Below are 56,991 nucleotides of genomic sequence, written 5' to 3' on the forward strand. Positions count from 1 at the left end.
GCAAGTGATTCGTGTCGAGGACGGTAATGACCTGGCAGAAATCAATCAGGCTCTTGAGGCGGCGAAACAAGATGAACGTCCGACGCTAATTGAAGTAAAGACGGTGATTGGCTTCGGTTCACCAAATAAATCAGGGAAATCGGCTTCTCACGGGGCACCGCTCGGTAAAGAAGAGGTAGGCTTGACGAAATCAGCCTATAAGTGGGTATTTGAACAGGATTTCCATGTTCCGGATGAAGTACGTGAACATTTTGCTGCTATAAAAGAACAAGGCGGGCAAAAGGAACAAGAGTGGAACGAGCTGTTTGCGAAGTACAAGCAGGCTTATCCTGAGCTCGCTGCCCAATTTGAACTGGCGTTGCAAGGAGAGCTTCCAGAAGGCTGGGATGCGAATGCCCCGGTTTATGAGACTGGCTCCAAAGTAGCGACACGTTCATCTTCCGGCGAAGCGCTGAATGCTTTTGCGGCGACTGTGCCTCAGCTTTTCGGTGGCTCAGCCGACCTTGCTTCTTCCAATAAAACGATGATGAAAGGTCTTGGTGACTTCAGCCGTGATCATTACGAAGGCCGAAACATCTGGTTCGGTGTACGTGAGTTTGCGATGGGGGCAGCGGTAAACGGAATGGCGCTTCATGGCGGCCTGAAAGTATTCGGCGCTACGTTCTTTGTCTTTTCTGATTACTTGCGTCCGGCGATCCGTCTCGCGGCGTTAATGAAGCTTCCGGTCATTTATGTCTTCACGCATGACAGTATTGCGGTCGGAGAGGACGGCCCGACTCACGAGCCGGTTGAACAGCTCGCTTCTCTTCGGGCGATGCCGGGGCTGTCTGTCATCCGCCCTGGTGACAGCAACGAAGCGGTTGCGGCCTGGAAGCTTGCGCTCGAAAGCAAGGATACACCAACGGCTCTCGTCTTGACGCGTCAAAACTTGACGACGATCGAGGGAACTTCCGAGCGTGCGTATGAAGGCGTGAAAAAGGGCGCATATGTCGTCTCGAAGGCAAATGGGCAAGCGGATGTTCTGCTGCTCGCGACTGGTTCCGAAGTGCCGCTTGCTGTTGAAGCACAATCTGCGCTTGAAAAGGAAGGCATTCATGCCAATGTTGTCAGCATGCCGAGCTGGGATCGTTTTGAAGCACAGTCTCAGGAGTATAAGGATGAAGTTCTTCCTCCGAGCATCAGCGTCCGACTTGGACTTGAGATGGGTTCTTCCTTAGGTTGGGCCAAATATGTCGGCTCGGCCGGCGATGTCCTGGCGATTGATCAATTTGGAGCATCGGCGCCGGGAGAGAAGATTATTGCAGAGTATGGATTTACTGTCGATAATGTTGTCGCCAAGGTAAAGGCCTTGCTACAAAAGTAGCAGCAGGAGTATGTTAGCATCACAGCGTCTGTGATGGAAAATATCGCAGCGGCGAGACTGACTTGCCGCTAGGAGGAGTGTCAAAGGGGAAATCCCCCTTTTGGCACTCTTTTTTCGACAAAACTAGTGGGGAAATTCGCTCTTGATTAGACAAGGAATTTTGTCACCTTTCTGTATACTAATAGAAATCAGTTTGAGGAAAGGGTGTCCATGATGAGACATTATGAATTATTCATATTTGAAGAAAGTGTTGCTCGTCAGTATTACGGACAAGAGGCGAAATTATTTCATTTGTTTAAAGAGCATGAGCAGGCTAGGGGAGAAAAGCGTGAGCTGTTGAGTAAACAAATTGAATACATTACGAAACCCATTCCGGCCTTACTGTTGCAGCAAAAATTAAATGAAGCATTTAGTTATGAGCGGGGTTACATTCAGCATAAAAACCGCTACTTTCTCGATTTGTTCAGCCGGGGCGCGAAGGCAGAATTGATGATTGAACGACGGGCGCTCTATTTGACCTCGGATGGCGAGGAAAGCACCGAGGCGGAGACGATGTTTTTTGAAGTGCTGCGGAAATGCGAACCGACTTTCTTTGCCCTTTCGCTTAATGAACAGCGATTTGGCTGGCTGCGGCCAATCAAACAGCAATTTCCATTATCACAGTCTCATGGATAAGCAGACTCGTTAGCGATATTTTCCTTAAGTGCTTTTAAATCGTTTATCATTACGATATAATGGATTAGGTTGATTGGCGGTGTCCAATCGGTTTAATAGCACGAAGGAGGACGTTGGTACTTATGTGGATTCATATTCTTGGTTATACACTGGCTGTCGTGGCTGGAATTGCGCTCGGCTTCTTTATTGCACGTAAGACGATGATGTCTTATTTGAAAAAGAATCCGCCGATTAACGAGCAAATGCTCCGTGTCATGATGATGCAGATGGGTCAGAATCCATCCCAAAAGAAAATCAATCAAATGATGAAAGCGATGCAGAAGCAGCAATCGAAATAAGCTTTATTCGCAACGGCTTCAAACAGGGTCTGTACGAACGGACAAGCTGTTTGCGCCGCTTGCTTACTCTTTCATCAAACCACTTTTTTCTGCTACCTTGAGCAGGGAAAGGTGGTTTTTTTGTTGCTGAAAAGCATGATTTTCCCTTGTCCAGTCGCTCGCCGATCATAGTAGCCTCGCTTCTGATTGCGTTCAATTCCTGTATAAAAAGTCCAAAAAATCTAACACTACAAACAAAATACGGGACAGGAATAGAGTGGATGATGAGAAGGAAAATTACGATTACCCAATTGTTTAGTATTTTTCTCTTAAGTACGGGCTTTAGTAATCATGTTATTTTAACCCCTTTATTAATTGGTTCGGCTGGCCGGGACTCCTGGCTCAGCGTGATTGCGGGTTATTTGTTCATGCTGCTGTTTTCCATTTTACTCGTTTATGTGATCCAGCGTTTTCAGGAAAAATCGTGTTTGGAATGGCTCTCGGCGAACGTGGGCAAAGCGACCAGCCGGCTCATTGCTTTTTTCTTACTCGTTTATTTATTTGTAACAGGCTGGACAAGCATTGAAGAAACGATCAACTGGACATCGGAAACCTATTTATTCAATACGCCCGCGCTCGTTCTTGCGATTGGGTTTCTCTTGCCGTCTTTCTTTATTGCATACAATCACCTGAATGTTCTCGCGATTTGCGCCGGTATGATCCTGCCATTCGTCATTTTATTGGGGGTGTTCGTCTCAATTGGAACGATGACGGATAAGAACTATGATCTGATTACCCCGATCCTTGTTGAGAATAACTGGCAGGATGTGTTTCATGGTGCAGTTTATGTGATCGGCTCTGGCGTGGAAATCTTTTTGTTTATCTTCTTGCAGCACGAAATAAGGCGGAAAATTAAATTTTTGCACCTCGTTTTGATGAATACCTTTCTGGCTGGATTAACTGCCGGTCCACTAATTGGAAGCATCGCGATTTTCGGCGTCCATGAAGCGAAGAATATTCGATATCCTTCATTTTTTCAATGGCGGCTGCTAAGAATCGGCGATTATTTCAACCATGTCGACTTCCTGGCGATTTATCAATGGTCGGCCGGTAATTTACTTCGGGTTGCCCTCGTTCTTTATCTCATAACACAGCTGCTTTCGATTAAAGAGAAAAAAAACCGGATACTCGTCCAGCTCTGCATCTGTCTTATGTTTATTATTCTTATTTTACTGCCTATTTCGAATGAAACGTTTCTCTCATTTCTTCATCTTTATTACTTTATCGGAGCGGCGTTCGGCTGTTTGTTAACAGGAGGTATCGCATTATTCATTAAATTCTCAAGAAAAAGGATGAAGGAGAATGAAACATGACCAGGAAATGAAAGACTTTTTAAAAAACCTTTTTCAGCAGTCAGCGGATATTACGATGGAAGAGCATGTTCTCGTTAAAGGGGAAGAGCGTAACAGCGTGCTTGTCTTGTTTTGCAATGGTCTCATTGATAAGAAAATGATTAATGAAAATTTGCAGGAGTTTCAGCATGCTTATGCAGATAATGGAGTCCGCGGAATTGAATCTGTCCGCTGCTCGATACGACTCAATCTTGACGGGAAAAAGCGAAAAAAAGAAGCAGAGGAAACGTTACTGGATAAAGTGTACAGTGGCTATACCGCTTTTTTTATCGGACACAGGTGCTTTTTAAGCGATACGGTCAACCCTCCAGTCAGAACACCGGAAGAATCAACGACCGAAGTCTCTCTCCGTGGTCCAAGGGATGCTTTTGTCGAGGACATCCGTTCTAATGTAGCCTTGATTCGCAAGCGGCTCAAAACGAGAACCCTTGTCGCAAAGCAATTTGAAATCGGCAAAAGAAGTAAAACGAATGTCCAGCTCCTTTATTTGAGCGATGTGGTCAATCAGGAGCTCATTGAAGAAGTAACGAGACGCCTAGAGCAAATTGACATCGATATTTTGGAAACCGATAATCAATTGCTTGCCCTTCTCTCAGACAATCAGCTTGCGCTATTTCCGTTACTGAAAGCGACGTCTCGTCCTGATGGCGTTGTCGCCAGCCTCGCGGTAGGCAGATGTGCGATCATGCTCGATAATGTGCCGAATGTGCTTATTGCGCCGGCGAATTTGATCTTTAACTTAAAAACGCCTGAAGATCAGCACATCCCGTATTATTACGGGACATTTGAATTGCTTATCCGTTTTTTAGGCTTGTTCACCTCCTTGTTTTTGCCCGCTTTTTGGGTGGCGTTAACCTCTTTTAATGTCGAGCAGTTGCCTTTTTCACTTGTGGCGACAATTGGATCTTCGAGACTCGGTGTACCTTTTAGCACCTCGGTTGAAATGTTATTGGTCATCGGGCTGTTTGAAATATTTCGTGAAGCAGGGGTGCGGCTCCCGAAAGCGGTCGGACAAACAATTGCTGTCGTTGGCGGGCTCATTGTCGGTGATGCTGCGATCCGGGCGGGGCTCACTTCACCGACGATGTTAGTCGTTTCGGCGATGACCGCTGTTTCAACGTTTACTCTTGGAAATCAGGCTTTATACGGCACGGTGTCCATTTTACGGATTTTGGCGATATTGCTCTCTTCCATACTTGGAATGCTCGGTTTTTTTAGCAGTGTCTTTCTCGTTCTCGGCTATTTAGCGAAATTGGAATCTTTCGGCCTGCCTTATTTAAGCCCGATTTCACCTTTCGATAGGAACGATGTGATGAAGGCGCTGTTTAAGCTTCCTGTTGTTTCCGTCAAAGAGCGGGCACAGACGCTTAATGTCAATGATCCTGATAGAAAGGAATAAGAAGATGAACTTTTCGTATAAAGGTGGACTTGTGCTTTTATTCTTCCTTCTCCTCTCGGGATGTTGGAATGCGAAGGAGCTGGGGGAAGAAAGCTATGTGACGGCGATCGGGATTGATTTTCACGATGGTCGCTATACGATTTATACCCAACTGCTCGATTTCTCAAGTATTGTTACTCAGGAAAATAATAAAGCTGCCGAGCCGATTCCATTATATATTGGGGAAGTAAGCGGCCGGACAATTAATGATGCGATTTTTGATTTGTACCGGACTTCGCAAATTCCGATCAACTGGGCTCATATCGGGACGATTGTTTATTCTGAATCTGTCTTGGAGCATGGGCTGGAGGAAGTCCATGAATCCCTGCAAAAAAACGGGGAATTCCGCTATACCCCTTGGGTGTTTGGCACGAAAAACTCCATACGTGAGATTTTGACGATCACCGGGTTTTTTCAGCTTCCTCCTTTGTATACGATTTTGTACAGTCCGGAAAAAATGTTTGATATGAACTCGTATATTGAGCCGAAACGACTCCACACCTTTATCGCCGAATACAAGGAAGCGGGAAAAATCAGCCTGCTGCCGTCCATTTCAATCAATAAAACGCAATGGTCCCAATCGGCGAAAGCTCTTGAGCCGAAAAACACGTTAATCATCGATGGAGCCTTTCCAATTGACAGCCAGAAAGGCCTCGCCAAAGAGTGGCTGTCATTCGCCGAATTAGTGGGGAAAAGATGGCTGCTGGATACAGCCGATAACATCCCGCTCGATTTTTATGAAGGGGGAGAAATTAAAGGATCGGTCAATGTGACAGACACAAAAGGCGAAGTGGAAGTGACAACAAACGGGAATAAAGCTGAGTTTACGGTTACCGTAAAAGCATCCGGCTCGCTGACCGATTTGGAAGAAGACTTATCTCTAGACACGATAGAACAACTTATCACAAGACAGATTGAAGAGGAAATCAGACAGACATACAATAAAGCAATTGAAAAAGAAGCTGATGTCTACTACGTGAAAAACAAACTGTTTCATCAAGGGACAAAGCCGGACAAGTTGAACGAATACATGCTAGATAATGATTCTTTAAAACAGATCACGGTCGACTTTCACTTAAGGAGTAAGGGGCCTTATAATTAGAGGTGTTAGATTTGCACCACAATTTTTTGATGGGAGAAAAGTGAACGAAATCATTGCCAGTCCTTCAAACTATATATTTGTCGTCGTAACAGATGATAAGGAGCAGCTCATCAGAATTGATAGAAGCAGTAATTCAGTAGGGATTTTTCCATTAACATTCAGCACCTATCCCAATTACAAGAGTGGTACAGAAATTATAAAAAGGAAGCGAATGATTGAGGGGGCTTGCAAGAGTAGTCAGGTAAACCCCTTCTGGACTTAAACGGCGGCGTATGGTATATTTTATTCAGTGAAAAACCTGTACGGAGAATGATGAAAGTCTGATGCATCAACGGTTTGACGTAGATGGGGAATCCTTTCCAGCGGTTTGGAAGAGCAATGGAACTAATCGTTGGATGGACAGGGGGCTGGGACAAAAGGTAGTTTTTTTACCTTTTGCCCAGCCCCTCCGTGTTCCCTCTGAAGAGAAAAGGAGAATGTCGTGTGTCTAATGTTCAAATTGAAACGGTTACCCGTAAGCAGCTCTGTTATGAGAGCGATTTATACATTGATGTCCGTTCGCCGGCTGAATTCGCGGAGTATCGTCTGCCAGGTGCGGTGAATCTTCCTTTGTTTACAAATGAGGAGAGAGCGAAGATCGGCACGATTTATAAGCAGCAAAGCCGGGAAGCGGCAATTGAAGCCGGGGTGGCGATTTACGCGCCGAAATGGCCGGATTTCTTTGCGAAGGCGAAAGAGCTACAGCAGCAAGCTCCCGATAAAAGAATGGTCGTCTATTGCTGGCGCGGTGGAATGCGCAGCAAGACGGTTGCTGCTACATTGGCGTTGCTTGGGATCGAATGTTACCAGCTGGAGGGAGGGATCCGTTCCTTCCGTCAGTATGTTCAGCAATCGCTCGCCGAGCAGGCGGAAAAAAAGCGGGACTATCTCGTGATTGCCGGTCATACGGGGACAAGAAAAACAGAAATCCTTTCACGGCTGGCTGAAAAAGGCTATCCGGTTGTTGATTTGGAAGGACTGGCCGGTCATCGCGGCTCTGTCTTCGGCCATATCGGTCTGGCACAAAAAAGCCAAAAGCAGTTTGAATATGAGCTGATGGCGCGTTTGCAGGAGCTTGATGATTCAAGCTATCTCATCATTGAAGCGGAAAGCAAGCGAATCGGCCATATTGTCCTGCCCGAATTCATCATTGAAGGGAAAAAACGGGGGACGAGAGTCGAGCTTGTGTATCCATTTTGGAAACGAGTTGAGCATATTTACAACACCTATCAGCCGGAACAGTATGCAAGCGAGATTTGGGAAGCGGTCGAGAAAATCAAGAAATATCTCACACCTCAGCTGTATAAAGAGCTTGAAGCGTTGCGGGAGCAAGCTGATTATCAAAAGATGTTTGCCACCTTGCTTGAATTCTATTATGATCCACGCTATGCGCATGCTGCGAAGCAGTATCCTTCCAAGGCGGAAGTGCTGGAGTACAGCGAAATCGATACTGCGGTTGACAAGCTTATCTCCTTGATTGAACAATGGAAAGAGCAGGAAGTGGCCCGGTAGGATAACGGATTTATTGATGCAAGCCGTGTCTGGATGAGGGGGATGGCGGACGCATTTCAATAAAGCGAATATAGTGGGATGACGGAAAGCGATTGAATCCTTGTCCGCTTTCATGTATCTTTAAATAGGTGGCAAACGCGTTGTTGCCTTAGAAAGGAGTGGGCAGCTTGCAGGACAGTTATATTTGGATCTCGACCATCGGAGCTGCGATAATGGCCATACTCGCGATTTTTATTCGGCTGAAAGCGACAAAAAAACCGGCCAGTGTCAAAAAAATTATTTTACCGCCGGTCTTTATGTCTACTGGTTTTTTTATGTTTTTATATGAGCCGGCACGGCCTGACTTTTTACAAGTAGTCGAGGCGCTTGCCGTTGGGATGTTTTTTTCGATTTTCCTAATTAAAATGTCGAAGTTTGAAATTAGAGCAGACCGGATTTACTTAAAGCGTTCAAAGGCATTTGCCTTTCTGTTAATCGGCTTATTGCTCGTGCGGATCGTGTTTAAAGTACTGATTGGTGATGCGATTGATGTCGAAGAGTTGGCCGGAATGTTTTTCCTGCTCGCTTACGGTATGATTTTGCCGTGGCGGATTGCGATGTTTTTCCGCTTCAAAAAAGTGGAAAAACAGCTCGAAACAAAGCCGAAATCAAAGTGGGTTGTGCCTGTTCAAACGTAACGTAAAAATGAAAGGGGCTTGAGACAAAACTAGCTTTGGATCTACTGGCAATGGCTTCACACGCCACAAGCCCGTTGTGAGAAACCCACTCACAACGGGCTTTAAAAGATCGTGGCGGTTCCGCTCATTGCTTAAAGGCTGTGACAAAAAGGTTAAAAAACAACCTTTTGTCACAGCCCCTCTTTGGTCAGGATGAGCTTTTTTCAAGCAAATGCTGATAAGGACTCAAATCGACTTGCTTTTCGTTCAGCTTCTTGATTAAAAACTTATGGTCGCGCTTTGGTGTCGCCAAAATATAGCCTCTAATAATATACTCCTGCGATAATTCCTCAATGTTGTCCTCAAGTGCCAGTTCGCCGATTTTGCCGGCGATTTTTCCTTTCGCGACATCGCGGAACAGCTCAGGTACCGGTTCAACAAGCTCATTGAGCAGCTTTTTATCGTCGTCGCTCCACAAATGCAGCGTTTTTTCAATATAATAGTCCTGCCAATCAAGGATGGATTTCCCGTCTTCTTTGGGCAGACGCTTCAGAAATTTGCGGAACATAAAATATCCGCCGATAAACATCACGGTAATTAGAAATATCGTCCAGAAGACAATAAACCACATAAACCAGGTAGGCATCTTTCTTCACCCCATTTTTTTCTCCATTTTATCCTAACACAAAAAAAGATTTGCCGCTATGAATTCAAGATGTATGATGATAGGGGAGGTGAAGCAATATGGGGTATTTAGTGAGCTATGGCATTCATGTGCTTGTGTCTGTCGTGTTTTTTCTGCTGATTCCTTTTTCATACTTAGTGAAAGGCAGTCTGTTTGATGGACAGGCGCGGCTGTTGCAGGTGCTTCGTATTTATAGATGGATCTTTCGCGCCGGTCACGGAGCGATTGTGATTTCTTTCGTAAGCGGCTTGTTTTTGAATGTCGAATGGACGAGCGTCTGGTTTCTTGTCGTGCTGCTTCTTTGGATCGTTATCGCGACGTGCTTAGGACTTGCGAGCAAAATGACGCGACACATTATTGAAAAGAATGGAGAAGCGGATGAGGAGCTTGCCAAGCTGAGAGTGTATGGCTTATTTTTAATGCTGAGTGTGCTGGCGATGTTCGCGGTGAAATTCCTGCGCTATTTTGTCTAAGTAAATAATTTCCATTGTTTTTGTGAAAACTAACAAATGAAGGTCTCCAATTTTTAACATGAGCACAATGTCCGGGCAAGGTAGAAAGGCTTATACTGACAATAGGACATGAAGAGAAAAGGAGGAAATGAAGATGCGAGTAGGAGTGCCGAAAGAAATCAAAAACAATGAGAATCGAGTAGCGATGACGCCGGCCAGTGTGATGAGTCTTGTTCAGGCCGGGCATCAGGTGACCGTCGAAACAAATGCGGGACTTGGTAGCGGCTTTGACGATGAGGCGTACCGTCAGGCCGGAGCCGAAATTGAAGAGGACCGTGCGCTCATTTGGGAAAAGGCCGATATGATCATGAAAGTGAAAGAACCGCTTCCGAGTGAGTATCGCTACTTTCGTGAAGGGCTCGTGCTGTTCACCTATCTTCATTTAGCAGCGGCTCCTGAATTAACGAAGGCGCTTGTCGAAAGCGGCGTGACGGCCATTGCCTATGAGACGGTGCAAGTTGGCCGGACGCTGCCGCTCTTGACGCCGATGAGTGAAGTGGCCGGGCGGATGTCGGCGCAAATCGGTGCACAATTTCTTGAAAAGCAGTACGGCGGCATGGGAATTTTATTATCCGGTGTTCCAGGCGTCTCGCGGGGAAATGTAACCGTGATCGGCGGAGGCGTTGTCGGGACAAATGCTGCTAAAATTGCGATGGGGCTTGGCGCGAATGTGACGATTATTGATTTGAGTCCGGAACGCCTGCGCGAGCTCGATGATTTGTATGGTTCCGATATTCAGACGTTAATGTCGAATCCGCTGACGATCGCTGAAGCGGTGGCGAATTCCGATCTTGTTATTGGAGCGGTGCTGATTCCCGGGGCGAAAGCGCCGAAGCTCGTGACGGAGGAAATGATTAAGCAGATGCGCCCGGGCTCTGTCGTCGTCGATGTGGCGATTGACCAGGGGGGCATTATTGAGACTGTCGACCGGATTACGACTCATGATGAGCCGACGTATACGAAGCATGATGTCGTCCATTATGCGGTTGCCAATATGCCGGGAGCAGTGCCGCGGACGTCGACGATTGCCTTAACAAATGTCACGCTGCCGTACGCCCTGCAAATTGCCAACAAAGGGGCTGAACAGGCTCTGCTTGAAAACAAAGCGCTTCAGCTCGGATTAAATATTGCAAAAGGTCATGTCACCTACGAGGCCGTTGCACGTGACTTAGGCTATTCCTATGTAGCGGCAGAGCAGGCTTTCTCTTAAAAAAACAGTGTAATGATTCTTTCCCACAGCGGGATGTCTTTAGAAGGTCATGGCTCATGACGATTCGAGGCATCCTTTTTTCGTGTGGAGCGAGAAAAAAATCATCATCACTTTTCCTTGGCACCTATGGTAAAATCAAGGGAGAAAGTGGATAAGATTTTTACGGAAAAGGTAGTGAATGCAATGGAAACAAAAGACGCTGAGATGATATTGAACCAGCTTCGTCAAGGAGAGATTGAAGCTTACCGCGTAACGAAAGCGGATTTTCTGTCTTTTCGGGCTGTGTTGACGAATCAGGAAGATTTTTTGCATTTTCGGGGAAATGCCCAGCATGGCGGCGAGACGATCTATACCTATGAGCCTGGCTGGACGAAATAAAAAGCTGGCCGTATTTTAAAAGAGAAAGGTGTTACGACAATGTATGTTAGAGAAGAAGAGCTGAAGACTTAATGTTCATAGAGTTATTATTGCAGATGATTTATATTTTCTTCCCTATATTATTCTATTATTCGTTGTTGCGCCATTATCCGCGACTTAAGCGCTATCATTCTATTTTAATTGGGATTATATGCGGAATTTCGATCTGGCTTTGTATGACATTTCCGATTACATTTCTCACTGGCGGGCTGCTCGATGTTCGCAGTGTGCCGTGGTTTGCCTCATTCCTGTACGGCAATTTCACGGTCGGGACGATCTTAACGGTTCTGATGATCGCCTATCGCCTGACGCTTGGCGGTATGGGATTCTATGTCGTCCTGCTTGCCTATGTGTTATCCTATATTCTTATTTTCGTCTTTTTTAAAAATTATTTGCAATTCAGCTTTCGGAAGAAGATCCAATCGACGTGCTTGTTTATCGTCGTTCATTCGTTTTTAATTGTGCTGTTTATTCAACTCATCTTTCCGGCTTTACTGGATGAAATGATATGGTTTTATCTGTTTAATATCGGCTTGCATCTTGTGATGATGTGGGTTGTCGTATATATGATTGAGACGTTCCGTGAGAATGATTATCTACATATGGAAATGCAAAAATCAGAAAAGCTGTATATTATCGGACAAATGGCGGCAAGCGTCGCCCATGAAATTCGCAATCCGATGACGGTAGTCAGCGGTTTTATGCAGATTCTCTCCAGGTCGGACGAATTGCCGGCCAAGCATAAAGAGCATATTTCGATTATGACGAATGAATTGGAGCGGGCTCAAATGATTATTAATGATTATTTGACATTGGCCAAGCCTCAAGTCGATAAGGCAGAAAAGATTGATTTATGCAAGGAAATGGAGCTGATCAGCCAAACTTTGTCTTCCTATGCTTTAATGAACGGCGTGGAGCTTCGATTTGAAGGACAGGACGGCCAGAGCTTGACGACTTATGGAAGTCGTGAGAAGCTGCAGCAAGTGCTGATTAATATGATTAAAAATGCAATCGAGGCGAGCCCTGCTCACGGGGAAGTCACGATTTCGCTTTCAAAAGCGAGAGAGTGGGTGTACATTCGGATTATTGATAAAGGAGTCGGTCTGTCGGAGGATCAGCTTGCCCAAATTGGAACGCCTTTTTACTCGACGAAGGAAAAAGGGACAGGGCTTGGCTTAACGGTCTCTTTCAGTATTATTCGCAGCATGAACGGAACGATTGAAGTGACAAGTAAAAAAGGAGCAGGAACGACCTTTACGATCAGGCTCCCAGCTCATAGCTAGAGCTGTCTCCGGATGATGGCGGAGCGCTGTAAGCCTAAAGCAAGCAGGCAAAAAGGCTCCTGCTTGCTTTTTCAGCTATGCGCTCCTGCTTACTGCTTGCTAAGTAAAAATGCGGCGGTTTCATCCAGTTGCTGTTCAAGGGCGATCGGATCCTGGAAATAAAAAGAGTCCAAATCATATTCCATGACGCAGCCGGCCTGCACAGCAGGAAGGTTCTTCCATAACGGGCTGTTCTGAATGTCTTTCTTGTTCTCCTCTCCCAACTCCCGTACGCCAAGAAGAAGATAATCGGCTTCTGCAAGATACTCTGGTAAAACTTCAAGCGTCATCCCGGCCCAGCCAGCTTCAAAAGCTATCTCCTCAACCTTGACCGGAGCGCGTAAGCCCAGCTCATTATATATGATTTCGTCACCGCGCCATAGGAGGTGCCGTACAAGAACATTTCTTTTTCGCTGATTTCTAAAATGACGACTTTTTCATTTTTTCTATCACGGATGCAAGCTTTTTTTCTTTTTGTCCACTGTTTCATCGAAAGCAGCGAGCCATTAGTTTGATAATGATAATCGTTATCGCAACATTGAATGAAGTATACCGACGGTAAGCTGATCTGGCCAGAGCTACTTGCTTGACTATATATAAGAAAGTTATTGCGTGAAAGAAACAAGTACGGTACACTTATGATAATGATTTTCATTATCGTATTAGTGTTGCTGCAACTGGAAAAGGATTGAGAACCGAATGAAAAAGAGAAAAGACGGAGCTGCTGGAAATGAACAGCTTACTGATGGAGAAGCAGGCAAGGCAACCGGAAGGCCCGTTGTTTCAGTCGTGGTATTTGTTACCGGGCTGATCCTGCTGCTTGTTTCGTTAGCTGCCTCCATTTCGTTAGGAGCGGCTGAAATTGATTTTATCACTGTTTGGGAAGCGGTCTTTGCTTTTCAGCCTGATGTTACCGCACACCAGATTATTTATGAGCTGCGAATTCCGCGCTCGCTTGCGGCGCTGTTCGTTGGCGCTTTTTTGGCCGTCTCGGGAGCGATCATGCAGGGAATGACGCGAAATCCGCTTGCGTCCCCTTCGATCATGGGGGTGACCGATGGCTCGGCATTTGCGATTGCGCTTGCCTTTGCTTTCTTTCCAGGAACAAGCTATTTGGGGCTCTTGACCTGGTCTTTTGCCGGAGCAGGGCTTGGTGCGCTGATCGTCTTTGTCATTGGCAGCTTTTCGAAAAACGGCTTAACGCCGGTGAAGCTTGCCCTTGCCGGAGCGGCGGTCGGTGCTTTGCTAAGTGCGCTGTCCTCGGCAATTGCCATTCATTTTAACGTTGCGCAGGATATCAGCTTCTGGTATGCCGGGGGTGTGGCCGGTACGAAGTGGATCAGCATCCAGCTTTTAGTCCCGGTCGCGGTTATCGGGTTTGGCCTGGCGCTGCTTATCTCACGCTCCGTGACGGTGCTCAGTTTAGGAGAAGATGTAGCAAAGGGACTTGGGCAGCGGACATTTGTTGTGAAAACAATAGGCGTTCTCGTTGTTGTGCTGCTTACCGGAGCAGCTGTTTCGGTCGGAGGAGCGATTGGTTTTGTCGGACTTATCATCCCTCATTTGACCCGTTTTTTAGTGGGGGTTGATTATCGTTATATTATTCCGTGCTCCGCGGTGCTTGGGGGCTTGCTGCTTGTCCTTGCCGATATCGGTGCAAGAATGCTCAATCCTCCCTATGAAACACCTGTAGGCGTGATTACTGCCCTTATCGGCGTTCCTTTTTTCCTTTACCTTGCTCGTAGTGGAAGGAGGGGATTGTAGTGAAAGGAACGGCGAATAAAAAAGCGTTGATCACAGTCGGGGCGATTGTCATCAGCATCATGCTTGTTTTTATCATTAGTCTAAATCTAGGGGTGATCCGGATTTCGCCTGGCGAAGTGTTTCGGACATTGCTCGGGGCAGGGACGGAGCAGCAGGCTCTTGTTCTGTTTGAATTCCGGCTGCCGCGGATGGTGATTGCTCTTTTAATTGGTGCGGGGCTGGCTGTGTCAGGAGCGATTTTGCAAGGCGTGTCACAGAATGGTCTTGCCGATCCGGGTATTTTAGGAATTAATACCGGTGCCGGCTTTGCTGTCGTGATGTTTATCTTTTTCTTCGAAGGAGATATGGGCGGTCTTGGCACGCTGTCTATTTTTATCATGCCGTTGTTTGCGCTTGCTGGAGCTGCGCTTGCCGCCTTCCTCATTTATGTGATTGCTTGGAAGGATGGCGTAACACCGATCCGTCTGATTCTTGTCGGGATCGGGATTAATGCCGCTTTTTCCGCGCTGCTGATTTATTTTCAGCTGAAGATGAATCCGAACGACTTTATGAGAGCGACGATCTGGCTTGCCGGTCAGATTTGGGGGACGGATTGGCGCTATGTGCTGGCACTGCTGCCGTGGATCGCGATTTTGATTCCACTCACCTTTTACAAAGCGCGCTATTTAAACGTGCTGCAGCTTGGTGATACGCTTGCTACCGGACTTGGCGCAAAGGTGGAAAAGGAAAGAAGGCTCCTGCTGTTTATTGCCGTGGCACTGGCCGGGGCGTGCGTCGCCGTCGGCGGCGGTATTGCTTTTCTCGGCTTAGTCGCTCCTCATTTGGCGAGGAGGCTTGTCGGTCCAAAGCATCAATGGCTCATTCCGACATCTGCCTTACTGGGAGCCTTGCTGCTGCTCGTGGCTGATACGCTCGGGCGCAATTTGCTTGCCCCTTCGGAAGTTCCGGTTGGGATTGTCGTTGCGATTCTTGGGGCGCCGTATTTTATTTACTTATTAATGAAAACGAATGATGCATAAGGAGGATCAGCACAGATGGGAAAGCTAGAAACGAAGGATCTGGGCATTTCATATGGAGAGATTGAGATCGTCAAACAGCTGAATATTACAATACCGGAAGGCCAGGTCACGACGATTATTGGGCCGAATGGCTGCGGGAAGTCGACGATCTTAAAAACGATGTCCCGTTTGCTGAAGGCAAAGGATGGGGCTGTTTATCTTGACGGGAAAGCGATCCACCAGACGCCGACGAAGGAGCTGGCGCAGAAGATGGCGATCCTCCCGCAAACCCCGGAAGCACCGAATGGACTTACGGTTTACGAGCTAGTGTCATACGGCCGCTTTCCTCATCAGAAAGGGTTCGGTAAGCTGAAGGCAGAAGACAGACGCGTGATCGAATGGGCAATTGACGTAACGGGAATGAACGAATTTGCCGACCGGACGATCGATGCCTTGTCAGGGGGGCAGCGTCAGCGCGTATGGATTGCGATGGCGCTCGCTCAGGAGACCGATTTGCTGCTGCTTGATGAGCCGACGACATATCTTGATTTGGCCCACCAGCTGGAGGTTCTTCAATTGCTGGAACGTCTGAACAAAATTGAAGGGCGGACGATCGTGATGGTCATTCATGATTTGAACCATGCGGCCCGCTTCGCTCATTATATGATTGCCTTAAACAAAGGAACGGTCATTAAAGAAGGGACAGCCAATGAAGTGATGACTTCTGATGTGCTGAGAAAGGTATTTCAAATTGATGCGGAAATCGTCACCGATCCCCGGACAAATAAGCCGGTTTGCCTGACCTATGACCTTAGCCACGAGCAGGAAGACGTACGGCTCGCTACGCCTGTTTTGGCGTAATGAAGCATGAAAGGTCTCGGCTTGTGAGGCTGGGGCAACCAATGTGGTTTTGTCCCGGATGCAGCGTTGATATTGGAAAAAGAGGTAGGGATTGGATAGTGAAACGAGGAGGAAACCTCGTTCATGTTTTGGGAGGCTGGGAAAAAGGTTGTTTTTTGACCTTTTTCCCCAGCCTCTCTAAGCAATGAGCGGAACCGCCACGATCTTTTAAAGCCCGTTGTGAGTGGGTTTCTCACAACGGGCTTGTGGCGTGTGAAGCCATTGCCAGTAGGTCCAAATCTAGTTTTGTCTCAAGCTTTTTTCTTTTACCTTTTTATCCTGTTGTGCTTTATAATGTTAACATACGATAGGCAAAGTAGGGTGGTTACATGAAGGCTGTTGGGATTACGGGGGTAGGCGTTTATCTACCGGAAGAAGTGGTAACGAATAAAGATTTGGAAGAAATGGTTGAAACGAGTGATAAATGGATTCAAACGCGGACAGGAATAAGGGAAAGAAGGGTGGCGAACAGGGAAACCGATACATCCGACATGGCGATTTCAGCGGCAAAACAGGCGCTTAATGATGCCGGGCTGGCGGCTAAGGAGATTGATTTCATTATTGTTGCTACAGCGACACCTGATCATGCTGTTCCGTCCGTTGCTTGTCTCGTGCAGCAGGCACTCGGGATTGAGGATGTGCCGGCAATGGATGTCAGCGCAGCATGCTCGGGCTTTATTTATGCCCTTGTGACGGGCAAGCAGTTTATCGAAACGAATACATATGAGCACGTTCTTATTATCGGAAGTGAAAAATTTTCTAAAATTGTCGACTGGACGGACCGCAATACGTGTGTCTTATTTGGAGACGGGGCCGGGGCTGTGATTTTAAGTGAAGTGTCGGCGGGCAAAGGGATTTTATCATTTGAGCTTGGCGCTGACGGCCGAGGGGCGGAGCATTTGCTCGTGTCTTCGGAAAGCGGCTATGTCGAAATGAAAGGCAGGGAAGTGTTCAAGTTCGCAGTAAGGCAAATGCCTGAATCGAGCCTTGAGGTCGTAAGGCGCGCTGGACTGACGAATGAGGATGTTGATTTTCTCGTGCCGCATCAGGCGAATCTCCGCATTATTGAGGCGGCAAGAGAGCGGCTGAGCCTCGCGCCGGACAAGGTGGCAGCGACCGTGAAATGGCACGGCAATACATCGGCAGCTTCGATTCCGCTCGCTTTGTTCGCAGAGCTGCAGGCTGGCAAGATTAAGGATGAAGATATTGTCGTCATGGTAGGGTTTGGCGGAGGACTTACGTGGGGAGCCGTCTGTTTAAAATGGGGGAAATGAACGAAAGGAGCATAACGATGAAAAAACGAGTAGTTGTAACAGGAATAGGCGCCGTCAGTCCACTCGGACATGATGCGGCTACAACATGGGAACAGATCAAAAACGGAAAATCCGGTGTCGCGCCAATAACGCGAATTGATACGGAACATTTCCAGGTGAAAGTGGCAGGAGAAGTGAAGGATTTTCAACCCGAGCAGTTTATCGACAGCAAGGAAGCAAGACGAATGGGACGCTTCACGCAATTCGCGATCGCCGCCAGTAAAATGGCATTGGAGGATGCGCGCGTTCAAATCGGGAATAATGTCTCGCCGGAGCGGATCGGCGTTTGGATCGGTTCAGGGATTGGCGGGCTTGATGCGTTTGAAGAACAGCATAAGCGCTATTTAAGCAAAGGACCGAAACGGGTAAGTCCATTCATCATTCCGATGCTAATTCCTGATATGGCCTCGGGACGCGTTTCGATTGAAGTCGGAGCGAAGGGCATTAATAATTGCTCGGTCACGGCCTGCGCCTCAGGAGCCAACTCGATTGGCGATGCGTACCGGGCGATACAAAATGGCGAAGCGGATATGATGATCACAGGGGGAACTGAGGCGGCGATCACCGAAATGACGATAGCCGGTTTTTCAAACATGACAGCGCTCTCGACGAACCCTGATCCAGAGCAGGCCAGCCGGCCGTTCGATAAAGAGCGGGATGGCTTTGTCATCGCCGAGGGGGCGGGTGTGCTCATCCTTGAGGAACTGGAGCATGCCAAGGCAAGAGGAGCGAGCATTTACGCTGAACTCGGCGGCTATGGGGCGACCGGTGACGCCTATCATATTACGACCCCTGCCCCGGCCGGGGAAGGCGGTCAGCGCGCCATACGAAAAGCGTTCGCCGATGCCGGCCTTCAGCCTGAAGAGGTTCAGTACGTTAATGCGCACGGAACATCCACTTATTATAATGATCTTTATGAAACGATGGCGATCAAGGAAGTGTTTCAAGATCATGCTTACAAGCTTGCCGTCAGCTCGACCAAATCGATGACCGGGCATCTGCTCGGAGCAGCCGGCGCCCTGGAAGCGATTTTTTCCGTATTGACGATCAGGGATGGGATCATTCCACCAACGATTCATTATCAGACACGAGACCCCGAGCTTGATTTGAATTATGTGCCAAACGAAACGATCAATCAGTCAGTCACTGTCGCCATCTCGAATTCATTTGGCTTTGGCGGCCATAATGTGACGTTACTCTTTAAGCAGTTTCAATAAGTGATTAACGGGGCTGGGACAACTTTTTGTCTCGGCCCCTAAGTCATGTAGTCAGCCGGATAAAACGGTTCGCAGGGGTCATTTTAGGATGTGGACGGGATATTCTGAGCGGAGTCAGCATAGCAATAAGAATGAAAAAAGAAGGGAAACACCGGGTGGAGACCGAAGAGTACGGGGAGAGCTTTAAAAGGGACGGAGACGAACGAGAGAAGAATATTCCAAACTTGCCAATCAATTTTTTTGGGATATTCTCTAAAATAATGGTTTAAATGTGGTTTAATAAGGGTATCGATGTAAGCGTAACATGATACAAGGGAGGGTAGATAGATGAGATTGCGAAGCAGATCAGCAGTGGGCTACGGTAAAAAAACAGGCCTTTTTCTCACATTGTTTGCCGCTCTTGGAATTGCGATGAATGGATCGACGATTTACGGCTTTGATGAAAAGAAGGAAAAAGATGAGGATGCTGTGCTGTATTATTCATCTTCTACGATTCATAAAATAACGGAGGCGCAGACAAGTCATCAGGATGATCCCTCGGCCTTTTTCCCTGTTACAGCAGACGGATACCAGGAAGGAATCGAAACATATTTACAGGCGGCGACTGAAAATATGATGCATAGTCAAAAAAACTTTCTGGTTGAAGATTACTTATTTTTATATACAGAAAGCGAAGCGAGCAAGCGGGAGCTTCTCGACCAATACTTAAAAAGCATTCAAAGTGGTTCAGAAGTGTGGTGTATTTTAACAGCTGCCGACACTTATCTAGGCAAGGAAGTAAGGGAGCTTACGGTGGAAGAAACGGCCATGCTCGTCGGCCATGTTATCGCTGATGGAGAACAGCCAATGCCAGCAGCGGAAAACAGCTACGCATCGGAACCAACAAATGCAGGCTTTCGCTTTGGAGGCGTGGAGCCGATTTCAAACGTGCAGCAAATTTCCAGTATGGCTGAAGCCGAAACAATGAAAAAGCTGACAGCGCCCCTCACCTTTCCACAGACTGATGTTCCTTTTCCAGCAAAACGCTCTACTCTCGATACATTATAAAAAGGGTTGTCGACAGGCTGTCGCTCAACCCTTTCTAAATGACTCATCCCCCTCACATTCCACAAAAATCCGTTTAACAGCTGAAACTATATACGCTGCTGGAGCTTGTTCCGCCAATGCTCTGCCAGTTCAGGCACCGTCAGAAGACGTTCGAGCGCGTCACGGGGAACGTTGCGCTGCAAATAGACTTCGTTCGCTTCAAGCACCGAGACACGATGAGCGTTTTCTTCAAGCAGCTTCAAATCTGAGTCGGCGCGGACGGTTCCTTCTTCCAATACACGGCAAAGATAGCCGGTGTAGCCGGTTTGCACGAGCCGTTTGAGCAACCCGCGCACGGCGGTGTGCTTTTCGATTGTATGGCATGGCTCTCTTCCCTGCGTCACTTGAATGACCGCTTCCCCAAGCTGATAAATATCGCCGATATACACATCGCGTTCAAGCCGGTTTTTAACGGTAATATTTTCTCCAAAGGCGGAAGCCGGAAGCGAAGTGGAGAATTCCTCATTCCACTTTGCATAATGTTCCGCCGGGTAAAGACAGACCGCCCGGTCGCGGCCGCCATGATGCTTTTTATCAGCGACATCATCTCCGTTGAAGCCGTCTTTTGTTAAAAAAACCTCTGACACAAATTGTTTTGCGATCCCAGTATACAGTTCTTTGTCTTGCCCGTAAACGAGTTGTTTAGGCGGAGCTACGGCGACGTTTGTGATTTCAAAGCTTTTCGACATATGCTTCCCTCTTTCAAATGTTTCGTGCCTACAGTCAGTTTACCATAGCTGACTGCCTGAATGGTTCCACATTTAGTAGGAAAAAGCGATAGCCGCTGTACGCGTTCCCGTGTTATCGTAAAAGGAATATCATATTTTTTCGGAAAGAGGGATCAGAATGAAGCAAAAGGTTCTTTCCTATATGAGAGTCGATGAGCGTGTGCTGGCTGAGCTGGAAAAGGAATTTGACGTGACATCATTTCAAAACCATGAGTATGTCGGAGATCCGCGCTTTGATCAGGCTTTAAAAGAAGCGGACGGCATTATCGGCCTTGCCCTTAAGGTGACGAAGGAGCTGCTCGAGCTCGCTCCGAATGTGAAAATCGTTTCCAACGTCTCTGTCGGCTATGACAATCTTGATTTAGAAGAGCTGACAAAGCGCCAGATTATGGCGACCAATACGCCGAATATTCTTGATGATACGACAGCCGATGCGATGTTCGGCCTGCTGTTGGCCACTGCCAGACGTATTCCTGAGCTCGATCACTATGTGAAAGCCGGGCAATGGACAGTTTCCTTGCAGCCGGAGCAATACGGGATCGATGTTCATCATAAAACATTAGGGATTATCGGCATGGGCAATATCGGCACGGCGATCGCCAAGCGGGCTCACCTCGGATTTGATATGAAGATTTTATATCATAATCGTTCGCGCCGGACTGAAGCGGAGGAACGGTTCCAGGCGACCTATTGCGAACTTGATGAACTGCTTGAACGTTCTGACTATGTCTGTCTCATGGTTCCCGCTTCCAAGGCTACGAAGCATTTGATTGGAAAAGCGGAATTTCAGCGGATGAAGCGAACAGCGATTTTTATTAATGGCTCACGCGGACAAAATATCGATGAAGAAGCGCTTTATGAGGCACTTGTACAAGGAGAGATTCGCGCGGCCGGAATGGATGTTTTCACCGAAGAGCCGACCCGGCCCGACAATCCGCTCTTGTCGCTTTCAAATGTAGTGACATTGCCGCATATCGGCTCGTCGACGATCGAATGTGAATATCAGATGTCGAAGCTGGCCGCAGACAATTTGCGAAAGGGATTACAAGGACAAAAGCCGCCAACCCTGATTAACGAGGAAGTCTGGAACAGGCGGGAACCATAAATCTCCCTGGCAAGGCTGATAGTGCCGACTAGCTCTGCTGAACAGTCACATTCAGAAACGTATTCATACACTCCACCATCGCAACCTTATGAGGCTTTCTCTGAGGTTGCTTTTTGTTTGTTGAAAAAACGATTGAAAAGTCTGACCATTCATTATATAGTAAAAGTAATAAGTTAATTATTAATTGTTAACATTTTAGCGAGGGAGGAGGCAGTCGTGACGGAGCTTCTTTTTGCTGAGCAGATCAAGCAAGCGACACATGTTAAAGTCGCGAATTACATTCGAAAAGGCATACTCACCGGGAAATGGGCTTTTCGCGAGCACTTGAATGAAAAATTGGTCTCGGAGGAGCTCGGCTTAAGCAGGGGACCTGTCCGCGATGCGATTAAACAGCTACATATCGAAGGGTTGATTGAGATTCCGGGCAATGGCAGACCTTATGTCGTCGGTTTTTCAGACAAAAGCTTCGCGGACTGGTGCAGGATAAGAACGTATTTAGAAACACTGGCGATCCAGGAAAGCGTGGAAGCAGGTGACAGCCGGGCTTATCATGAAATGACCGAGATCGTAAAGGCGATGGAATCCGTCGCCGCCGCTGAGCGTGAGCCGTATATTTGGCTGGATCTTTATTTTCACCGCCGGCTCGTGGAAAGCAGTCAGAACCGGGCATTATGCAAGCTGTGGGAAACGTTGTCGCCCTGCTTGTATACGCTGCTGGAGCTAATTGCGGAGCGCTATGATACGCAAAAACAAATCGGCATGCATCAGGAGATTCTTGCTCATCTGCAGCGCGGAGAGAGCCGGCAGGCGATTGACTGTCTGACGACGCATATTCAAGCTGGCAAGCAGACGGTGGAACAGGTAGTGCTATTTTCGTCCGGACGGGGATAAAGGGGGAGCAAGATGATTGATATTAATAATAAGGAGAGCCTGCATAGCTATTTGCTGGATCGCCATTTGATTCAAACGGGAGAACATGTTCAGTACACTTCGTTAACGGGTGGTGTTTCCTGCAAGGTCGTCAGGGTCGAGCGAAAGAAAAGAAGCTTCGTTGTTAAGCAGGCATTGTCAAAGCTCAACGTGAAGGATGACTGGTTTTCCGATATTCGCCGCATTTTGATTGAAAAAGACTGTCTGATTGCGCTTAACGAGCTGATTCCCGAAGCGGTGCCTGATTTTGTCCATAGTGACGACGAGCAGTATCTTTATGTGATGGAGGCGGCCCCGCTTGAGGCAGAGGTGTGGAAGCAGCAATTATTAGCAGGGCGGCTTGATTTTCAAGTAACAGAGCAAATTGCAATTGCGCTCGCCACTGTCCATCAGCATGCGGCAAAAAGTAAGCGTTTCCATGAGCGGTTTGCCAATCAGCAGATTTTTAAAGAGCTGCGGATTTCTCCCTACCTGGAGACGGTCAAAGAAAAGCATCCGTCCTTACAAGCGATGATTGACGAGACGATTGCTCTCCTGCTTGAGCAGCGGCTGACGCTTGTCCATGGCGACTTCAGCCCGAAGAATATTCTCGTTACGAAAAAACGGTTGTATCTTCTTGATTATGAGGTCGCTCACATCGGTCATCCAGCATTTGACCTCGCCTTTGTGACGACGCATTTTCTGTTGAAGTCGATCAACGAAAAGAAATGGGCGCCGGCCTATTTGCATCTGATGCAATGCTTTATCGCCAGCTATTTCAAGCATATCGACTTTATCGACCGGCAGCAGCTGGAGCGCGAGACGGTCAGATTGCTCGCCTTTTTGTTTCTCGCCAGAGTCGACGGCAAATCACCTGCCGAGTATATCACGGCAGCTGAAGATAAAGCACTAATTCGTGAGCTCAGCTACGAGATCATCAGCTCCGCTGTCACGTTTCGCGATGTTCAGCACGTCATGTTAAAAAAACGAGGAGGCTCTTATGAATCCATTTGCGATTACTGAAATAAAAGCACGCCAGGTTTTTGATTCCCGCTCTGTTCCGACAGTCGAGGTTGATGTCCATTTAGCCGGAGGAGGCTGGGGACGGGGGACGGTTCCGTCAGGCGCGTCAACCGGAAAATTCGAAGCACTGGAGCTGCGCGACGGAGACGCTGGCTCATTTCAGGGGAAGGCGGTCTATCAGGCGATCGGGCATGTCGAGTCGATTATCGCTCCTGCTTTGCTCGGTTTAGATGCGACCGACCAGGTGGCGATTGATCAATTGTTGTGCCAGCTCGATGGAACGGAAAATAAGTCACGGCTCGGAGCGAACAGCATACTTGCCGTTTCGATGGCGGTCGCCTGGGCCGCAGCGCGCGGAAGCAACGTCCCGTTATACCGCTATTTAGGCGGAGCGAATGCGAAGCAGCTGCCGCTGCCGATGATTCAAATTATCGGCGGCGGCGCCCATGCGAGAGCGACAACCGACCTCCAGGATTATCTCGTCATTCCGGTCGGCTCAACGAGCTTTTCACAGGGCTATGAAATGGTCGTCAATGTGTATCAGGCAACGAAAAAAGTCTTCGAAAGACATGGGAAGCCTTTAGCGACGGCCGACGAAGGCGGCTTTTGGCCGACGGGCTTCAGCACGAATGAAGAAGGCTTGCAGCTACTAGTGGAAGGAATTGAAGAAGCGGGCTATCAGCCGGGCAAAGAGGTGGCGATTGCGCTCGATATCGCCTCGAGTGAGTTTTACGAGGAGGATGGCAGCTACCGTCTTGCTTTAGAGAATCGTTCCTTTACGCGTGATGAGTTTATTGATTATCTGTGTGATTTGGCTGATCGCTATCCGATTATCTCGATTGAGGACGGGATGGCGGAAACAGACTGGGAAGGCTCACGCAAGCTGACGGAAAGAATCGGTAAGCGGCTGCAGCTGATCGGTGATGATCTGTTCACGACATCAGTTCCCCGCATTCAAAAAGGAGTCCGGCAAGGTGTCTATAATTCGGTTCTGATTAAAATGAATCAAATCGGCACAATTACGGAAACGTTGGATGCGATTGAGTCGACGAAAAGCGCCGGGTACTTGCCCGTTATTTCTGCCCGTTCAGGGGAGACGGAGGATGCAACAATCGTTCATTTGGCAATTGCGACAAATGCCGGTCAGCTAAAGGTTGGTTCGGTCGCGCGATCTGAAAGAACGGTGAAATGGAATGAAGTGCTGCGGATTGAAGAGGAGCTTGGAGCTGCTGCGCACTATGCCGGGAAGGATATTTTTAAGAGGATTTTAAGCTGACAGTTTGCGAGAATGGCAAAAGAGGCTTTCAGAGAAAGCGAACAGTGCCGAGCGTTTCGCTTTAGAGGACCTTCCTTTTGACAGAACGCTATGTTTTCAGCTCCATTATTGGTATACTTACTGGGAAAACGTCTGGAGAAGGAAGGTCAACGATGTCAGAGGAAACGATTACGAGAATATCTCAAGATGGCAAGGAATTTATTCTAGTTGGAACGGCTCACGTCTCAAAAAAAAGCGCGGAGCAGGTCAAAGAAGTAATTGAAACAGAGCGTCCGGACGCTGTTTGTGTCGAGCTGGATCAGCAGCGGTTTGAAACGATCCAAAACCAGGATCGCTGGAAGGAAATGGACATTTTTAAAATTATGAAGGCGAAGAAAACAACGTTTCTATTAATGAATCTCGTCATCTCTTCCTTTCAAAAGCGGATCGCCAAGCAATTCGGCATTCAGCCGGGGCAGGAAATGATCCAGGGAATCGAGTCGGCCAAAGAAGTAGGCGCCGAACTTGTTCTGGCTGATCGCAACATACAAATCACCTTTGCCCGCATTTGGCGCAACGTCGGCTTTTGGGGCAAGGCGAAGCTGTTGACGCAGATGATTGGCAGCATTTTTACAAATGAAACGATCTCGGAAGAAGAGCTGGAGAAAATGAAATCTCAGGATATGCTTAACGCCACGCTTCAGGATTTTTCTGCTTCCTTTCCGCGTTTAAAGGTTCCGCTCATTGACGAGCGAGATCAATATTTGGCGCAGAAGATCAAAGAAGCACCAGGCAAAAAGGTCGTGGCGGTGCTTGGCGCGGCCCACGTGCCGGGAATTACGGAGGAAATCAAAAAAGAACAGGATTTACAGGCGTTAACGAAACTTCCTCCAAAATCGAAGCTGCCGAAGATCATTGGCTGGGCGATTCCGATTATGATTCTGGCCGTTATCGCCTACACGTTCATCGCCAACCCATCAGCTGGACTCCAGCAGACGATTAGCTGGATACTGTGGAACGGATCATTTGCCGCCCTTGGAGCGGCGATTGCCTTTGGTCATCCGTTAACGATTTTGACCGCCTTTGTCGTCGCGCCGATCAGCTCGCTCAATCCGTTAATTGCCGCGGGCTGGTTTGCCGGATTTGTACAAGCTTATTTCCGCCGGCCGAATGTCGGTGATCTGGAGAGCCTTGCCGATGATGTCGTTTCTGTCAAAGGCTTCTGGCAAAATAAAGTGACGCGCATTTTGCTGATTATTATTTTTACGAACATTGGCAGCACGCTTGGCACGGTCGTCGGCGGTACGGATGTCATTCGTGTCTTTCTTGAAAATTTGTAACGTCTATTGGTTCACGCCGAGGACGGCGACGTATTGATTGCCGAACGCCGGTGTAAACGCTGTGCCGTCCCAACTAAGCGGCGTTTGGACAAGCCCGAGACCATCGGCATTATACTGGCCGATAATGCGCTGCAGCGCATACAGCTCATAGACGCCGTCTCCGTCGAAGTCAATCGGATAGAGCTGGTTCAACCCGGAAACAGACCCCTCCAGAGGGGTCTTTAATGTGCCGTCCGGATGATAAAGATCTGCCAGGTAGTCACGGGCACGGTTGCTAATGTCGATGACGAAGGAAAGATGCAGCGTCTTGTTTGTCACCTCGATTCGGTAGTCGTTTTTGTAGATCACCTCATAGTCATATAACCGGTCAAAAGCGTCATAGTCAAATAAAAGCACAGGCTCATTCTCGTAAAACGAATAGAGATAATAATAGCCGTAGCCGCCGCTTCCGCCTGAATCCATGCTGATCAAAATATCATCGACATTCGCCCGTGAAAACGGGGCAAGGAACAGGCGCGGCTCGTAGCCTTGATCGGTCGAAAGGGCGACGCTGTGAAATTGATTCGTCCTTCCGTCCTGAATCACGAGCGTGACAGACGTGCTGTACGGACTGTCGTCGGACCGCTGCCCGATTAAATAAACATAGTCGACGATAAAGTCTCCATTCACATCCCCTTCCGCATACGAAAAAACAAACGATTCACGCTGTTCGTTAGATTCGGTAGTAAATACCGGGAAATTGCTCTTCATGCTTCCATCTCTCCTTACGCATCTTTCCGCTATTCTATGCGTCTGACGAGGAAGAGGGCCGCTTTTTTGTAAAAAAAGAGAGCCGCCGAAAAATGTCATAACGAAAAAGCTGCTGAAAAAGGATGATTTCCCTTTTCAGCAGCTTCGCCATTTTGATGTGCCGGCAACTCCCATACGTCTAATACTGTCTTTCTTCAATGATTTGATGCTGCTGATCAAGAATCAGAACCCGGCTCGGCTGATTTTCCCGCGCCAGCTCCTCCGCTGCCCGTATCGCTTCATCCTTTGAGGTGAAGCTGTCTTCAGGAGCGACATCCTCCAGCTTGACGAGCCAGCGCGATGCATCGGCATTTGGGGCCACGCTAAATTGCTTCATCTGATCGCCTCCTTTTCTGTTCCGTTTCTGTCACCTTTCCCGGTGGCGCTCCTTCATAAACGTAGTCGCCTTACTCGACGATCAGATAGGCGATCATTGGTCCGTTATTTTCGATATTGCTGTGAGCGGTGCAAATAAGGCGGTAGACGCCAGGCTCTGAAAAATGCAAATTAATCAGCGTTTCTTCTCCTTTTTTGACCGTTCCTTTTATGTCGGTTCCTTCCACATAAAAAGGATGCTCCATCCCATTCACCCCGTAAATGCGCAAGGTGATGTCCTTGTCTTTTGGAATATACAATGTGCCAGGGTCCCAGCGGTACGCCTCGAGCTCATGTCCGTCCTCTGTCGTTGACTTAATTTCACTTGTCACCATATGGAGCTCAAAGATTTCACCAGCCCGTCCTGCGGTTTCAACTGAAGAACGGTCCTGCAGCACGTACCATAACACACTTGAGACGACGACCGCGAGCGCAAGCAGCAGCCAGCTTTTGCGTAAACGAATTACCATCTTTCATTCTCCTTTCTTAAACAAGCCCTGCTCTATACATATGCAAGGAATGAAGGGAAACTTGTCTATTTTTTTTTGCCGGATTTCCAAAGTGGGGGAGGTGGCTCAGTCAAGAACGGACAGCTCTAGCGCCAACCATCTCCGACGACCCTTGCAATCTCGTTTTTTTCTGCTAAGTAAGGTATAATAAAAAAGAATGACGAAACGCTATTTACTTGAAGTGAAAGTGAGTGTTAAGCAATGGGTCGTAAATGGAATAATATCAAGGAAAAGAAGGCATCAAAGGATGCGAATACGAGCCGGATTTATGCGAAGTTCGGCCGTGAAATTTATGTCGCCGCCAAGCAGGGCGAGCCGGATCCGGAGTCGAATCAGGCGTTAAAGGTCGTGCTGGAGCGCGCCAAAACGTATAATGTGCCAAAGGCGATCATTGAACGCGCGTTGGAGAAGGCAAAAGGCGGCTCAGAGGAGAACTACGATGAGCTGCGCTATGAAGGCTTCGGCCCGAACGGCTCAATGGTGATCGTCGATGCGCTGACGAATAATGTCAATCGAACGGCGGCAGAGGTTCGGGCGGCGTTCAGTAAAAACGGCGGCAATATGGGTGTGAGTGGCTCGGTCAGCTATATGTTCGATGCGACTGCCGTGTTTGGCATTGAAGGGAAGACGGAGGAAGAGATGCTGGAATTGCTGATGGAAGCCGATGTCGATGTTCGTGATCTATTTGAAGAAGATGATTCGGTTATTATTTATGCGGATCCCGCTCAGTTCCATGCCGTGCAGGAGGCATGCAGGCAGGCCGGCATTACTGATTTTACGGTCGCGGAATTGACGATGCTTGCGCAAAATGATGTGACCCTTGATGCTGATGCGCAGGCCCAATTTGAAAGAATGATTGATGTTCTTGAAGATTTGGAGGACGTCAAGCAGGTTTACCATAATGTCGATCTCGCTTAACGAGTCAACTTGGCAGTATAGTCTTTAGCAGGCTGTACTGCTTTTTTGCTATGGTTGAAAAACAGGGGGAATTCGCATCACGCCGGACCTGCCTGAGAAAAATAGGTAATGAGCACAGTGAGAAAAAACAGGGTGTTTGATCAGCCTGATAATTTGGTATGGTTATAGAAGAGGATAACGGTCAAAAGGAAGGACGAAGAGATGTTAAGACGAAAAATGCGCCATTTGTCAAGGTATCAGGAGATAGCTACGGCCTTGTTTCATTACGGCTTCGGCCATATTGTCCGTGATTTGGGCCTGATGGACCAGGTGAGGAGGAAGTCTGGCAGGAAACCGGAGAGCGACGCTTCGATGGCGAAACGAATCCGCCTTTTGCTGGAAGAACTGGGGCCGACTTTTGTTAAACTCGGACAGGTGGCGAGTACGCGATCTGACTTATTTCCGCCGATGATTATTAGTGAACTGGAAACGCTGCAGGATCATGTGCCAAGCTTTCCTTTTCAGGAGGTGAAGGGCATTATTGAAGCCGAACTGCAAGCATCATTGCCGGCTTGCTTTGCCTCTTTCGATGAACAGCCACTTGCCGCGGCGTCGATTGGACAGGTGCATCGGGCGACGCTGATAAGTGGGGAGGAGGTCGTCGTCAAAGTGCGCCGGCCAATGATTGAGCGCCTGATCGAAACGGATCTTGAAATTATCGCTGATTTGCTCGTGATGGCCGAGGACCGCCTCAGCTGGGTCGCGCAGTTTCAGCTTGTCGAGCTGTTTGACGAATTTGCGAAAGTGCTGCGCCAGGAGCTTAATTTCGTGATTGAGGCCGATAATACCGAGCGGATTCGCAAGCAGAGCATGGAAAGCGGTTATATTTCAGCACCGCGGATCTACAGTGATTATTCTACGAAAAAGGTGCTGACGCAGTCGTTTATTGATGGAGTGAAAGTAACAGAGGCGACAAAAGCAGCCGGCTATCAGCCTAAACGGATAGCCGAACAATTCGCCAAAGGGATGTTTGAGCAAATGTTTGTCCACGGCTTTTTTCACGGGGATCCTCATCCAGGGAATGTATTTGTCACGAAAGCGAACAAGGTCGTCTTGATTGACTTTGGCATGGTCGGCCGGCTTTCGCGTCGGATGCGGCAGGAGCTGGCACTGCTGTTGATCGGCCTTTACAAGCGCGATACAAACAAAGTGCACCGCGCCCTGATCGGGATGGAAATTTTACGGGAGGACAGTGACCAGGAGCTGATTTGGGAGGACCTCGAGCAGCTGCGGATCAAATATGCGATGATGGAAATAAGCGAGATCAGCCTGGCAAACGCCTTGCAGGAAATCTTCGATATTGCCCACAAGCATCGCTGTCTCGTCCCATCGTCCTTAACGGTGCTGCTGAAATCAATCCTTTCCATTGAGCGCCTGCTGGCAACGTTGGCGCCGCAGCTTCGCATTATTGATATTATCGAGCCGTTTGGCCACGATCTGGTCAGAGAGCGTTATGATCCGATCCGCGCCGCAAAGCAGATGCAGGAAGAGACAATTGATTTACTCAGGACGTTGCGCTACTTGCCGAAGGAGCTGCAACACGTGATCCGTGCCGCGCGGCGCAATGAACTGGAAATGAAAATGTCGATTTCCGAGCTCGATCAGCTGAACCATAAAATTGATCAGATTACGAATAAGCTTTCGTTTTCGATCGTGCTTTTATCGTTCAGCATCATTATGGCGGCGGTGATTGTCGGAGGTTCGCTCACGGCGGAGCAGACGATTCTGTCGCGCCTGCCTTCGCTCGAAATCGGGCTTGGGATCGCCTCGTTTCTCTTTCTCTGGATCATTTGGGCGATCGTCCGCTCTGGAAGATTTTAATCACGAAGAAGAAACGTTAACCGACGAACGGGCGTCTCATCACATAAAGGGGGGATCGAGATGAAAAAGGGTATGATTCTGCTTTTATTGGTGGTGGGCGGCTGCTCGTCTCAGGTGCAAAAACTGGAAACCTGCCCGAATGAGATCAATGAATGGGCCGATGTGTTGATGTATAACGATATCGAATATATTGGATTGGGAAAGGAGGGGGGGCAGCGTCAAAAAGGAGAAAAGCTTGGTGAAGTATCCTTTCAACTTGCTGACCAGGCCTGCGCCGATCATCAAATCGAAAATGGCGATGCTGCTTTTCTGCCGGAAGGAACTGAGATTTTTGAAAGCGTCGGCTACCGGCCTGATTTCCGGCTGATCGCCGGGGGACGACTTTTTCAAGTACATAGAAATGAAGCGGCCGAGACCATAAAGGAGCTGTACGACATCGAAGGAAAAGTGACGAAGCTTAGTCGGGAAAGCGGCAATGATGGTAGCCATATGTACGATTACAGTGAGGAAGAAACAATCGCATTTATCGAGGATTTTCTTTCTCTGGCTTATGTTGGCTTTGATGGAATCTATTCTGACATTGCATATAGCAATCCGGTTTTTTTGCGGCTTCACCTTGAGGATGGCTCTTCTTTTCGCATTTCCTACTGGCTTGACGCCAATGCGGTCAACCCGGGAGCGTACGCGACAGACAGAATGAAATCGATCATAATAGAAGGAGGACGAGGATAGCCTCCGGCAATCGAGCACGCGCGGCAGACAGAATATGGTATGATGGAGTTGACCTACTAGACTAGAGAAAGAAGGCGAAATGATTGCAGGCCGTATTCAACAAACTGAAGCAGTCCCCCTATCTGCTGCTTGTGCTGGCTACTTTTTTTTGGGGAACGAATTTTGCATTTAGCCGGATGGTGATCGAGGAAATCCCGCCAATTCAGCTTTCTGTAATAAGGTGGCTGATTGTCAGTATTGTCTTTTTGCCATTCGTTATCAATGAGGTGAAGGCGAATAAAGCGATCCTTAAGGCAAATTGGAAGGTACTGATTCTGCTGGCGATTACCGGCGTCGGCGGCTTTAATACGCTATTATATATTGCGATACAATATACGACATCGATTAACGCATCGCTCGTGAATTCGCTCTCACCGTTGCTGATTGTCGTACTATCGGTCATGTTTTTGAAGGAGAGGATTGTCCCCTGGCAGTTCGTCGGGATTGTCGTCTCACTTGCCGGCGTCGTTGTCGTGGTAACTGGCGGCAGCATGGAAGCGATTGTTGCGCTGCGGATCAATCCGGGTGATGTGATCGTTGTCGCTGCGGTGATCTGCTGGTCGATTTATTCGGTGCTGATGAAGCGGTTCGGGGTCGATCTGCCGAAAAAAGCGACTTTTTTGATCACAATCTATATTGCGATTGCTTGTCTGATTCCGTTCGCGCTTTTCGAGCGGACCTATGAGCCGCTCGAGCTGACGTCGCTATCACCTTCGCTTATGCTGACAGTCGTCTATCTCGCCTTGTTTCCGGGGTTTCTCTCTTTTATTTGCTGGAACGAGGGCGTGATGCAGGTCGGACCGGGCAGAGCGTCCAACTATTTGCATATGATCGTCCTGTTCACGACGGTGCTCGCCGTGCTGTTTACCGGAGAAAGCCTGGCGAAAGCACAGCTGATCGGCGGCATCCTGATTTTAACCGGGGTCATTCTAGCCTCCAATCCGCAATTTCTCTCGCGGAAAGGGAAGGCGGAGAGAAGAGCGGTATCCTAGAAGCTAAAGTGGCTGGACAAAAGGATGTTTTTCCTTTCGCCCAGCCACTAACGTATATAGTTTTCGGGTTGAATTGAAGAAGAGCGACGGCTTCGCGCGTTGCATTGTAACGGCTCCGCACACCGCTTTTAAGAAAAGCCGCTGTACGGTTTTCTTATTTACTTCCCTCAAACTCAGGATCAGCAAAAGGATGAGCAACCCAGCCTTCCGGATCAATGAACAAGCGGACGGCGACGACCTGGCGCTCTTCCGAGAGGGTGAAGAAGTGCGGGATGTTGACCGGAACGGAAATGACGTCTCCTGGTGTGAGGTTGACATCGAAATAGCCGGTTTCTGCCCCTTTAATGACAAAAGTCCCTGATCCGGCTGTAATCGCCCGTACTTCGTCTTCGGTATGAGTGTGGACCTGCTCGAACTTTTTCAACAGCTTGTCGAGGTCGGGCGTGTCATTATTTAACGAGATGACATCCCATTTTTGATAGCCGCGGCGTTCGGCAAGGGAACGAATGTCTTCGTCAAATGTCGCCAGCACCTCTTCCTTATCGCCATCTGTCAGATGGCAAACCCCTTGCAAACGCTCAGGCAGCTTGCTCGTATCCCAGTGCTCATAAAGAACGTCCTGACTTGCTAAAAAGCTGCGCACCTCTTCTTCTCCGTGAATGACTTCTCCTGTGTTACGAATTTGAATTTCAGCCATTTGATTTTCCTCCTTCAATATGGTTATTTTCTTAAAGCCAGCATCTTAAGATGATAGCTGAATAAAAACTCAAAAGCTTCCAAATGTTTTTTCGCTTCAAAGCCATTTCGTCCCCAGGCGGTGATACCGTGGTTGCGAATGAGCACTCCGTAGATGCCTGGAGCAATCCGTTCGGCGACCGCGTCTCCCAAGCGGGGGAGATCGGCGTAATTTTCAACAATCGGCACGTTGATCTCGCCATCCTCATCCCAAATGTTAAACGCTTTGATCAGCTCCTGACGACGGAAGGTGATTTCACCTTGTTCGCCGTACAGCTCTGAGATGACATTGTTGTCAATCGTATGAACATGAAGCGAGCAGCCGGCATCGGTTTTTTCGTAAATTTGTTGATGAAGCACCGTTTCTGCTGATGGCTTGAGATGAGTTTCCTCAAGCGGTTGGCCGTTGCCGCCGACTAGTAAAAAATCCTCGGCTGTCCGTTTTCGTTTGTCTTTGCCACTTGCGGTGACAAGGAAAGAGAGCGGCGAGTCGCTGACCTTGATCGACAAATTTCCGCTTGTGCCCGGGAACCAGTCGCGGGCGGCCAGTTCATCTTTAATGTCAGCGAGCTCATTCCATTTTTCCTGTACTGCTTCACTCATTGATGCTCACTCCTTTTTTCGCTTTCAGCCCGGCTATCACTTCATGGAAGGACGAGAAAGCCGTATGACGGAGGCCAAGCTCCTGACATTTCTCAAGCAGAAAGTCATCACAGGCGAACACTTCATCGGCGAGCTTGGCTGCCTCCAGGTCGGTAATTGAATCGCCGATAACGATTCTATAATAATCCTCGGCGGAATACTGCCGCAAAATCGACGGCTTGCAGCAGCCGCAATCATTTGTGCAGTCAGCGTCGCAGGCGTGAGGCCAGAGAATCTCGATCGTCTCGCCGCTGAAGTCGCTGCCGTTGCAATAAAGGTTATCAGTCAGCTTGTAGGGAGCGAGCATCGGTTCGACGAAAAAGTCAATTCCGCCGCTGACGACGTTAAAGTCGAAGCCGTACTCCTTCGTAAAGTCCAGCAGCTGCTGAAAGCCTTCGCGTATCGTCGCCTGCCGCTGCACAAAGGCAATGATCTCCGCTTTTCGTTCCACCGGAATGAGAGAAAACAGCGCGCCGACTCCTTCGCGTATCGAAATCCGCTGGGCGAGGATATCGTCCTTAATTTGCTCCCAGCCGGGCGGGGCGAATTCTTTCATAATCGCGATAATATTGTCCTTAGTGGTGATCGTGCCGTCAAAATCACAGAAAATGATCGGCTTTCGTCCGTCAATTGAACTCATCATCGCTGCCCCCACAGCTCAAGCGCGGTGCGCAGCTCGGGTTGCTGTCCGGCGGCTTCATCAAGAGTCTGTCCGGCGAGCACAGCATCGATCGCCGCTCTAAAGGCACGGGCCCCGGCATCAGCGCCGGCCGGATGGCCGTGAATGCCGCCGCCGGCGTTAATGACCGCGTCGTGGCCGAAGTCATTGATTAAAAGCGGTGTCAGCCCCGGATGAATCCCGGCCGATGGAACCGGGAAAGCCGGCTTGAGCTGGCTTTGCGTGGTCAATGCTGTCGCAATGTCCTGCGTTTCCTGCTTTTCCAAAGCGACGCTGCCATAAGGAGAAGGGAAGAGGACAAGGTCAGCGCCAGCAAGGCGCAACAGCTTGCCGAGCAGCACTTTGTTGGAGAAGCCGTAATAAGGCGAGCCGGTCATCGCCCCGGAAACAGCCGGGTGGGCCATTAGCGGCACGGCAATATCTGGATCTTCGGCTAGACTTTGCAGCACATCAAGGCCGTAAGCAAACACATTAAACAATAACGCGCTTGCACCGAGCTCGACCGCGCGCTTCGCCTTTTCTTTTAAGTCGAACGTCCGTCCGGTCAAGTTGACAGCGTAAAGCGTTCTTTTTCCGGTTTCTTCATAGGCCTCAGCCAGCGTCTGGACGCCGGTCGTAATCCGCTGTTCAAATGGGGTCAGCTCATTATCAAATAGAATCTCATCGTCTTTGACAAGGTCAACACCGCCAATGGCCTGCTGCTTGAGCTGCTGCTGAAATTCACCAATGTCCTTGCCGATCATCCCTTTAAAAATACTCATTAACAGTGGGCGGTCAAACACATCGAGTCGTTCCCGGACGCCACTGATGCCGAATTGCGGACCAGGAAATTGGGCTTCAAGCTGGGGCGACAGCTCAATGTCGACAAGCTTGATTTCTCCATCGAGGGATAGCTTGCCGAACATCGTCGTCAAAATCGCTGCCAGATCCGCGCTGAAGTTGGCGGCAGGGTAGGCGATTTTAATCAGGCCGACCGTCCGTTTGCTGGAGAAATAACGGTTGTCATCCGCCGATGGCACAAGCTCTTCGACAGAGATGACTTCTCCTTTGTGCTTTTCAAGCTGCTTCTTTTCCAGTGCGGGAAGGTTTGTCCAGGAGCCGATTGTCAGGCCGAGCGCGATGCCTTCCGCTTTTTTAGCGAGGTCGCCTTTTTGGTCAAACACCTTGTAGGTTGCCGTAATATGACTCATCGTAGCGGAGTCCTCCTTTCGTTACCATCACAAAAAAATCCTCATCTTTTTTGAAAAAGAAGAGGACCCATTCTATGATTCTATGTCCTCTTATCTGTCAGCTTTGCGCTTGAGAGAATTAGCACCTTGAATCAACCGCTCGGTTGAAACAGGTTGCCGGGCTTCATCGGGCTCGTCCCTCCACCTGCTCTTAATAAGAGTATTCGTATTGGTATTGTCGTTACAAAATGATGTAATGAATTATGCCAGAGGAAGAGTCGTCTGTCAATTATGAATTATTTTTGCGAAAATCTATTGACAAAACGAATGTCTGACTCGTATGATTACTCTCAGAATTCAAAATGTAAAACATAAAATTACATGATTCACTCTTATCGAGAGCTGGCAGAGGGAATTGGCCCAATGAAGCCCGGCAACCGGTCTGTTCATCAAGGAGATTGATGGAAGCCTAAAAGGTGTAAAGACACGGTGCTACATCCAACAGCTCGTTTTACATGTGAAACGAGCTGAAAGATAAGAGGACGGAGCCAGTCCATTCCGCCTCTTTCTCGATCGTGAGTGAAAGAGGCTTTTTTATGTTTTGCCGACAAAAAAGGGGAGAGAGACAAATGAAGAAAAATAAGTGGTGGAAATCAGTAGTGGCAGCGGCGCTTGCCGTAACGCTTGTCGGCTGCGGAGCTGGAGAAGAGTCAACAGGAGAGCAGGGCGGTGGAGCGGAAAGCGACACGATCGAAGGTGTGCCGGAACGATTTGCCGGCGGTGAAGAAACGAAAATCAGAGTGATCCGCAAAATCGGCGGCGATGATCATACAGCGCAATATTTGGCCGGAGTAAAGGAAGAAGGAGAGGCACTCGGCTTTGATGTCGACGTATTTACAGCAAACGGCGATACGGCCCGTTATCATGATGCGATTTCTCAGGCGATTGATGCTGGCGTCGATGGGCTGATTTTATCGCATGGCGACGATGCGGCGACCTACGATGCGGTTGAGCGCGCCCGGGAGGCGGGAATTGAAGTGGTTACGTTCGATTCGATTGCTGAATTGGAAGAGATTGAAGGCGTAACGCTGACTTCTCAGGATGACGAAGCATTGGCGACGCTGGCGCTTGACCAACTCGTTGAGGATTTCAACGGAGAAGCGAACATGATTTATCTTTGGGTTGACGGCTTTCCACCAATGGTACGCCGCAACAACGTCTATCAGGAAGTGCTTGCGGCAAATCCGGGGCTGAACGAGCTTGAACGGTTTGGGGTCGCCTCTGAGGATACGTCGACACAGACACAAAATGCGGTCGCGGCGATGCTGAACAAATACCCTGAAGGGGAGATTGATGCGATTTTTGCGACATGGGACGCCTTTGCGATCGGGGCCGCTCGTGCGCTGGAGGAAGCGGGCCGTGATGAAATCGCGATTTACGGAATTGACGTATCAAATGCCGATCTTCAAGTAATGCAGCAGGAAAACAGCACGTGGAGCTACACGGCTGCTGTCGATCCGAAGCTGATCGGCTCGATCAATCTGCGGATTTTAGCGAAGAAGCTTGCCGGAGAGGAAACCCCGCAAACCTATGATTTGGAAGCATCGTTGATTTCAAGAGAGAGCCTCATCGGCGGGTCAGAACCGGTCAATATGGTTAACCTTGCTGACGTGATTGAAGGCTGGGGCATATCTGATGCGTTTGAAGAAGAGTGGATGACGATACTGAAAGAACATCATAACCAATAGGTGATGGCATGAACCTGAAAATGAGCAATATTTCAATCGAATTTCCCGGTGTGCGCGCATTGGACCGAGCTTCATTTGAAATGGAGACCGGACAGGCCCACGCGCTGATCGGCGCCAATGGCGCCGGGAAGTCGACGTTAATGAAGGTGCTGTCCGGCGTGTACAATCACTACAGCGGGGAGATTTACCTTGATGGGGAGCTCATTGACATCCGCTCCCCAAAGGATGCCCGGCGGCACGGCATTCAAATCGTTTACCAGGAAGTTGATACAGCGCTTGTTTCAAGCTTAACAGTCGCGGAAAACATTATGCTGAACGCTCTTGTGGCCAATAAAGAGAAGAAACTGATGATTGACTGGAAAAGGCTTCATCAGCAGGCAGCGGTGATCCTCGAGACGCTTCAAGTCAAGCTGCCGACGCGAAAGCTGGTCAGTGAGCTTTCGCTTGCTGAAAAGCAGATGGTGCTGATTGCCCGCGCCGTGTCGACGGAATGCAAATTTCTCATTTTAGATGAGCCGACGGCACCGCTCAGTATGACAGAGACGAAGCAGCTTTTTCGCGTTGTAAATGAGCTGAAGCAAAAAGACGTCGGAGTCATTTTCATTTCTCATCGCCTGCCGGAACTGTTTGAGATTTGCGAGGAAATCACAGTGATGAGAAATGGCTGCTATATTTCCCGTGAACGTACAAGTGAAACGAGCGCGACGAGGGTGATTGAGCATATGCTTGGTAAGTCGCTCGAAGCCCAGTTTCCGGAGCGCAGGCAAACGGCGGGGGAGGTTGTGCTGGAAGCTGCCCATATTTCTGACGGCGACAAGGTTGATGATGTCAGCCTGACAGTGAGAGCCGGGGAAATTATCGGCGTAGCGGGACTTGTCGGTGCCGGGAAAACGGAGCTGTGCAAGCTGCTTTTTGGAGCAGAGAAGCTAAAAGCCGGCACGATCTCGCTCAGAGGGAAGAATGTCACCATTGCCAGTCCGACCGAGGCGGTGCGCCAGCGGATCGCGCTTGTGCCGGAGGAGCGCCGCAAGGAAGGGGTGCTCGTCGAAGAATCGGTCGTTACGAACTTGACCGCATCAAGCCTTGGAAACTTTCTCAAACGATTCAGCTTCGTTGATGTGAAAAAGGAACGAACGAAGGCCGAGGAAATGATTGAAGCGCTTGCGATCAAAACACCTAGTCCGGCGGCAACCGTCAAGCATCTTTCCGGCGGCAACCAGCAAAAAGTGGCGATCGGAAAATGGCTGATTGCCGACAGTGACCTTTATATTTTCGATGAGCCGACAAAAGGCGTCGATGTCGGCGCGAAAAAGGATATTTTTGAATTGATCGCCGGCCTTGCCGACCGTGGGAAAGCAATCATTTACGCATCATGCGAGCTGGCGGAAGTGCTCGGGATTACCGACCGGGTGTATGTGCTGTACGATGGGCGAATGACTAAGGAACTCGTCACATCAACTACGAACGAAGAGGAATTGTTATACCTCTCAACTGGAGGAAAGTAATATGGCGGAACAAAAAAGGGGCGACCATAAAGCGTCCTTTGACTTGTTTAATTTTTTATATAAATATGGGACGATGATTTTAATTGTCGTGCTGATTATTGTCTTTGCCAGCGTGAATCCGTCCTTTATTAAGGCGGATAATATCATTACGATTTTGCGCTCGATCTCGATCGTGACAATTATCGCGATCGGCATTACGATTTCCCTGGCGGTCGACGGCTTTGATTTATCAGTCGGCTCAGTCGCCTCGCTTGCCAGCGCCGTCGTGATTTCGATGTTTGTCTGGTATTCCCAGCCGACTGCGGTTGCAATCGTAACAGCCATTGCCGTTGCTTTGCTTGTCGGCGCGTTTAACGCCTTTATGATCGTCAAAGTCCGAATTCCGGATTTGCTGTTAACGCTGGCGACGATGTTCATTATTCAAGGAGTGGCGCTGACCTATACAAAAGGGGCGACCGTCTCTGAAAATATGATTATGCCCGATGGCAGCTATGCGGAGGGCACGATCAGCAGCGGATTCGCCAAGCTCGGCCAGGTGCCTTATATTATTATCATCATGCTTGTCGTTGTTTTCATTGTTCATATTTTCCTTACGCATACAAAGCATGGCCGTTACATGTATGTCATCGGCGGCAACGAGGAAGCGGCTCGGCTCTCCGGCATTCCCGTCAACAAATACAAGGTCGTTGCCTACCTGCTTTCCGCCTTATTCGCTTCATTGGGAGGAATCGTCCTCGCCTCGCGGGTGATGACGGCGGAAATTAATGCCGGCGGACCTTATTTGATGGATGCGGTCGCCGCGGCCTTCATCGGCTTTGCCGTCCTCGGCGCCGGAAAGCCGAACGCGCTCGGAACGTTTGTCGGGGCTGTTTTAATCGGAATATTGGCCAATGGACTTGTGATGATGAGTGTACCGTATTACGCGATGGACATTGTAAAAGGAACGGTGCTCGCTTTGGCACTGGCCCTGACTTATTATAAAAGCAGACAGAAGTAAACGATGAACGGGGAGGGGAAGGAAGATGACGACATTTACTGAGAAATATTTTACGATGACGGAAGCTGAAGCGGTCGATTATACGAAGACGAGACTGTCGATTTTTCCAGCTGATGCTGAATTGACATGTGAGGAAATTGGCGATGGAAACTTGAATTATGTGTTTCGGATCCGCGATCAGAAAAGCGGCCAGTCAATTATTATTAAGCAGGCCGGGCCGGTGGCGCGCATTTCGGACGAGTTTAAAGTGTCTCCGGACCGCAACCGGATTGAAAGTGATATTTTACGGCTGCAAGGGAAGCTGGCAGAAGGCTTCGTGCCAAAGGTGTATCACTATGATCCGATCATGAACTGCTGCGTGATGGAGGATCTATCTGACTTTGACATTTTAAGAACTGCATTCTTAAAAAAGAGAACGTTTCCGAAATTCGCTGATCATATTTCCACGTTTTTAGTCAACACTCTCCTGGCGACATCGGATCTTGTGCTGAATCATAAAGAGAAAAAGGAACTCGTTAAATCGTTCATCAATCCTGAGCTATGTGAAATCACGGAGGACCTCGTTTACACAGAGCCTTTCTATCCATGCCCGCGCAACGAAGTGTTTGACGGCACACGGGCATTTGTCGAAGAGGAAATTTGGAACGACAAGGCGCTGGCGCTGGAAACAGCAAAGCTTAAGTTCGACTTTATGACAAATGCCCAGTCGCTTTTACACGGTGATTTGCATACCGGCTCAATCTTCGTCACAGAAACGGAAACGAAAGTGATTGATCCGGAATTCGCCTTTTACGGCCCGGCTGGTTACGATATCGGCAATGTAATCGCCAATTTGCTGTTTGCCTATGTCAATGGCCGTCACACGCTGACAAATGAAGCGGAGCGTGAGCAGTTTTGCGGATATATCCTCGAGACGATTAAGCAGACGATAGACTTGTTTAAAGAAAAATTTATCAGCGCATACAAGCGCGAAGTAACAGAACAGGTCGCGTCCTACGAAGGGTTTCTTGACTACTATCTTCAAAGAATTATCGAGGATACGGCGGCGGTATGCGGACTTGAGCTTTGCCGGCGCGTTATCGGACTGGCTAAAGTAAAGGATGTAACGGAAATCAAGGAACCGGGGAGCCGGGCGGAAGCAGAAATCTTCTGTTTAAAAGTTGGAAAGACGCTGATTCTTAACCGGCAACAGTACAGCAACGGCGAGGACTTCATTAAGACAATTGTTGAGAGCTGAAGAAAAGAGGGAAGGCCATGAAGAACATGATCGATATTGTCCAATCCGTCATCTTGAATGAGACGGGCGAGGCTGTCGTTATTTTAGATCAGACGCTGCTGCCGACACAGAAGGTCTATCAAACATTGAAAACACCTGAGGATGTGTGGGAGGCGATCTATCATTTGAAGGTGAGGGGAGCGCCGGCTATCGGAATCGCGGCGGCGTACGGCGCTTATTTAGGCGCAAAGCAAAGCGGCGCGTCAACGTCCGCCGAGCTTTATGCCGCTTTTGGCAGAGTGAAAGATTACCTCGGCTCCTCGCGTCCGACGGCGGTTAATTTGTTTTGGGCGCTTGAACGGCTTGAGAAGCGGCTCGTGACCGAGATGAAAGCAACGGCGGACGTCGGCCAGCTTGTCGCCGCGCTGAAGGAAGAGGCGGAAGCGATTCGCCTGGAAGATGAGCAGGTCTGTGAGACGATTGGGACGTATGCGTTATCGTTGCTGAAGCCGGGAGACGGCATTTTGACGCATTGTAATGCCGGCACGATTGCGACGGCGAAATACGGAACGGCGCTCGCCCCAATTTATCTAGGGCAGCAGCAGGGGTATCAATTTAAGGTGTACGCCGATGAAACACGGCCCTTGCTTCAAGGGGCGCGGCTGACGGCCTGGGAACTATCAGAAGCCGGGATTGATGTCACCTTAATCTGTGACAATATGGCGTCAATCGTGATGAGCGAGGGCAAGGTGCAGGCGGTGCTAGTCGGCTGTGACCGCGTCGCGGCTAACGGCGATACGGCTAACAAAATCGGTACATCGGGTGTGGCGATTCTCGCGCAGCATTACGGCATTCCTTTCTATGTCTGTGCGCCGACCTCAACGATTGATCTCTCGTGCCAAACAGGAAAGGACATTGTGATTGAAGAACGCGATGCAACGGAGATTACGACAAAGTGGTACGAAGAACCGATGGCGCCGGCTAATGTCAAGACATACAACCCGGCCTTCGATGTTACCGATCACCGTTTAATAACGGCGATTATTACGGAAAAAGGGATTTTACGACCGGACTTTGCCGAAGGTTTACAGTCAGTTATGAACCAGTCTGAAGCAAAATTGTGAAAGAAATAGGAAAAGCAGTGAACAAGTTGTATCACATCACCAATTCGGGTATGATTATGACTATAATCGAAGGGGAGTAGCTGTACAATAAAGTCGTCATGACGGGAGCAAATCCCCGGCTTTGTTGGCAACCGGATCAAGTTGTTAGCCAGACCTTTACCAGTAGCTCCGTCTTTCATTTCATGAAAAGACGTCTGCTTTGATGGAAAGCTGCTGAAAAAGTGCGATTTTTACTTTTTCAGCAGCTTTTTCGTAATGAGCGTAGCCGTTGCCTGATTTTGAAAGCCTTGCTACGAGTGGGTTTCTCGAAGCAAGGCGCGCAACGTGCGGCGCCATTACTCTTCTTCGAGTTACGAAAAAGGAAGTTTTTCAGTGGTCTGCTTTGATGGTAAAGGTCTTTTTTACGAGGCGACAAAAGAAGACATGCTTATCATGGCGCGAAATGGTAGAATAATGATGGAAATGCATGACCCTCATCAATTTGATTACAACAGTTTGCTTCCCTGTCATGTTTACATAGGAACCGACCTGTTTAGAAAAGGAGAAAGATGTGTTGTTTGAATGGCGTAACATTTTTAAAGGTATGACAATGGGAATCTCCGACCTGATTCCAGGAGTAAGTGGCGGAACGATTGCGTTAGTGCTAGGTATTTATCAGAATCTATTAGCGGCCATTAACGGGCTTTTCACGAGACAATGGAAAAAGCATCTCATGTTTTTGCTTCCGCTCGGGATCGGTATTGTCGCAGCGCTCCTTGCCGTCAGTCATCTCGTAGAGTGGCTGTTGGCGGAATACCCGCAGCCGACCTTTTTCTTTTTTCTCGGCTTGATTATTGGCATCATCCCTAAGCTGCTGCACGATATTGAGTTTACCCGTACCTTTACGGCGGCTCATTATGTCCTGCTGCTAATCGGAGCGCTGATCGTCGGCTTAACGGTTTTTGTCAAAGAAGACGAGCTTGCGCCGGTGATGACGGCTTTAAGCACAGGTGATTATGCCCTTTTATTTTTTGCCGGCTGGCTGGCAAGCTCGGCAATGATTTTACCGGGGATTAGCGGCTCGTTTATTTTCCTGCTTTTCGGTGTTTATCCAACGGTCGTCAATGCTTTATCGACGATTAATATCCCCGTTATTATGACTGTCGGGGCGGGGATCGCGATCGGCTTAATCGTCACAAGCCGGTTCATCGCCTGGCTTTTGCGACAATTCAAGGTCGGAACCTATGCGGTTATTATCGGCTTTATTGTCGGCTCGACAATTGTAATTTACCCGGGCATCGGCACGGATCGATTTTTGCTGCTGGTCAGCGTGCTGACCTTCCTGTTCGGGGCGGGCTGCGCTTTCCTTTTGAGCCGGTTTGAACAGAAAAACCAGTTGTGAATCGAAGCGGTCGGCTGATAGCGACTGACCGATCTTAGTTGGAGGTGTCAAGTGGGGAACAATAAAGTGCTTCAAGTTATTGCACGAATGCTCGTTGTTGCTTTGCTGATCGTTCTTGGCTGGCTCGCCCTCTACTATTTTGTCTGGCTGACTTTTCCGTTTCTGATTGCTGCCGTCTTCGCTTTTTTGATGAACCCGCTCGTCAACATTCTTGAGAAAAAAGCAAGGTTCCCGCGGCCGCTCGCTGTTCTGACCGGGATTCTCGTCCTGTTCGGCTTAGTTGGCGGCTTGTTGACCTTGATCATTATCAAGCTAATTGACGGCTTTCAATATCTCTCACAGTTTGTCCCGACGCAGATCGAAATGATTTCCCGCAATTTGCAAACATATTTTAATGAGCATTTCGTTCCTTTGTGGATCAAGGGGCTCGGGATGATCGATGAGCTTGATCCGGCTCAGCAGAACGCGATTGAAACGAGCATTCAGCAGATCGGTGGTCAATTTGCCTCGATTCTCGGGAATGCCGGCCAGGCGGTAGCCAATAGTCTTTCTCATTTTGTCGGTGCGCTGCCGCTGACATTGACGGTGTTTTTATTCGTGTTGCTCGGCTTATATTTTATTAGCAAGGATTGGAACCGGTTGAAGGTGTGGCTCAAAGAAAAGCTGCCGATTCGTGTTTCCGGACAGGTTGCAAGCGTCTACCGTGATTTGAAAACAAAGCTTGTCGGCTTTCTAACGGCGCAGTTTATATTAATTAGCATGACAGCCGTCGTCAATTTCATCGGTCTGCTTATTTTAAACGTCGAGCAGCCGTTGACGATCGCTCTCATTCTCGGCCTCGTCGACTTGCTGCCATATTTGGGTACTGGGCTTATTTTAATTCCGTGGGGGATTTACTGTTTGGTGACGGGGGACTTGTTTTTAGGCTTTGGCCTGCTTATTTTGTATACGATTACGATCGTGCTGCGCCAGCTGGCCGAACCGAAAGTACTCTCCTCAAGCCTCGGGTTGAACCCGCTGGCGACGCTCGTATCCTTGTTTGCCGGCTTACAGCTCTTCGGCTTTATCGGCTTATTTATCGGGCCTGTCCTGCTCGTCCTGCTCGTTTCCTTATACGAGGCCAAGGTCTTTTCGGGCTTATGGCGCTTTATTATCGGAAATCAAAGCTGAAGACAAAGGGTAGCTTTTTTTAGCCTGTCGACAAAGTCTCGCAAAAGTGAGACGGCCGACAGGCTTTTTTGGTAGAAGGATTTGTCCCGATCCAGAGCTTCGTCTAGTAGATATGTCCGGAAGATCAGCTTCTTTCCTATCGGACAACAAATCGAGAATACCTATCTGATTCATCTATTTGCCAGGATGCCTTGGATGAAGCCGGACAAAGCTGAAAGGGCTTCGATGCAGGCGATGCTTGTTTTTGCTGTGATGAACCTAAAAATTAGCCATCTGGCACTGGAGAAACACCCATCCTCCTTGTCACCAACCCGAGACACCTAACGTAAAAGCGAGGGTGGGACAAAAGGTTGTTTTGCCCAGTCTCTAAGCAATGAGCGGAACCGCCACGATCTTTAAAAGCCCGTTGTGAGTGGGTTTCTCACAACGGGCTTTTGGCGTGTGAAGCCATTGCCAGTAGGTCCAAAGCTAGATTTGTCAACGGTCTGGCTTTTTGTTTTCAGCTGCGATGTTTTTTCTCTCTACTTTGCCTTCTATCCGGGCCTTTTATGCTTCGACAAAAGCCGGGAGCGGGTCGGAAAGGCTCGTCCAGTCTACTGTCATTTCCTCATCACGGAGGAGGCAGTGGTCCAGCGAACGGCTGACAGCTTCCTCGTCCATGTCAATGCCAATGAAAACAAGCTCGGTCATCCGGTCACCGAAATCCTGATCCCACTTCTGTAAAAGCTCGGGTTCCTCACGCAGAACCTCTTGCTGCTCGTCCTCGTCATAAGCGGCAACCCATTTACCGGCTCCCTGAATGGTAATCGTCGAGCCAGCCTGTGACAGCAAGCCGGCGATCTCATTTCGGCTGGCAAGCCAGAAAAAGCCCTTTGCCCTTACAACTGCATCAGGCCAATGTTCGAGCCAGTCCATCAGCCGCTCAGGGTGAAAGGGTCTGCGTCTGCGATACACGAAGGAAGAAACACCGTATTCTTCTGTTTCCGGCGTGTGTTCCTCGTTTAATTCCTTGATCCAGCCCGCGGACTGACTCGCTTTTTCAAAATCAAATTTCCGAGTATGGAGGATCGAGGAAAGCTCAACGTTTCCATAAGAGGTCGGGATGATGACGGCATCGCTATTGCTCTTGCGGATAAAACCGCTTAGCTCACGCAAGTCAGCCTCTTCAATGAGATCGGCTTTATTAAGCAGGATCACGTCGGCGAATTCGATTTGATCGATAAGCAGGTCGGAAATTTCACGCGTGTCGGTTTCGTCGACTCCTTGCCGTCGCTCATGCAGCGTTTCCCCTGAAAGATAATCCTCCCAGAAATGATGGGCGTCAACGACGGTTACCATCGTATCGAGCGTGCAATTCTTCGTTAAATCAATTCCAAGCTCTTCATCAATGTATGTGAATGTTTGCGCGACAGGAATCGGCTCACTTATGCCTGATGACTCGATTACGATATAATCGATGCCGCCCGCTTGGACGAGCCGTTCAACCTCCTGCATCAAGTCTTCCCGCAATGTACAGCAAATACAGCCGTTTTGCAGTTCAACGAGCTTTTCCTCCGTTCTGGAAAAGTGATTCTTTTTGACCTGCATCGCATCAATGTTGATTTCACTCATGTCATTTACAATCACGGCGACCTTTAACCCCTCACAATTGGTTAAAATATGTTGCAAAAGCGTTGTTTTTCCGGCTCCTAAATAACCGCTCAAAACCGTGACAGGCACTTTGTTCATCTCGTGTATTCCTCCTTTAAGGGAAGAGGTCGGGAAAAAGTATCTAAACTACATGGATATCCGAACAAAGGACAGCGAGACTACCTGCACCGCTCCTGAAATAGACTTCGCTTTCCGCAGGAAGCTGGTGAGCCTCCTCGTGCTATGCACGGCGGGGTCTCACCGTTGCTTTTGTTCCCGCTGGAGTCTACGTCTATTTCATCCGCTAAGTTGGTGCTTTGTTCGATATTGCAGTTGCAAACTTTCGTTATATTCCATCCTCTAAGTCATTTCTCTTTTTGCACATGGATTTGTCCGTCTTACACTTTTACCAGCTCGATTTCTTCACACCGGGAACCTGACCTTTATGAGCGAGCTCGCGAAAGGCGATCCGGGAGAGCTTAAATTTACGAAGCACGCCACGAGGTCTGCCGGTTAATTCGCATCTTCGCGTTAAACGGCTTGGCGCTGAATCACGTGGCAGTTTGCTAAGCGCCACATAATCTCCTTTTTCCTTTAATTCTCTTCGCTTTTCTGCATAGCGGGCCACGAGTTCTTGGCGCTTTTTTTCTTTTGCAATCTTTGATTTCTTTGCCATTCTTATCACCTTCCTGTTTTAAAACGAAATTATTACGATTTATATAATAGTCGATTCACGAATGAAAGTAAAGGAATTGTATTTTCTGACCGTTTGGCAGTCGTAAAAAAAGGATGAGAAATTTGACAGCGTCGTTCGACTAACGATATTATAGACTCATTGAATCTATAATGAGGTGGTGAGAAGATGAAGTATTCAAAGGCGACGAATTATGCGCTCCACACCATAGTTTATTTGGCGCTGTTGCCTGCCGGAAAAACGATCGGTGTCAAGCCACTGGCCGAGGTGCAACGGGTATCGCCAAGCTATCTGTCAAAAGTGCTAACGACATTAGTGAAAGGCGGCTTTATCGAGTCGGTAACAGGGGTGAACGGTGGCTATCGCTTAATTAAGGATAGTAAGCAGGTTACGTTTTTAGACATCATTCATGCGATTGAGGGAAGTAATTCGATGTTCAATTGCCATGTCGAGCATCGGCCCGAGGAACAGAAAGGCTGCCTGATCGAGGCGGTTATGAATGAAGCCGAACAGAAAATGGAACAGCATTTAAGTAGCCGGACGATTGAAGATATTGTGAAAAAGGTCGATCAAAGCATGGTTGACTCGCTGCATGCGGTTGTTCTGTAATTTTTTTTAACTTAATTATAGACTTTAACAATCTTTAATCTCTATAAATGAATGGAGTGGATTCTATGATTGATTGTGCGATTATCGGTGGCGGTCCTGCCGGATTAAATGCGGCGCTTGTATTGGGGAGGGCAAAGCGACGTGTCCTGGTCTTTGATAACGGTCAGCCGCGGAACAGGGTTACCCGGCATTCACACGGCTTTCTCACGAGGGATGGGGTGTCACCAAATGAATTGCGCGAGCTGGCTTGGAAGGACATTCGTCATTATCCGTCTGTCCGCTTTGAGCAAGTAAAGATTGCCAAAGTGAAAAAGGAAGCGGAAGACCGCTTTTTGCTGATGACAGAGCAGGGGGAGCGCTTTATCAGCCGCACATTGCTTATCGCTACGGGTCTCAAAGAAAGCCTGCCAAAGATCAAGGGAATCGAGACCTTTTATGGAACGAGCGTTTTCAGCTGCCCATATTGCGATGGCTGGGAATTACGGGATCAGCCCTTGATGCTGATTGCTGAAACAGAGCATGCCGCCCATATGGTGAAGCTGATCTATCAGTGGAGCAATGACCTCGTCGTTTGTACGAATGGGCATTCTGTGTTATCGCCGGAAGACAAGCAGTTGTTTCAGAGGAAAGGAATCAGGGTGAAGGAGGAGCAAATTATCGGTCTGGAGGGAGAGGAAGGGAAGCTGGAAAACGTGTTGTTTAGCGACGGAACAGAAATTAAGCGAACTGGAGGCTTCGTGCCAACCAAGCTCGCGCAGCCGACCGATTTTGCTGAAGCACTCGGATGTAAGCTGAATGAAACCGGCGGGATTGTTGTTGACGGGTTAGGAAGAACGAATGTCGCCGGAGTCTATGCTGCGGGAGACACGTCGCAGTCCGGGCCTTCACAATTGATAATCGCTGCCGGTCAAGGGGTATGTGCCGCCGCCGGGGTGAATACTGATTTGGCTATGGAGGTGTTTGAGGAAGGGGAGTGAGTCACACTTCCTCTTTAAATCCTTCATTTATGCTCGCTAAAGGCGATTCTCAAGCCGATGAAAGCAAAAAGACTTCCTTCGATCAAATTGATCTTCCTGGCGAGCGCCGGACTTTTCCGCAAAAAAGTACCAATCTTTCCGGCGAACACGCTGATGAGCGAGAAAAGAATGAGCGCCTGCAGCAAAAAGATCAATCCAAAGACAAGCATTTGCCCGGCAACGGGCCCTGCTTCATAATGAATAAACTGCGGCAGGAACGCTAAGAAAAAAAGGGAAACTTTCGGATTGAGCAAATTCATAATCACGCCTTTTTTATAAAGCGCACGATAATCCAGTGGATCGGCGCTCAGCGGCCCAAAGCCCGTTTCCTTGGCCCGAAATGCTTTGTAGGCTAAAAACAGCAAATAGGCGGCACCGGCGTATTTGACAATCGTAAAAGCTAATGCCGATTGATAAATAACCGCCGAAAGCCCGATCACCGCTGCGCTAATATGACCGAGCAGACCGGTGCAAAGCCCAAGCGCCGTGGCGATCCCCGCTTGTTTGCCTTTCGCGATGCTCTGGGCCAAAACAAATAAATTATCCGGCCCCGGCATTAATGTCAAAACAATGGCAGCGCCTAAAAAAGAAACAACAGCAATACTATCCAACGATGTCCACCTCATTTACAGCGCGTACGTCCAGTACGCGCTTTTCCTAGTAGTATTATAGTCTTTGCCTTCCAACGAAGCAAATAAATGATCGCCGGGGCGGGCAGGATTCTGCCAGCTGCCGCTAGAATGATAGGGGTACTGGGAAGGAGGCAAGGAGTTATGAAAGCATTGATTGCGATTGACTACACAAATGACTTTGTCGCCACGGACGGAGCGTTGACATGTGGGGCGCCTGGCCAGGCGATCGAAGAGGAGATTGTCAGACTGACACGAAAATTTGTGGAGGCGGGAGATTTTGTCGTCTTTGCCGTTGATGTACACGAGCTGGAGGATGACCATCATCCGGAGACGAGGCTGTATCCGCCGCATAATATTCGCGGAACCGCGGGTCGGCAGCTTTACGGAAAGCTGGGGGAGCTGTATAAGGAAATTAAGGATCGGCCCAATGTCTATTTCATGGACAAAACAAGGTATTCAGCGTTCAGCGGAACGGATCTTGATCTGAAATTGCGCGCCAAAGGGATCACGGAGCTTCATTTCGTTGGAGTGGCGACCGATATTTGCGTCCTTCACAGTCTCTATGGCGCCTACGAGCGTGGCTATGACCTCGTCGTGCACAAAAAAGGGGTCGCCAGCTTTAATCCGGCCGGGCATGAGTTTGCCTTGCAGCATTTTCAAAACAGTCTCGGCGCTGAAGTACGTTAAAAAAGAAAGGCTGACTGCCGGATTGTCTCCGTTAGTCAGCCTTTTCGTCCTGTTTTCCTATGAGCGGTTTTGTAGCAGCTGCTTAATTTCAGCAAGCTCTTTCTTCACCTCTCTGTTCTCCTCAAGCACCTGCTCCAGCTTTTCGTCGCGGTGCGCATCCTCGTCAGCGTTCAAATAGCTTAAAATGACAGCAACCACAAGGTTCAAAATCACCAGGGCGCCAATGATGATGAACGACACGAAATAAATCCACGCCGCGGGAATTTCCTGAATCACCGGTCTTGCCACTTGACTGGCCCACGATTCAAATGTCACGACTTGCAGTAATGTAAACAAAGAAGAATGAAAGCTGCCAAAAAATTCGTAAGGCAGAACATCATGATAGAATGTCGTGCCGATAATCGCGTAAATCGAAAAGATGAGAAAGGTAAGCCCTAAGATTCCCGTCAGGGCCGGCACGGCCTTTAAAAGCGAGTCAATAATTTTCCGGAGCGCCGGAATCGCCGGGATCATCCGGATCAATCTCATTACCCGTACCAATCTGAGAATACTGACAAAAGGAGTCGAGTAAAACAATATACTTGCTACGACAATGGAAAAGTCAAATAGATTCCAGCCGCTTGAAAAATACCTTTTCACGCCGAGTCCGACCAATTTCAAAATCATCTCCACGATAAAAATCCAGACAATGATTTTATCCAGCGTCAGCAAGAGGGCGTTGCCCTTCAAATACGTTTCCGCTACAATAATCAGTCCATTAAGAAAAATGATCGCGATAATGGCAAACTGAAAATGCTGGTGCGTCACCAGCGCGGCCAGTTGTGTTCTAAATGAGTTGTTTTGATGAGGATTGTCTTTTTCGTTTTTGTCCATGTTCCGTCTCCTGCCTGGTTGAGTCTCTGTTTTAAATTTCTGTTGAAATTATACCAAATTACGACGTGCCTCCGAAAGGAATAACCTTTCAAACATCTATAGTATCATAGCCGGATGATCAATTTCGTTATGTTCCGTGACAGGAAAACAACATTTTTCCCGATACGTTTTAGCACAAATTTGCTTTTTTCTGAAAAACGAGACTAACATCTTGACGCAAGTTGTTTTACAATGGGAGAAGTAAAGAAAATTATAGGAACAAAGGAGCTCGAATGACGTTGACTCAGTTACAAGATCAATCAGAAGAAGCGTTAAAAGACCGCTTGGCCGCATTGAAGGCCGACTATGAGCAATATCGCACGAAAAAGTTGAAGTTGGATATGTCCCGCGGCAAACCGAGTCCGGAGCAATTGGAATTGTCGATGCCAATGTTGGATGTCCTTTCTTCAAAATCAGACATGAAGGCAGAAAATGGTGTTGATACACGAAATTACGGACAGCTTGACGGAATTCCGGAGGCAAAGCGTTTTTTTGCTGATTTGCTTGAGGTGGAGACCGATGAAGTGATTGTTGGCGGAAATTCCAGCCTCAATTTAATGCATGATACAATCATGCGCGGGATGGTGTTTGGGTTCCCGGAAAGCAGCGCCCCGTGGTCGAAGCAGGGGAAGATCAAGTTTATTTGTCCGGTGCCGGGCTATGACCGCCACTTTGCGATATGTGAACTGTTTGGCATTGAAATGATCCAAGTAGCGATAAATGAAGAAGGACCGGATATGGAGGAAGTCGAGCGTCTTGTTCGCGAAGATGATTCGATTAAAGGGATGTGGTGCGTGCCGAAATACAGCAATCCGTCCGGCGCAACATACAGTGACGAAACGGTGGAGCGTCTCGTTTCGATGGAAACGAAAGCGAATGATTTTCGCCTGTTTTGGGACGATGCCTATACCGTCCATCATTTGACAGATGAGCATGATCCGTTAAAAAATGTTTTGGCAGCCGCCAAAGAAGCTGGTCAGCCGAACCGGCCGATCATCTTCGCTTCTACGTCAAAGGTGACGTTCCCAGGTTCAGGTGTCTCTGTCATAGCGGCTAGCCGTGACAATATCAACCATTTTCTCAAACTGATGTCGTCACAGACAATCGGCTTCGATAAAATCAACCAGCTCCAGCATGTCCGCTTTTTCACAGAGGTGGAACCGTTGGACGCCCATATGAAAAAGCACGCGAAGCTGATTAAGCCGAAATTTGAGCTTGTCCTCTCGACGCTTGAAGAAAAGCTGGGCGGCAAAGGAATCGCCACATGGTCAAAGCCAAACGGCGGCTATTTCATCAGCCTCGATATTGTTGACGGTGCAGCCCGCAAAACGGTAACACTGGCAAAGGAAGTTGGCGTGACCTTGACGGGAGCCGGAGCGGCTTTCCCGTATGGCATTGATCCACGTGACCGGAATATTCGGATTGCGCCGACATTCCCATCAGTAGACGAATTGAAAGAGGCGTTGAACGTTCTCTGCACATGCGTCGAAATCGCCAGCATTGAACAACTTCTAGCTACTAAATAAAAAGCGAAGAGGCTGGGACAGAAGGTTGTTTTTTTTACCTTTTGACCAGCCTTTAAAATTGCTTCATGAGCGAATAATGCTCGATCTCCTCTAAGCTGACTTCTCCATCCCCTCTTCGGTAAGCTGGATGATTTTCGCGCCCGGATAAGCCATTAAAATCGAAAGAAAAGTTCAACGAGCCGCCTTCCGGGTTAAATCCCAAGGCGATCGCAATTCCTTCAAGCAACGTTGACTTTCCCATCCCATTCTCCCCAATGATACACGTCAAGTTAGGATGAAAGGATACCGTCCCGAAATGCTGCATAAACGGGAGGGTAAGCGGGAAAGTGTCATAAGACAAAATCAGCTCCTCCTTCAAACGGACCTCGCGAATAAATTGTGAATCCCGGTTTACCTTCATCTCGATCCTTCCTTTTATTGAATATAGCTCGTCCGCTTTGTTCTGTCGTTTCTATCACAATAGCATGAAAGCACGGCTATCCTCTACCCGTCAAGGAGGGAAACAATGAGAAAATGCTTGAAAAAAACAGGCGGTTTTCCTCAGAACCGCGCCTGTTTCACATCGATTTTGAATAGTTGCTGAACATCGCTTCGATTTTTGCTACTACCGGGATTCCGAGCTCTTTTTCAATCATTTGCTGATAAAGCTTTGATACCCTGTTGGCGTGAAGAAGCATCTTCGCTGTCAGCAGCTTCTCGATATAATCGAGGTAAAGACTCTCTTGATAAGGTTCTTTGTTTAATAATTTGTCATAATAATGTTGTCCGGTTGAATAGTCCCCGGTATTCCAATAATATTCGGCCAGTTCCTGTAGGAGGTTGATATAAAGGACGCGATATCTTTCCCGATCAAGCTCTAAAAAGATATTGTAAGGATAGCCCTCGAAGTAGTCACCTTTGTATAAAGCTTCAGCCTGTTTCAAATCTTGAATTCTTTCTAACGGACTGAGGGAGTTTTTTTGTTCTGCTAATCGGGTGAATTCATTAATGTCCAGGTGAATGTACTCTGTATCTAAATAATAATGTTCACCATCACGCTTAATGAAAGAGGATGAGGGGCCTTTTTTTAAATCGGGCTCCAACGATTTACGCAAATTGGATAAGGCGACGTAGAACTGGTTGTTCGCCGATTCCATCAGCCCGCCAGGAAAAAGTTCGTCAAGGATGCTGTCTTTGTTTATTTTACTCCCTTGATGTGTAATCAAATATTGCAGCAAGTGCAAACTGGCCTTTCGTTTAATAGGAACGAGCTTATGATTGGCAAGGATTTCAAAGTTTCCCAACGTTGTGATGGAAAGAGCGCTGCGGTCAGCATGCCGCTTCTCCTTGATGAGAACCGGCCTCCGCTCCACTTCAACCGGAGCTGAGGAGAGTAACCAGTGATAGTTTTTGCCGGTGCAGATGTCCTGAAATTCTTTTAACGTATCGGCCGCGGCTTCATTTTTTCCCCGCTTTGTGTAAAGGCTGGTTTGTAACTGTAGAATGGTGCATTTTAAATAGGCGGAGTCCGTGACATATGAGTACGCTTTAGATAAGTAAAGCTCTGCCAAATCCCAATTTTCGAGCTCCATGTAAGTCGTGGAAAGTTCTTTATACACCCAGGCCATCGCATATTCAATTTGAAACTCCTCAGCCGTAGCTTTCGCTTTATTAATCCATTCGAGCGCGTGGTGGTGATCGCCAATTAAGCGAAAGTATTTCCCCATTGAACAGTAAGGATAAACGATAGAAGCGTTATGGCGTTGCTTTGATATTTTCAATGTTTCTTCTAACAGAAGTTTCGCCTTATCTAATTTCTTGTTCATGAGATGAACTTCCGCTAATATCCACGATGAAATATGAGTAGGGTGAAAAAAATTGTTCAGATTTGGGTATGACAACGATTTCTGAGCAGCTTCAAGCGCTTTATCAGCGCTGCCCTTATAGAAATAAATGACAGATTGGAGTGAAAGGTTAATCGCGATCATCTGATTATCTTTGTTTTGATGGGACTCCTGCAAGGATTCGGCGCAAAGCTGTTCAGCCTTACCGATTTCCCCGCTGTAAAAATAAGCGGCGGCGAGCTGATGCTTGTAATGCGAAACCGATAATGGATTCAGGTGGCTACCATATTGTTTTAAATTGTTTTCCATCGCCGGTATCACTTTTTGCAAAGCGCTTAACGGCAGGCATTTTACAAGGAATAATCCAATACTGGCTGTATGTAACCGGGGAGAAACTTCCTGGAAAAACCAATCAACAAATTCGACAAACCTGGAGGGCGGATAAAATTCTTTCATCTTTGCCATGATTTGCGTCGCTATAAAAAAATTGTTACTGGAGATAGCATGGGCAAATGCATGAAAGAAATCTTTCTTTTCTTCATAGATTGTCGAAAGTTGACTATGCAGCTTTTGAATCGTGTCGGTTTCGGATTGTGTTGTCAGTTGTTTCGTCAGAAAGGCTTGAAATAAAGGGTGGTAGCGCACTTCGCCATAATCATTTTGATAAATAAAGAGATGATTTGTCAGCAGGTGGTCAATAATTTGTTCTGAGTGATGAATGTTTAAATATTTGTCAATGACTTCCGGACTAAGCTCGTAAAGGATCGATGTCCGCCGAAGAAAATAGTTAATTTCATCACTTTGTTTGGCAAGAATTTCTTCACCTAAATAATTGTAAATATCTTCAGTTCCTTTGAAGTTTATCCAAAATGGCAACCGCTCCGTTACATTAATATCTTTGATCAAGTCCTGCAATAGTTGCAAGCAGGCAGCCCAGCCTTCTGTTTTTGAATAAATGAAATGAACTTCCTGGTTCCGTAAGTCGATTTTGTGTAAATGGGAAAAATATTGCTTGATTTCATCTGGTGTAAATCTCAGCTCTTTTGTACTCAAGCGAGCCAGTTTATTTTTCAACTTTAAATTTACGAGATTTAAATTAGGGCGTATGCGACTCGTAATGATAAAGGTAACGTGTGGGGAGACATGCGATAGAATATTGATCAACATCCGTTCGATTTCCGGGCTTTGGTCAATCGTCTGATAATCATCCAAAACGATTATGAGCCGTTCCGGCCAGGTTGATAAAATGCTCATAATCTTATCCAGCTCACGGGAAAGGTCAGTGTCCGACACATCATAGATCACATTCTCGCCGGATATTTTTCTCATAATCGCGGTTTTTAAATAAGAGAGAAAAACAGCTGGATTGCTGTCGATTTGTGATAGCTTATACCAGACTGTAGGTATATTCCTTTCCTTCGTAAAGCTCGAAACGAGCGTTGTTTTTCCGTAGCCGCCGTCACTTATCAAACAGATGAGGGAACAGTCTAAATGTTTTTCCAGGTAAGTAAATAGACGCTTTCTAACTAAACAAGGAGTATAATGCGGCACACTTAACTTTGATTCAAAAAATAGCATGTAGACCCTCCTTCAAAATGTAAGCGCATTCATAAAGTTGCCCAACATACCTAGGATATCCCCAACTTCTACATATTTTTGCTATTAATACTATTTATAAGTTACTTAATTGTCAAGGGTGTGTAAGTCAATCGTAAGAAAAATATTTATCACTTGTTAGTATTTATTTATCTTACAGTAAGAAGGGCTGTAGTGGTATACAGTTTTTTTCTATTTTGCTGGCATTAAAATTGTAAGAAAATTCAGAACTCCTTGTAAGGGTGTGGTTAGGTGGCTCCTTTATAGTGCGATTAGATCGACTGGAACAGAAAGGAGGCAGCAAGGACGCGGCAAGTGTGGTGGACCGCACAAACAATTCAGATTAGAAGAGATAACGGAGGGGAAAGTATGAAATTTGTATTCATGAACTTAATGTCGTATCGTGATTTACCGGAAGATTTCACGGAAACGTATAAAAGCGTCTATATTTCACTCCCGAACAAACTGTATGATCCTGAAAAAGGGCATCAAATGTACAACGACTTTATCGATCAATACGAGCTGGCGATTGATTTAGGCTTTGATGGTGTAGGGGTAAACGAGCACCATGCGAATGCGTACGGAATGATGCCTTCACCGAACTTGATCGCCGCCACACTGGCGCGAAAAGTGAAGGATTCGGAGCGAACGGTTCTGATCGTCTTGGGCAACAGTCTGGCCCTTTATAATCCGCCGATTCGCGTCGCCGAGGAATTGGCGATGCTGGATAATATTTCAGGCGGGCGCCTGATTGCCGGTTTTCCGGTTGGTACCTCGATGGATACGAACTATGCGTATGGCATTAATCCGGCTGAGCTTAGGCCTCGTTATTATGAAGCCCATGATTTAATTATGAAGGCCTGGAAGGAACGGGAAGTCTTCCATTTTAACGGGAAATTTAACCAATTAAGATATGTCAATGTCTGGACCCGGCCTTATCAGGAGCCTCATCCGCCCGTTTGGATTCCGGGCGGCGCAGCTAGCCAGGA

At 48.0% G+C, this 56,991-nt stretch carries 55 protein-coding genes, 1 pseudogene and 2 riboswitches (2 of these 58 running past the window's edge); of the genes and pseudogenes, 40 read left to right on the top strand and 16 right to left on the bottom strand.

All coding sequences use genetic code 11. The features are described 5' to 3' along the window. From tkt to M3202_RS04370, 8 genes are all read left to right on the top strand, one after another. Positions 1–1,363, top strand: the 3' portion of a protein-coding gene (tkt, locus tag M3202_RS04335; RefSeq protein WP_251222111.1) for a transketolase. Its footprint begins 635 nt before the window's first position; only the last 1,363 of its 1,998 coding nucleotides appear in the window; its start codon lies beyond the left edge, outside the window; it ends in the stop codon at positions 1,361–1,363. A 210-nt stretch (positions 1,364–1,573) separates the two neighbouring features. After that, complete coding sequence (gene sirA / locus M3202_RS04340) at positions 1,574–2,038, top strand: sporulation inhibitor of replication protein SirA (protein WP_251222112.1); 465 nt, start codon at positions 1,574–1,576, stop codon at positions 2,036–2,038. A gap of 122 nt (positions 2,039–2,160) precedes the next feature. Beyond that, on the top strand, positions 2,161–2,376 hold the full coding sequence (locus M3202_RS04345) for a YneF family protein (protein WP_251194082.1): 216 nt from the start codon (positions 2,161–2,163) through the stop codon (positions 2,374–2,376). A gap of 260 nt (positions 2,377–2,636) precedes the next feature. Beyond that, complete coding sequence (locus tag M3202_RS04350; protein WP_251222113.1) at positions 2,637–3,728, top strand: GerAB/ArcD/ProY family transporter; 1,092 nt, start codon at positions 2,637–2,639, stop codon at positions 3,726–3,728. Next, positions 3,718–5,166, top strand: a complete 1,449-nt coding sequence (locus M3202_RS04355) for a spore germination protein (RefSeq protein ID WP_251222114.1) — start codon at positions 3,718–3,720, stop codon at positions 5,164–5,166. The genes M3202_RS04350 and M3202_RS04355 overlap by 11 nt, the downstream gene beginning before the upstream one ends. 4 nt (positions 5,167–5,170) lie before the next feature. Then, positions 5,171–6,307, top strand: a complete 1,137-nt coding sequence (locus M3202_RS04360) for a Ger(x)C family spore germination protein (RefSeq protein WP_251222115.1) — start codon at positions 5,171–5,173, stop codon at positions 6,305–6,307. A gap of 483 nt (positions 6,308–6,790) precedes the next feature. Continuing rightward, a complete protein-coding gene (mnmH, locus tag M3202_RS04365) occupies positions 6,791–7,858 on the top strand; it encodes a tRNA 2-selenouridine(34) synthase MnmH (RefSeq protein ID WP_251222116.1) in 1,068 nt (355 codons plus the stop codon). Positions 7,859–8,025: 167 nt separating this feature from the next. Continuing rightward, positions 8,026–8,535 (top strand): CcdC family protein, encoded by a 510-nt coding sequence (locus M3202_RS04370; RefSeq protein ID WP_251222117.1) that lies wholly within the window; start codon positions 8,026–8,028, stop codon positions 8,533–8,535. A gap of 187 nt (positions 8,536–8,722) precedes the next feature. Here M3202_RS04370 and M3202_RS04375 read toward each other — a convergent pair whose 3' ends face one another. After that, entirely contained in the window at positions 8,723–9,160 is a 438-nt protein-coding gene (locus tag M3202_RS04375; protein WP_251222118.1) for a DUF2621 domain-containing protein, read from the bottom strand. 98 nt (positions 9,161–9,258) lie between these two features. Between M3202_RS04375 and M3202_RS04380 the strand changes: the two genes are divergently transcribed. From M3202_RS04380 to M3202_RS04395, 4 genes are all read left to right on the top strand, one after another. Continuing rightward, complete coding sequence (locus M3202_RS04380) at positions 9,259–9,672, top strand: hypothetical protein (protein WP_251222119.1); 414 nt, start codon at positions 9,259–9,261, stop codon at positions 9,670–9,672. Positions 9,673–9,805: 133 nt separating this feature from the next. Continuing rightward, a complete protein-coding gene (gene ald, locus M3202_RS04385) occupies positions 9,806–10,921 on the top strand; it encodes an alanine dehydrogenase (RefSeq protein WP_251222120.1) in 1,116 nt (371 codons plus the stop codon). 183 nt (positions 10,922–11,104) lie between these two features. Continuing rightward, complete coding sequence (ykzS, locus tag M3202_RS04390) at positions 11,105–11,299, top strand: protein YkzS (RefSeq protein WP_251222121.1); 195 nt, start codon at positions 11,105–11,107, stop codon at positions 11,297–11,299. A 71-nt stretch (positions 11,300–11,370) separates the two neighbouring features. Then, the gene (locus tag M3202_RS04395) at positions 11,371–12,621 is read left to right on the top strand and encodes an ATP-binding protein (RefSeq protein WP_251222122.1); all 1,251 of its coding nucleotides are present in this window, start codon (positions 11,371–11,373) and stop codon (positions 12,619–12,621) included. A gap of 89 nt (positions 12,622–12,710) precedes the next feature. Here M3202_RS04395 and M3202_RS04400 read toward each other — a convergent pair whose 3' ends face one another. Further along, positions 12,711–12,950 (bottom strand): TroA family protein, encoded by a 240-nt coding sequence (locus M3202_RS04400; RefSeq protein ID WP_251222123.1) that lies wholly within the window; start codon positions 12,948–12,950, stop codon positions 12,711–12,713. A 409-nt stretch (positions 12,951–13,359) separates the two neighbouring features. Between M3202_RS04400 and M3202_RS04405 the strand changes: the two genes are divergently transcribed. The 6 genes from M3202_RS04405 to M3202_RS04430 all read left to right on the top strand — a co-directional run bounded on the left by M3202_RS04405 (position 13,360) and on the right by M3202_RS04430 (position 19,899). After that, entirely contained in the window at positions 13,360–14,424 is a 1,065-nt protein-coding gene (locus tag M3202_RS04405; protein ID WP_251222124.1) for a FecCD family ABC transporter permease, read from the top strand. 59 nt (positions 14,425–14,483) lie between these two features. Beyond that, positions 14,484–15,443, top strand: a complete 960-nt coding sequence (locus tag M3202_RS04410; protein WP_251222240.1) for a FecCD family ABC transporter permease — start codon at positions 14,484–14,486, stop codon at positions 15,441–15,443. A gap of 15 nt (positions 15,444–15,458) precedes the next feature. Continuing rightward, entirely contained in the window at positions 15,459–16,283 is an 825-nt protein-coding gene (locus M3202_RS04415) for an ABC transporter ATP-binding protein (RefSeq protein ID WP_251222125.1), read from the top strand. Between the two features lie 368 nt (positions 16,284–16,651). Further along, positions 16,652–17,596 carry a beta-ketoacyl-ACP synthase III gene (locus tag M3202_RS04420; protein WP_251222126.1) on the top strand — a complete coding sequence of 315 codons (945 nt, stop codon included), beginning with the start codon at positions 16,652–16,654 and terminating at the stop codon, positions 17,594–17,596. A gap of 17 nt (positions 17,597–17,613) precedes the next feature. Continuing rightward, positions 17,614–18,852: a beta-ketoacyl-ACP synthase II gene (gene fabF / locus M3202_RS04425; RefSeq protein WP_251222127.1), complete on the top strand. Its 1,239-nt coding sequence runs from the start codon at positions 17,614–17,616 to the stop codon at positions 18,850–18,852. 327 nt (positions 18,853–19,179) lie between these two features. Further along, positions 19,180–19,899, top strand: a complete 720-nt coding sequence (locus tag M3202_RS04430; RefSeq protein WP_251222128.1) for a transglycosylase domain-containing protein — start codon at positions 19,180–19,182, stop codon at positions 19,897–19,899. An 86-nt stretch (positions 19,900–19,985) separates the two neighbouring features. Here M3202_RS04430 and M3202_RS04435 read toward each other — a convergent pair whose 3' ends face one another. After that, on the bottom strand, positions 19,986–20,627 hold the full coding sequence (locus M3202_RS04435) for an MOSC domain-containing protein (protein ID WP_251222129.1): 642 nt from the start codon (positions 20,625–20,627) through the stop codon (positions 19,986–19,988). A gap of 157 nt (positions 20,628–20,784) precedes the next feature. Between M3202_RS04435 and M3202_RS04440 the strand changes: the two genes are divergently transcribed. The 5 genes from M3202_RS04440 to M3202_RS04460 all read left to right on the top strand — a co-directional run bounded on the left by M3202_RS04440 (position 20,785) and on the right by M3202_RS04460 (position 26,298). Continuing rightward, a complete protein-coding gene (locus M3202_RS04440) occupies positions 20,785–21,771 on the top strand; it encodes a 2-hydroxyacid dehydrogenase (protein WP_251222130.1) in 987 nt (328 codons plus the stop codon). A 216-nt stretch (positions 21,772–21,987) separates the two neighbouring features. Beyond that, positions 21,988–22,662, top strand: a complete 675-nt coding sequence (locus M3202_RS04445; protein ID WP_251222131.1) for a GntR family transcriptional regulator — start codon at positions 21,988–21,990, stop codon at positions 22,660–22,662. A gap of 12 nt (positions 22,663–22,674) precedes the next feature. Further along, positions 22,675–23,703, top strand: coding sequence for a phosphotransferase family protein (locus M3202_RS04450; protein WP_251222132.1), 1,029 nt, complete (start codon positions 22,675–22,677; stop codon positions 23,701–23,703). Then, a complete protein-coding gene (gene eno / locus M3202_RS04455; RefSeq protein WP_251222133.1) occupies positions 23,681–24,979 on the top strand; it encodes a phosphopyruvate hydratase in 1,299 nt (432 codons plus the stop codon). Before M3202_RS04450 ends, eno begins: the two co-directional genes overlap by 23 nt. Positions 24,980–25,131: 152 nt before the next feature. Continuing rightward, positions 25,132–26,298 (top strand): TraB/GumN family protein, encoded by a 1,167-nt coding sequence (locus M3202_RS04460; RefSeq protein ID WP_251222134.1) that lies wholly within the window; start codon positions 25,132–25,134, stop codon positions 26,296–26,298. Positions 26,299–26,301: 3 nt separating this feature from the next. On the opposite strand, the gene M3202_RS04465 is transcribed toward M3202_RS04460, so the two are convergent. From M3202_RS04465 to M3202_RS04475, 3 genes are all read right to left on the bottom strand, one after another. Continuing rightward, the gene (locus M3202_RS04465; RefSeq protein WP_251222135.1) at positions 26,302–27,048 is read right to left on the bottom strand and encodes a YybI family spore inner coat protein; all 747 of its coding nucleotides are present in this window, start codon (positions 27,046–27,048) and stop codon (positions 26,302–26,304) included. Between the two features lie 178 nt (positions 27,049–27,226). Beyond that, the gene (locus tag M3202_RS04470) at positions 27,227–27,424 is read right to left on the bottom strand and encodes a DUF2188 domain-containing protein (RefSeq protein WP_251222136.1); all 198 of its coding nucleotides are present in this window, start codon (positions 27,422–27,424) and stop codon (positions 27,227–27,229) included. A 70-nt stretch (positions 27,425–27,494) separates the two neighbouring features. Beyond that, positions 27,495–27,932: a cupredoxin domain-containing protein gene (locus tag M3202_RS04475; RefSeq protein ID WP_251222137.1), complete on the bottom strand. Its 438-nt coding sequence runs from the start codon at positions 27,930–27,932 to the stop codon at positions 27,495–27,497. Positions 27,933–28,172: 240 nt separating this feature from the next. On the opposite strand from M3202_RS04475, the gene M3202_RS04480 reads away from it, so the two are divergent. From M3202_RS04480 to M3202_RS04495, 4 genes are all read left to right on the top strand, one after another. Next, a complete protein-coding gene (locus M3202_RS04480; RefSeq protein WP_251222138.1) occupies positions 28,173–28,889 on the top strand; it encodes a YebC/PmpR family DNA-binding transcriptional regulator in 717 nt (238 codons plus the stop codon). 201 nt (positions 28,890–29,090) lie between these two features. After that, positions 29,091–30,749 carry an ABC1 kinase family protein gene (locus tag M3202_RS04485; RefSeq protein ID WP_251222139.1) on the top strand — a complete coding sequence of 553 codons (1,659 nt, stop codon included), beginning with the start codon at positions 29,091–29,093 and terminating at the stop codon, positions 30,747–30,749. 60 nt (positions 30,750–30,809) lie between these two features. Continuing rightward, the gene (locus M3202_RS04490; RefSeq protein ID WP_251222140.1) at positions 30,810–31,481 is read left to right on the top strand and encodes a hypothetical protein; all 672 of its coding nucleotides are present in this window, start codon (positions 30,810–30,812) and stop codon (positions 31,479–31,481) included. An 83-nt stretch (positions 31,482–31,564) separates the two neighbouring features. Next, positions 31,565–32,512: a DMT family transporter gene (locus M3202_RS04495; protein WP_251222141.1), complete on the top strand. Its 948-nt coding sequence runs from the start codon at positions 31,565–31,567 to the stop codon at positions 32,510–32,512. A 154-nt stretch (positions 32,513–32,666) separates the two neighbouring features. Here M3202_RS04495 and M3202_RS04500 read toward each other — a convergent pair whose 3' ends face one another. The 4 genes from M3202_RS04500 to M3202_RS04515 are packed head-to-tail and all read right to left on the bottom strand — an operon-like array spanning position 32,667 to position 35,758. Beyond that, entirely contained in the window at positions 32,667–33,209 is a 543-nt protein-coding gene (locus M3202_RS04500; protein WP_251222142.1) for a 1,2-dihydroxy-3-keto-5-methylthiopentene dioxygenase, read from the bottom strand. Positions 33,210–33,232: 23 nt separating this feature from the next. Next, entirely contained in the window at positions 33,233–33,850 is a 618-nt protein-coding gene (locus M3202_RS04505) for a methylthioribulose 1-phosphate dehydratase (RefSeq protein WP_251222143.1), read from the bottom strand. Beyond that, positions 33,843–34,529 carry a 2-hydroxy-3-keto-5-methylthiopentenyl-1-phosphate phosphatase gene (locus tag M3202_RS04510; protein WP_251222144.1) on the bottom strand — a complete coding sequence of 229 codons (687 nt, stop codon included), beginning with the start codon at positions 34,527–34,529 and terminating at the stop codon, positions 33,843–33,845. Before M3202_RS04510 ends, M3202_RS04505 begins: the two co-directional genes overlap by 8 nt. Next, positions 34,529–35,758 carry a 2,3-diketo-5-methylthiopentyl-1-phosphate enolase gene (locus tag M3202_RS04515; RefSeq protein ID WP_251222145.1) on the bottom strand — a complete coding sequence of 410 codons (1,230 nt, stop codon included), beginning with the start codon at positions 35,756–35,758 and terminating at the stop codon, positions 34,529–34,531. Before M3202_RS04515 ends, M3202_RS04510 begins: the two co-directional genes overlap by 1 nt. An 87-nt stretch (positions 35,759–35,845) precedes the next feature. Beyond that, a riboswitch (SAM riboswitch) is annotated at positions 35,846–35,958 on the bottom strand. Positions 35,959–36,126: 168 nt separating this feature from the next. Beyond that, positions 36,127–36,278, top strand: a riboswitch (SAM riboswitch). 88 nt (positions 36,279–36,366) lie between these two features. Here M3202_RS04515 and M3202_RS04520 point away from each other — a divergent pair. The 8 genes and pseudogenes from M3202_RS04520 to M3202_RS22680 all read left to right on the top strand — a co-directional run. Next, positions 36,367–37,485 (top strand): sugar ABC transporter substrate-binding protein, encoded by a 1,119-nt coding sequence (locus tag M3202_RS04520; protein ID WP_251222146.1) that lies wholly within the window; start codon positions 36,367–36,369, stop codon positions 37,483–37,485. An 8-nt stretch (positions 37,486–37,493) separates the two neighbouring features. Next, a complete protein-coding gene (locus M3202_RS04525) occupies positions 37,494–38,990 on the top strand; it encodes a sugar ABC transporter ATP-binding protein (RefSeq protein ID WP_251222147.1) in 1,497 nt (498 codons plus the stop codon). 1 nt (position 38,991) lies between these two features. Next, positions 38,992–39,987, top strand: coding sequence for an ABC transporter permease (locus M3202_RS04530; protein WP_251222148.1), 996 nt, complete (start codon positions 38,992–38,994; stop codon positions 39,985–39,987). Positions 39,988–40,012: 25 nt separating this feature from the next. Next, the gene (mtnK, locus tag M3202_RS04535; protein WP_251222149.1) at positions 40,013–41,224 is read left to right on the top strand and encodes an S-methyl-5-thioribose kinase; all 1,212 of its coding nucleotides are present in this window, start codon (positions 40,013–40,015) and stop codon (positions 41,222–41,224) included. A 17-nt stretch (positions 41,225–41,241) separates the two neighbouring features. After that, the gene (gene mtnA, locus M3202_RS04540) at positions 41,242–42,327 is read left to right on the top strand and encodes an S-methyl-5-thioribose-1-phosphate isomerase (RefSeq protein WP_251222150.1); all 1,086 of its coding nucleotides are present in this window, start codon (positions 41,242–41,244) and stop codon (positions 42,325–42,327) included. Between the two features lie 583 nt (positions 42,328–42,910). Continuing rightward, a complete protein-coding gene (locus M3202_RS04545; RefSeq protein WP_251222241.1) occupies positions 42,911–43,708 on the top strand; it encodes a DUF368 domain-containing protein in 798 nt (265 codons plus the stop codon). A 51-nt stretch (positions 43,709–43,759) separates the two neighbouring features. Continuing rightward, positions 43,760–44,878, top strand: a complete 1,119-nt coding sequence (ytvI, locus tag M3202_RS04550; RefSeq protein ID WP_251222151.1) for a sporulation integral membrane protein YtvI — start codon at positions 43,760–43,762, stop codon at positions 44,876–44,878. A 110-nt stretch (positions 44,879–44,988) separates the two neighbouring features. Beyond that, positions 44,989–45,200 (top strand): annotated as a pseudogene (locus M3202_RS22680) (hypothetical protein); the annotation flags it as partial. 224 nt (positions 45,201–45,424) lie between these two features. Here the strand turns inward: M3202_RS22680 and M3202_RS04555 are convergent. Continuing rightward, positions 45,425–46,606, bottom strand: a complete 1,182-nt coding sequence (locus tag M3202_RS04555; RefSeq protein ID WP_251222152.1) for a GTP-binding protein — start codon at positions 46,604–46,606, stop codon at positions 45,425–45,427. A gap of 307 nt (positions 46,607–46,913) precedes the next feature. Continuing rightward, positions 46,914–47,183 carry a 30S ribosomal protein S14 gene (gene rpsN, locus M3202_RS04560; RefSeq protein ID WP_251194123.1) on the bottom strand — a complete coding sequence of 90 codons (270 nt, stop codon included), beginning with the start codon at positions 47,181–47,183 and terminating at the stop codon, positions 46,914–46,916. Between the two features lie 186 nt (positions 47,184–47,369). Between rpsN and M3202_RS04565 the strand changes: the two genes are divergently transcribed. Together M3202_RS04565 and M3202_RS04570 are read left to right on the top strand one after the other, a co-directional pair. Then, positions 47,370–47,810, top strand: a complete 441-nt coding sequence (locus M3202_RS04565; RefSeq protein WP_251222153.1) for an Rrf2 family transcriptional regulator — start codon at positions 47,370–47,372, stop codon at positions 47,808–47,810. 65 nt (positions 47,811–47,875) lie between these two features. Continuing rightward, positions 47,876–48,787, top strand: coding sequence for an NAD(P)/FAD-dependent oxidoreductase (locus M3202_RS04570; RefSeq protein ID WP_251222154.1), 912 nt, complete (start codon positions 47,876–47,878; stop codon positions 48,785–48,787). A gap of 23 nt (positions 48,788–48,810) precedes the next feature. Here M3202_RS04570 and M3202_RS04575 read toward each other — a convergent pair whose 3' ends face one another. Continuing rightward, the gene (locus M3202_RS04575) at positions 48,811–49,437 is read right to left on the bottom strand and encodes a LysE family translocator (protein WP_251222155.1); all 627 of its coding nucleotides are present in this window, start codon (positions 49,435–49,437) and stop codon (positions 48,811–48,813) included. Between the two features lie 162 nt (positions 49,438–49,599). Between M3202_RS04575 and M3202_RS04580 the strand changes: the two genes are divergently transcribed. Then, complete coding sequence (locus tag M3202_RS04580; RefSeq protein WP_251222156.1) at positions 49,600–50,145, top strand: cysteine hydrolase family protein; 546 nt, start codon at positions 49,600–49,602, stop codon at positions 50,143–50,145. A 57-nt stretch (positions 50,146–50,202) separates the two neighbouring features. Here the strand turns inward: M3202_RS04580 and M3202_RS04585 are convergent, their stop codons facing one another. Continuing rightward, the gene (locus tag M3202_RS04585; protein WP_251222157.1) at positions 50,203–51,018 is read right to left on the bottom strand and encodes an ion transporter; all 816 of its coding nucleotides are present in this window, start codon (positions 51,016–51,018) and stop codon (positions 50,203–50,205) included. A gap of 272 nt (positions 51,019–51,290) precedes the next feature. Here M3202_RS04585 and M3202_RS04590 point away from each other — a divergent pair, with 272 nt between their 5' ends. Beyond that, positions 51,291–52,583 (top strand): aspartate aminotransferase type Ic, encoded by a 1,293-nt coding sequence (locus M3202_RS04590; protein ID WP_251222158.1) that lies wholly within the window; start codon positions 51,291–51,293, stop codon positions 52,581–52,583. A 52-nt stretch (positions 52,584–52,635) separates the two neighbouring features. Here M3202_RS04590 and M3202_RS04595 read toward each other — a convergent pair whose 3' ends face one another. After that, positions 52,636–52,983 carry an AAA family ATPase gene (locus tag M3202_RS04595; protein WP_251222159.1) on the bottom strand — a complete coding sequence of 116 codons (348 nt, stop codon included), beginning with the start codon at positions 52,981–52,983 and terminating at the stop codon, positions 52,636–52,638. A gap of 157 nt (positions 52,984–53,140) precedes the next feature. Further along, entirely contained in the window at positions 53,141–55,984 is a 2,844-nt protein-coding gene (locus M3202_RS04600; RefSeq protein WP_251222160.1) for an AfsR/SARP family transcriptional regulator, read from the bottom strand. Between the two features lie 387 nt (positions 55,985–56,371). On the opposite strand from M3202_RS04600, the gene M3202_RS04605 reads away from it, so the two are divergent. Further along, positions 56,372–56,991, top strand: the 5' portion of a protein-coding gene (locus M3202_RS04605; protein WP_251222161.1) for an LLM class flavin-dependent oxidoreductase. It continues 619 nt past the right edge of the window; 620 of the gene's 1,239 nt are visible here — the first part of the coding sequence; its start codon is at positions 56,372–56,374; its stop codon lies off the right edge, out of view.

Source organism: Halalkalibacter oceani (genome assembly GCF_023715605.1).
In the GTDB taxonomy this organism is placed as follows: Bacteria; Bacillota; Bacilli; order Bacillales; family Bacillaceae_D; genus Halalkalibacter; species Halalkalibacter oceani.

What these genes read in the sequence shown, in the direction of transcription:
- sirA (WP_251222112.1), top strand. Translation starts at nt 1,574, where the DNA reads ATGATGAGACATTATGAATTATTCATATTTGAAGAAAGTGTTGCTCGT.
- M3202_RS04345 (WP_251194082.1), top strand. Translation starts at nt 2,161, where the DNA reads ATGTGGATTCATATTCTTGGTTATACACTGGCTGTCGTGGCTGGAATT.
- M3202_RS04350 (WP_251222113.1), top strand. Translation starts at nt 2,637, where the DNA reads ATGATGAGAAGGAAAATTACGATTACCCAATTGTTTAGTATTTTTCTC.
- M3202_RS04355 (WP_251222114.1), top strand. Translation starts at nt 3,718, where the DNA reads ATGAAACATGACCAGGAAATGAAAGACTTTTTAAAAAACCTTTTTCAG.
- M3202_RS04360 (WP_251222115.1), top strand. Translation starts at nt 5,171, where the DNA reads ATGAACTTTTCGTATAAAGGTGGACTTGTGCTTTTATTCTTCCTTCTC.
- M3202_RS04375 (WP_251222118.1), bottom strand. Translation starts at nt 9,160, where the DNA reads ATGCCTACCTGGTTTATGTGGTTTATTGTCTTCTGGACGATATTTCTA.
- M3202_RS04380 (WP_251222119.1), top strand. Translation starts at nt 9,259, where the DNA reads ATGGGGTATTTAGTGAGCTATGGCATTCATGTGCTTGTGTCTGTCGTG.
- ald (WP_251222120.1), top strand. Translation starts at nt 9,806, where the DNA reads ATGCGAGTAGGAGTGCCGAAAGAAATCAAAAACAATGAGAATCGAGTA.
- ykzS (WP_251222121.1), top strand. Translation starts at nt 11,105, where the DNA reads ATGGAAACAAAAGACGCTGAGATGATATTGAACCAGCTTCGTCAAGGA.
- M3202_RS04395 (WP_251222122.1), top strand. Translation starts at nt 11,371, where the DNA reads ATGTTCATAGAGTTATTATTGCAGATGATTTATATTTTCTTCCCTATA.
- M3202_RS04400 (WP_251222123.1), bottom strand. Translation starts at nt 12,950, where the DNA reads ATGACGCTTGAAGTTTTACCAGAGTATCTTGCAGAAGCCGATTATCTT.
- M3202_RS04405 (WP_251222124.1), top strand. Translation starts at nt 13,360, where the DNA reads ATGAAAAAGAGAAAAGACGGAGCTGCTGGAAATGAACAGCTTACTGAT.
- M3202_RS04410 (WP_251222240.1), top strand. Translation starts at nt 14,484, where the DNA reads ATGCTTGTTTTTATCATTAGTCTAAATCTAGGGGTGATCCGGATTTCG.
- M3202_RS04415 (WP_251222125.1), top strand. Translation starts at nt 15,459, where the DNA reads ATGGGAAAGCTAGAAACGAAGGATCTGGGCATTTCATATGGAGAGATT.
- M3202_RS04420 (WP_251222126.1), top strand. Translation starts at nt 16,652, where the DNA reads ATGAAGGCTGTTGGGATTACGGGGGTAGGCGTTTATCTACCGGAAGAA.
- fabF (WP_251222127.1), top strand. Translation starts at nt 17,614, where the DNA reads ATGAAAAAACGAGTAGTTGTAACAGGAATAGGCGCCGTCAGTCCACTC.
- M3202_RS04430 (WP_251222128.1), top strand. Translation starts at nt 19,180, where the DNA reads ATGAGATTGCGAAGCAGATCAGCAGTGGGCTACGGTAAAAAAACAGGC.
- M3202_RS04435 (WP_251222129.1), bottom strand. Translation starts at nt 20,627, where the DNA reads ATGTCGAAAAGCTTTGAAATCACAAACGTCGCCGTAGCTCCGCCTAAA.
- M3202_RS04440 (WP_251222130.1), top strand. Translation starts at nt 20,785, where the DNA reads ATGAAGCAAAAGGTTCTTTCCTATATGAGAGTCGATGAGCGTGTGCTG.
- M3202_RS04450 (WP_251222132.1), top strand. Translation starts at nt 22,675, where the DNA reads ATGATTGATATTAATAATAAGGAGAGCCTGCATAGCTATTTGCTGGAT.
- eno (WP_251222133.1), top strand. Translation starts at nt 23,681, where the DNA reads ATGAATCCATTTGCGATTACTGAAATAAAAGCACGCCAGGTTTTTGAT.
- M3202_RS04460 (WP_251222134.1), top strand. Translation starts at nt 25,132, where the DNA reads ATGTCAGAGGAAACGATTACGAGAATATCTCAAGATGGCAAGGAATTT.
- M3202_RS04465 (WP_251222135.1), bottom strand. Translation starts at nt 27,048, where the DNA reads ATGAAGAGCAATTTCCCGGTATTTACTACCGAATCTAACGAACAGCGT.
- M3202_RS04470 (WP_251222136.1), bottom strand. Translation starts at nt 27,424, where the DNA reads ATGAAGCAATTTAGCGTGGCCCCAAATGCCGATGCATCGCGCTGGCTC.
- M3202_RS04475 (WP_251222137.1), bottom strand. Translation starts at nt 27,932, where the DNA reads ATGGTAATTCGTTTACGCAAAAGCTGGCTGCTGCTTGCGCTCGCGGTC.
- M3202_RS04480 (WP_251222138.1), top strand. Translation starts at nt 28,173, where the DNA reads ATGGGTCGTAAATGGAATAATATCAAGGAAAAGAAGGCATCAAAGGAT.
- M3202_RS04485 (WP_251222139.1), top strand. Translation starts at nt 29,091, where the DNA reads ATGTTAAGACGAAAAATGCGCCATTTGTCAAGGTATCAGGAGATAGCT.
- M3202_RS04490 (WP_251222140.1), top strand. Translation starts at nt 30,810, where the DNA reads ATGAAAAAGGGTATGATTCTGCTTTTATTGGTGGTGGGCGGCTGCTCG.
- M3202_RS04500 (WP_251222142.1), bottom strand. Translation starts at nt 33,209, where the DNA reads ATGGCTGAAATTCAAATTCGTAACACAGGAGAAGTCATTCACGGAGAA.
- M3202_RS04505 (WP_251222143.1), bottom strand. Translation starts at nt 33,850, where the DNA reads ATGAGTGAAGCAGTACAGGAAAAATGGAATGAGCTCGCTGACATTAAA.
- M3202_RS04510 (WP_251222144.1), bottom strand. Translation starts at nt 34,529, where the DNA reads ATGAGTTCAATTGACGGACGAAAGCCGATCATTTTCTGTGATTTTGAC.
- M3202_RS04515 (WP_251222145.1), bottom strand. Translation starts at nt 35,758, where the DNA reads ATGAGTCATATTACGGCAACCTACAAGGTGTTTGACCAAAAAGGCGAC.
- M3202_RS04520 (WP_251222146.1), top strand. Translation starts at nt 36,367, where the DNA reads ATGAAGAAAAATAAGTGGTGGAAATCAGTAGTGGCAGCGGCGCTTGCC.
- M3202_RS04525 (WP_251222147.1), top strand. Translation starts at nt 37,494, where the DNA reads ATGAACCTGAAAATGAGCAATATTTCAATCGAATTTCCCGGTGTGCGC.
- M3202_RS04530 (WP_251222148.1), top strand. Translation starts at nt 38,992, where the DNA reads ATGGCGGAACAAAAAAGGGGCGACCATAAAGCGTCCTTTGACTTGTTT.
- mtnK (WP_251222149.1), top strand. Translation starts at nt 40,013, where the DNA reads ATGACGACATTTACTGAGAAATATTTTACGATGACGGAAGCTGAAGCG.
- mtnA (WP_251222150.1), top strand. Translation starts at nt 41,242, where the DNA reads ATGAAGAACATGATCGATATTGTCCAATCCGTCATCTTGAATGAGACG.
- M3202_RS04545 (WP_251222241.1), top strand. Translation starts at nt 42,911, where the DNA reads ATGACAATGGGAATCTCCGACCTGATTCCAGGAGTAAGTGGCGGAACG.
- M3202_RS04555 (WP_251222152.1), bottom strand. Translation starts at nt 46,606, where the DNA reads ATGAACAAAGTGCCTGTCACGGTTTTGAGCGGTTATTTAGGAGCCGGA.
- rpsN (WP_251194123.1), bottom strand. Translation starts at nt 47,183, where the DNA reads ATGGCAAAGAAATCAAAGATTGCAAAAGAAAAAAAGCGCCAAGAACTC.
- M3202_RS04565 (WP_251222153.1), top strand. Translation starts at nt 47,370, where the DNA reads ATGAAGTATTCAAAGGCGACGAATTATGCGCTCCACACCATAGTTTAT.
- M3202_RS04570 (WP_251222154.1), top strand. Translation starts at nt 47,876, where the DNA reads ATGATTGATTGTGCGATTATCGGTGGCGGTCCTGCCGGATTAAATGCG.
- M3202_RS04580 (WP_251222156.1), top strand. Translation starts at nt 49,600, where the DNA reads ATGAAAGCATTGATTGCGATTGACTACACAAATGACTTTGTCGCCACG.
- M3202_RS04585 (WP_251222157.1), bottom strand. Translation starts at nt 51,018, where the DNA reads ATGGACAAAAACGAAAAAGACAATCCTCATCAAAACAACTCATTTAGA.
- M3202_RS04590 (WP_251222158.1), top strand. Translation starts at nt 51,291, where the DNA reads ATGACGTTGACTCAGTTACAAGATCAATCAGAAGAAGCGTTAAAAGAC.
- M3202_RS04595 (WP_251222159.1), bottom strand. Translation starts at nt 52,983, where the DNA reads ATGAAGGTAAACCGGGATTCACAATTTATTCGCGAGGTCCGTTTGAAG.
- M3202_RS04600 (WP_251222160.1), bottom strand. Translation starts at nt 55,984, where the DNA reads ATGCTATTTTTTGAATCAAAGTTAAGTGTGCCGCATTATACTCCTTGT.